This window comes from Streptacidiphilus jeojiense (assembly GCF_000719095.1).
In the GTDB taxonomy this organism is placed as follows: Bacteria; Actinomycetota; Actinomycetes; order Streptomycetales; family Streptomycetaceae; genus Streptacidiphilus; species Streptacidiphilus jeojiensis.
The window spans coordinates 1-55,829 of sequence record NZ_JOEH01000014.1 but is presented as its reverse complement, the minus strand read 5'-3'; the positions used below and the strand labels follow the sequence as shown (position 1 = coordinate 55,829).

Here is a 55,829-nt window from a genome sequence, read left to right as displayed (position 1 = left end):
CGTACCCCGCAGACACCCACATCCCCAGGCATCGACCCCGAGCCACCGGCCGAGCCACCGGCCGAGACGCGCCGGGCCCGGGCCGAACCGGTGACCTTCGCCCTCGCGATGCGCCCGGCATCGCTCGCGCCCCGGCTCTTCGGCCCGGAGCTGCAGGAACTGACCGCCGGCCACCGCACCCGCCAACTCGGTGGCGTCCTGGCCGAGTACGGCTCGCCCGCCGCCCGCAGCGCCCTGGCCGGGGCCGAGGTGCTGATCACCGGCTGGGGTGCGCCGGGCCTGACCGAGCAGGACCTGGCCGCCGCCCCCCGGCTGCGCTACCTGCTGCACACCGGCGGCGCGGCCGCCTCCCTGCTGCCGCCGGGCGCCCGGCGGCGCGGCATCCAGGCAGCCAACGCCGGACTTGCCAACGCCGTCCCGGTCGCCGAGTACACCATCGCCATGATCGTGCTCGCCAACAAGGCCGCCTTCCGCTCCCGCGACCTGTACCGACTGCGCCGCACCCGGATCGACCGCGAGGAGGAGTACCCGCTCGCGGGCAACATCGGCCGTACCGTCGGCGTCGTGGGCGCCTCCCGGATCGGCCGCGCGGTGATCGAACGCCTCGCCGCCTTCGACCTCGACGTCGCCCTGTACGACCCCTACCTGACACCGGACCAGGCCGCCGCGCTGGGCGCCCGGCTGCTCCCGCTGGACGAGCTGATGCGGGTCAGCGACGTGATCACGCTGCACCCGCCGCTCAACGGCGAGACCACCGGCATGATCGGCCGCGCCCAGCTGGCCCGGATCCGGGACGGCGCGATGCTGATCAACACCTCGCGCGGCGCGGTGGTCGACCAGGACGCGCTGGTGGACGAGCTGCGCAGCGGCCGGATCGACGCCGTCATCGACGTCACCCAGCCCGACGTCCTCGCCCCGGACCACGTACTGTACGACCTGCCGAACGTCTTCCTCACCCCGCACATCGCCGGTTCGATGGGCCTTGAGCTGCGCCGGATGGGCCGTCAGGTGGGCGCGGAGCTGGCCCGTATCGTGCGCGGCGAACCGCTGGCGCACCCCGAGGAACTCTGAGCCGGAAGGGGTGGGACCGGTGGCCGGACCGAAGCAGGCCGGATCGACGCGGGCCGGAGCGGGCGTCGCCCTGCACTGTCGCGACTCGGGCACCGGCGAGGACCCCGTCCTGCTGGTCCACGGCTGGGGCGGCAGCGGCGTTGAGTGGCGGCCGCTGGTCACCGCACTCGGCCCCGGCCGCCGTACGATCGTGCCGGACCTGCGCGGCCACGGGGACTCACCGGACCCCGCGCACGGATACGCACCGGCCGACTTCGCCGGCGACCTGGCCCGGCTGCTGCTCGGCCTGGGCACCGGACCGGTCACCGTGGCGGGACACTCGATGGGCGCGCAGATCGCGGTCGAGCTGGCCACCGCGCACCCGGAGTCGGTCAGCCGGCTGCTGCTGCTGGATCCGGCCTTCGGGGCGGACGAGGCCGAGATGCGCCGGATCCCCGGCGAGCAGCGGCAGTTGCGGGCGGAGGGCACGCCGTGGGCGGTGCGCTTCGCCGGCACCGCCCACGGTCCGGACACCGCGCCGGCCATCCGCGAGCTGCACCGTCGGCTGATGTCCGCGATGGACCCGGCGGTGCTGGCCGAGGCCCGGGACGCCATGTACCTCGCCCCCTCCGCCTTCGGCTCCCGGCCTGCCGCCGAGGCACGGCTGCGGGCGCTCAGCTGCCCCGTCCTCACCGTGATGACCACCGAGGAGCGCGCCGCCTGGGCCCGCAGGGCCCTGCCGGGCGGGCGCGTCGAACTGCTGCGGGGCGGCCACTACCTGCACGAGGAACACCCGACCGAACTCGCGTCGCTGTTCGACTGAGGGCCTGGCGCAGCGGCCTCCGCTCAGACCGGGCCCGCGACGTCGGGAGGGTTCGGCGGCGGTGCCGGCGCAGGGTCGGTGAGGCAGAAGAGTGCACGGGTCTCGGTGAGCTCGAGCAGGCGCTGCACTGCGTAGTCGGCTCGGGCCAAGGTCAGCCTCACGCCGCGGTTCTCGGCGCATGCACGGATGTGCAGGAGGACGTTCAGCCCTGAGCAGTCGCAGAAGCGCACGGCCCCGAAGTCCAACTCCAGGCTGTCACTGCAGTCGTCCAGAGCTCGGGTGAGCGCGGCTTTGAGCAGCGCGGTGGAGTCACAGTCGATCTCGCCGGCCAACGTGACCCGCGTGAGTGGGCCGACCGGTTCGATCCGTATGTGGAGCAAGTCCGAACCGACCGTCAAGGCCTCGCGGCTGTGTGAACTCGCGCCACTCGTTCCGCCTGGCGCCGTTACACCGTCAGAGGGGGACATGGCCGTAGCTCCCTGGGCTGCCGAATGTACGCGTCCAGCATGCACAGTCCTACAGTTCACGTCAACCTATACACGAATTTGTTTTCGTTAATTGATAGGCGTGAACCAGAGGTCCTATATTGGAGGAATGGATGCAGCTTCCGATGGCCGACCGGGTTGGACCTTCTTGACCAACCATGCCCGCGTGCTGGCTGCGATCGCCCGCGACCCGGGCACCCGAGTGCGTGACATCGCTGTTCACTGCCTGCTGACCGAGCGTGCGGTCCAGCGGATCATCGCGGACCTCGAAGCCGGCGGCTACCTCGCCCACACGCGCCAGGGCCGCTCCAACCACTACCAGGTGAGCGCCGACACCTCCCTGCGCCACCCCGCTGACACCGGATCAACCGTCGCCGAACTCCTGGCACTGCTCGCCGTCCACCAGAACCCCGGCCCCGAGGAAGCTCAGCACCAGAAAGGGGAGTGAAGCCGGTGACACGCCCGCCGGGAGCTTCAGGAACTGGGCCCTCGTTGCCGTGGCAGCCTGATCCGGCTGTGGGCAGGGTCCGGTGGCACGATGTCGGGACCGAGCCCCATAGAGCTCAGGAGCCGCCGGTGCATCGGCGACAGGCAGACCACGAACACGCACACGCCGTGGTCAAGGCCGCGGCGCCGGGTGTCACGGATCAGGTGGACGGCCTCGGTGCCGAAGTAGGCCGTGCCGGTGAGGTCGAACACGATCTCACGCAGCTGCGGCAATGCCCCCCACACCTGGGTGCGCGCCACGACGCGGATGGCCTCGATATTGTTGATGTCGACTTCTTCGGGCAGCGCGATCACCGCGCGGCCGGCACTGGTGTGAACGCGTAGGGGCATGAGTCAGCCCTCGCTTCCGGCGGCAGTACTGGACCAGCGGTCCGGACGGATCTCGTCCTCTTCCGGTCCGGCTGTCCTGTTCCGCACAAGCAATGCCTGCCCGCCGGCAATATCCTCCCAGAGGATGAAACGGTAGTGACCTGGCGGCTGCGCGCCCTCTGCCCAGTCGACGACCTGCCGTCGGCCTCGGCCTACGCCGCTCCCGGCTCCGGTCGGGCGGGCCTACGGGGGGGCCTCGTCGCCCGGAACCACCCATGACTTCGCGGATCCGGGGTAGGCGAGCGAGCCAGAGAATCCAGCCTCCCAGGAGAGCGGGTGGATGCAGTGCCTTCCGGATCGAGTCCCAAGCGGGAGCGTCAGTACAAGCACATCAAGGACAGCGCGAAGAAGCGCGGGGAGGGCGAGAAGCGGGCCAAGGAGATCGCGGCCCGCACGGTGAACAAGGAACGCGCCCGCAGCGGTGAGTCCAAGACCGCCAGCCGCAGCTCGACCCACGACATGTCCTCTGCCAAGCGCGGCGGACTGCGTTCGCACCGGGGCTCCGGCGGCCCGACCTACGACCAGCTCTACAACCAGGCCAAGCAGCGCAACATCAAGGGCCGCTCGTCCATGAACAAAGCGGAGTTGCAGCGGGCCCTCGGCGGAAGCTGAGCCGTAGAACCTTCACTGCCTCGACGAGCGTGGGCCGAGGGCACGCCGGCCCGATAGGCGGCCTGGACGTCCCAGGGGGTGTCGTCCACGAACACCGCTCGCCCGGCCAACGCTCGCGCCTTGGCGAGGGCGCGGATCGCTGGACGGTGCTGCGACCGGTACTTGCTCGATGAATTGACCACGTGTTAGATGGGCAGCGGTGTGATTCCAGGTGTGGCGGTGACAGTCCGCCAGTTCCGCCGTCTGCGGTGGGACGACTCGGTGCGATTCCGGGCCATACGGTGAGACCCCGTCACCTCTCGGGCCCGACGCGGGCTCCTGGGTTTTTTCTCAGTGCCGGCAGGGTCCTCCTGCCGCCGTCGGGAGGCGACACCAGGTGTTCAACGGGCACATTTGCGAGATCGGCGCCGTCGTGTCGGCCGATCAGGATCACATCGCGGTCAGCGCCCCACGGGCCGCTGCCGCCGGGTGCGGAACGTTCTGCTTGAACGGGGTGGGGCTCAGAGCGACGTCCTCGGGGCGGGCGGAGGGCGTCCTGGAGGCCGCGTTGTCCGCCGACACCCGGCGCAGGTCGACGCTCGGAGAGCTGCGGCCCGGGATGCGCGTCAATGTGGAGACACCGCTGCGGCTCGGCGACTTCAGCAGCGGGCACCTGGTGCAGGGCGATGTCGAGGCCGTGGGCAAGGTCGTCCGGATCGACGACGAGGGGATCGCCCGGCGCTTGTGGATCAAGCCTCCGGACCGGTGCCAGGCACTGATGATGCCCAAGTCCCAGATCGCCGTGGACGGTGTCAGCCTCACCGTCGCCGAAGTGGGCCGGGACCGCTTCGCCGTGGTGCTCGTCCCGCTGACCCTGCAGCAGACCACCCTGGCGGATCTGGCGGCCGGGGACCGGGTCAACCTGGAGATCGACCTGATGACCCGGTTGGCCCGGCGCTGGCCGTGCGACCCGCGTCGGGCCGTGGCCGAGGTGGTCGCCGCGCTGCCCTGGGCGGGGCGGGTCACCGGAGCCCGGGGCGTGCAGCAGGCGGTGGCGCAGCTCGCGGCCGGCGGCGGCGTCATGGTCTGGGATCCGGACCGGGAAGCCGAGGGCGACGTGGTGTTCGCGGGGGCGGGGCTGCGGCCGGAGGCGTTCACCTTCCTGCTGACCCAGGTCTGCGGTCACACCACCGTGCCGTGCGCGCCGGGCGTACTGGAGCGGCTGGAACTCGGGCCGATCCCGGGACCGGGTGACCGGCACGGAACCCGGCCGCACATTCCGGTGGACCTGGCGTCCGGCACCGGCAGCGGAGTCTCGGCTGCCGAACGCGCCGCGACCGTGCGCCGCCTGGCGCATCCCGACGCTCGCCCGGACGACTTCCTGCGACCCGGGCATGTGTTCCCGCTGGCCGCCAGGGCCGGCGGTCTCGCCGAGCGTGCCGGCCACACCGAGGCGACCGTGGCCCTGTGCACCGCTGCGGGGCTGCCACCGGTGGGGGTGTGCTGCGAGGTCATGAACGCCGACGGCACCATGGCCAGGGCGGCCGAACTGGAGGTCGCCGCCTTGCAGTGGGGCCTGCCCCTGCTCGACATCGCGGATCTGGTGGAGTACCTGTGACCCCGGTCGAGGGCCGGGACCTGTACGACGACCCGCGATTCCACGACGGCTACCGACGGCTGCGGGCCACCGGCGCCGGAATCAACGAGGCCCTGGAGATCCCCGCCATGGCCCGACACCTTCCCGCGGTGCAGGGCGCGTCGGTGGTCGACCTGGGGTGTGGGACCGGGGCGCTCGCCCGCCGGCTCGCCGACGCCGAAGCGGCGGAGGTGGTGGCAGTGGACGCGTCACGGCGGATGCTGGCGAACGCCGAACCGCATCCCAGGGTCCGTTTCATCCAGGCGGACCTGGAGTCGCTGAGCCTGCCGTCCAGGTCCGCGGACCTGGTCGTCAGCAGCATGGTGCTGCACTACGTGGCCGACTACCCGGCTCTGGTGCGGCGCATCGCCGACTGGCTGCGTCCCGGGGGACGGCTGGTCTTCTCCCAGGAGCATCCGATCTGCACCGCCCACCGGGGCATGCCCGGCTGGCTGCAGACCGGCGAAGCCGAGGAAGGCTGCCACATCGGCGCAGGCTGGGTCTGGCCGGTCGACGACTACGCCTCCGAAGGGCCGCGCACGCAGCACTGGATCCTCGAGGGCGTCGGGAAACACCACCGACGCACCTCCACGCTGATCGCCACGCTGCTGGGTGCCGGCTTGGACCTCACCGCCATCGAGGAACCCACCCCGACCGCCACAGCCCTGCACACCCGCCCCGAACTGGCCGAACACCTGCGACGTCCCCCGATCCTGCTGCTCGCCGCCCGCAGAAGAGCGGAGTCCTGACGGTGTCTCCATCAGCGCAGCCAGGTCGACCAACGCTGCGCCGAGGTGCAGATCGAGCTGAGCGTGCGCAGGGATTTTCGCATACCGTGGGCGCACCGAAGATGCCACGCGGCGTCACCTCCGCGATGGCCGCAGGCGTTCCACAGCAGGAACGCCGCATACGACAGATCCGCCGCGAGCCTTCCGGTGAAGGCCTCCGGCTCGGCCGGTCCGGCTTCACCGCCGCCGTCGCGGTAGCCCGCAACGGCGGCGTCGATGCTCCGGCGGTCCGGTTCGATCCGGCCCAGGTCCGGACTGGCCAGGGCGAAGAAGTGCCCGACCGCCTCCCACCACGGCACCTGCGGGCCGGCAGAGTCGAAGTCCAGCAGCTGCGGGCCGTTTTCGGTCAGCAGGACGTTGACGGGACTCACATCCCGGTGCAGCACCTTGAGCCCCGGGCGCCTCGCGATGCCGCTCTCAACACGCTCGTTGAGATCGGCGATCAGATGCACAGCGTCGACGACCTGCGCCGAGGAGAGCACGCCGAGGGTGTGGGCCTCGTCCAGCCACTCGGCCCACTCCGGGGCCGAGTACGTCGGGTAGCCGGTCTCCTCCCATGCTCCGGGGACCGGTGGTGCGACAGCTTCGAGGGCAGCCAGCGTCGCTCCGACCCAGCGGGAGACTTCCGGGGCAAGCGGGACAGTCGGGTGGGATCCGTCGATGCGGATCAGCGCGCGGGCAAAGGAGCCGTCCCCGTTCGGAGTCCACATGCCGATCCGCTCTCCGGGAACGGTCGGTGCGACACCGGGCATCGCGACGCCCGCGGCCAGAGCTGCCTGTTCAAGGCTGGCCGCACGCCGTGCCCGGTCGAACCACCAGGGTCCGGCCGGTCGCAGGGTCTTGATGACCCACGGCCCTCGCTCGGTGTCGACGGCGAACACCGGATTCGGATCACCCGGCTTCAGATTGGTCGCCGGCCCGGCGGCCGACCCGAGGCCGAGCAATTCGACGAGATGATCGACTTGCAGCACCATGTCCTCGACGATGAGATCCTTGCGCCCCGACAGTGACGCGGTCCGGCACGTTCGATCAGCATCGCAGAGTCATGGGAAGCCGTCAGTCGGCGGGACGGTGTGCGGGCCTTCCCAGTAGCCGTCGGGCGGCTCTCTTCCTCGGGTGCCGTACGACGACGCGGCCGAAGCTCTTCTTGCCGACCAGTTCCACGCGGAGGGTGATCGGCATGTCCGGGTCCGGGGCGTGACGGATCTTGACCTTGCTGAAGGCCAGGTTCAGGGCATCGGTGTCGACCACGATGCCCGGCTTGGTGATCAGGATCAGGTTCTTGCCCTGCATGTCCATATCGATCTGCAGGGTGTCCTGCGTGATCACTGCCTCTGTGAAGTCGAGCGTCACCTCGCTGAACTCCGTCGCCAGTTCCAGTCGTCGCGGCACCACCCAGCGGCCCACACGTTTGACCGGACTGAACCTCCGCTCGATCCGCAGGACGTCCTTGACCTCAGCCACCATCGCGCCGCCGGAGGCCGACACGGGCGGCAGGTCGGCGGTGAGCGCCGTCAGTTCGCTGACGGTCCGCGCGGACAGTGCGGCTTCCAGCCGCTCGTCCAACTCCTCCGAGGTCAGCCGGCCGTCACCCGCCGCGACCCGCAGCACCTCGACCACCCGGTCCCGATCCGCATGCGAGGCCCGCAGGTCGGGCGAGATCTCGTCTGACATGTGTCCGTCCTGATCCTGGTCGAGGGCTTCACGCGGTGGGGTCGGCGCAGCGGTCGGTGACCAACGCTATGCCGCAGCAATCATGCCCGCCAAGCTCTGGTACCACCTCGGGCCGGACAGATGGGAGCGCCGCAGGCACTACAGCCCCGGCGAGATGCCGGGGCTGTAGTGAGCAGGGCCGTGCCTGCGGCCGCCGTTGGCCCTTTCCGCGCGCGGTCCTACGGAAGGGGGAGGCGCTTCTTGGCCTCTTCGTAGAGGTCGTCGGGCAACGGACCCTTCTCCGCGACGGCGATGTTGCCGGCGAGGTGGGCCGGGTTGGCGGTGCCGACGATCGTCGTCGACAGACCGGGGTGGCTGAGCGTGAAGCGCAGGACGAACTCCATGTTGCTCATGCCGGCCTCGCTGAGGAGTTCGGCGATGCCGGAGGTCTCCCAGTTCCGCTGAGCGGTGCCGGGGGCCTGGCTCAGCGGCCCGCTGCGCCACTTCTTGTCCTCCGCCGCAGCGCCGCGCGCCGCACCGCCCCGGATCAGAGTGCCCGCGCCCGCGTCGGCAGCCCGGGTGATGAGCGCCTCGTGATCGCGCTGGACCGCCGAGTACGGGATCTGGAAGACGTCGAAGACACCCATCGCCAGGTGGTCGGGCAGGTTCGGCAGGATACCCGACATACCGATGAAGCGGATCTTTCCTTCGGCCTGGAGGTCCTTGAGCGTCTCGACCGTACGGTCCTCCCGGAGCGTCGCCTCGCTCGGCGACATGTGCACCTGGACCAGGTCGATGCGGTCGGTGCGTAGCCGCCGCAGTGACCGCTCGACGTTGGCGCGGACGTTCCCGGGACTGAAGTCGTGCCGGTAGGGCGGCGGAGTGTCGGTCGGCAGGTCAAGCGGGCAGCCGCACTTGGAGGAGAGGAAGAACTCGTCCCTGCGTCCGCCGATGTGAGCGCCGATCAGTTCCTCACTGCGGCCGTAGTCGGGCGAGGTGTCGATCAGGTTGATGCCGCCGTCCAGGACGGCGTTCAGCAGACGTCCGGCGTCGTCGTCCGCAATCTCGGGGCCGCGCGGTGCGCCCCTCAGTTCCATGGCGCCGTAGCTGAGGATGGTCACATCCTCGCCGGTGTTCCCGAGGGACCGCTTCATGATCGTCATGGTTCCCCATGGTACGCCTGGAGCACCCTGCTGCTCCGCTGAGTCGATCGCGCTCCCTCCTGGCGCCGCCGGCCGGCCAACTCCGGAACCGGGCTGAACACCTGATGGAGCATCGAGGGCTCGGATACGGGCCTGCCTGATTGCATCCCTTGGCCAGGCGGCGCCAGAATGACTTCGGCGTGGCCTACGCCGAACCTCCCGCGACCGTCCCCGGCACGGTCTGAGATGGGAGGCAAAGGGACCAGGGTCTCAGGTCGCTGTCGCAGCCCGATCGCCTCGGGCGAGGGTTGCCGGGGAACTGTCGCTCAAGGCGTGGAAGGCCGCCAATGACCGCCCGTCACAACCTCAAGCGCCAGGTGCGCGCCCGGGCCACCCGCACCGGGGAGTCCTACACCGCCGCCCTGCGCCACTTCCTGCCGCCCACGCTCCCTGAAACCCCGCCCATTGCAGAGGCGGCGGCCAGGAGTACCGGGGCAGTGCGCCTGGCCGTCGCACAGACTCCGGCGCGCGAGGATTCCCGAGACATCGACGCACTGCGCGAGAGCGGGCGCCAGGTCCGCGACCTCATGCGTCAGGCCCGCGACCAGGGAGCGAGGATCGTCCAGTTCCCGGAGGGGGCGATCTGTTTTCCGAGCAAGCGCATCATGTCCGCCACCGGACCGGACCCGGTCGGCCCCGCGGACTGGGACCGCTACCCGTGGCTGGTCGCCCAGGCAGAGCTGTCCAAGATCGCTGACCTGGCGGCCGAGCTGCGACTGTGGGCGGTCGTCGCCGCACCGCACCGCCTGACCAGTCCGAACCGTCCCCACAACAGCCTGTACGTCCTGTCCGACCGCGGAGCGGTGGTCACCCGCTACGACGAGCGCCGGCTGTCGCGTACCAAGGCGATGTACATGTACTCGCCGGGACGCTCGCCGGTGACCTTCGACCTCGACGGGGTCCGGTTCGGCTGCCTGCTCGGCATGGAGATCCACTACCCGGAGCTGTTCGCCGAGTACGAGGCCCTGGACGTCGACTGCGTCCTGCTCTCCACGACGGGGGTCCAACCCGGCAATGTCGGCGCGCAGACCCAGGGGCACGCCGCGAGCAACAGCTTCTGGGTCAGCCTGGCCGTACCGACCCAGCATGCCGGGACAGAGCCCTCGGCGGTCGCTGCCCCCAACGGCCGATGGCACCAGCAGTGCCCCGCGGACGGCTCGCCCGCCGTTGTCGTCGTCGACCTGGACAACGGGTGCGAACCCGCGGCGGAAGCGGTCAACCACGCTCGCCCGTGGCGTCGTCAGGCGCGTACGGCCGGATCAGGCGATCGCTGCCCGGCGGACCCCCGCAGCGAGAACCGTGCAGCAGGCTTCAACTGACCGACGCCTTCAGCCGGGGGCGCGAGGTGTCCGAAGCCGTGCGCGGGGCAGGCGGAGGGTCGTCCCCATGTTGGCTTGGAAGGCACTGCGGTGACGCTCTCGTAGCAAAGGGGTGGCGCACCCAGCCGGGTGCGCCACCCCTGCGATGGGGTCAGGATGTTGCGGTCACCATCGGTACCAGCGGCCGCGTGCGCCGCCGGTACCGGCGCCGCGGAAGACGAAGCCGAGCGCCCAGAGCACCAGGACGACGATGGCGATCCACCACAGAACGTGCAGTGCGAATCCGGCGCCGCCCAGGATCAGGGCGAGCAGTAGAACGAGAAGTACAGGACCCATAGTTATCACCCTCCTGCACGGCGCATGCCCCCGAACGGGTGAGGCATTCCGCCGCATCACAGTGCGATGAGACCTGCCGCTGTCGGCTTGAACCCGCAGGCATCGAAGTAGAACGACCGGAGGTCCTCCTCGAAGTCGACGTGCAGCCATTCGCATCCGGCTTCGCGGGCTTGCCGAGCTGCCTCATCGACGAGCCCGGCTCCGATCCCGGACCGACGGCAGCTTCCGGCGACCACCGTGTCCAGGATGAACGCGTGAACACCGCCGTCCCATACGACGTTGACGAAGCCGACGAGGTCACCGTCGTCCCGTGCGCAGACCCAGCCCAGGCTGTGGCGTTCGACCCGGGCCAGCCAATCGACCTCCACGGTTGGATGGCCGAAGCCCTCTGCATGCAGCGCATTGACGGCGAGGTTGTCGAAGCCTCCTCGCCACTCATAGGTGATCGTCATGGCGTGAGCGTAGACCGCCGCGTCGGCCCGCTCATCCTCCACTTGGAGAACGCTCCAGGAGCGGGCGGTACCTGAGAGCGGGGCAGGGGGCACTCGCCTCGGAGGCGGCGGCAGCGGTGTCGTAGAGTCCGGTCCATGACACTCTCCATCTCTCCTATCGGTACTGTCGTCGGCGGTCGCGACGAGGCGTTCGACGACCACTGGGGCACGGTCACGGCCGCGATCGAGCTGGATTCTGACCAGTTCTCACCTGAGGCTCTCGCGGGGCTGGCCGACTTCTCACACCTGGAGGTCGTCTACCACTTCCACCTGGTCCCTGAAGAGAAGGTGGAGACGGGTGCCCGGCACCCGCGGAACCGGCAGGACTGGCCACTGGTGGGGATCTTCGCCCAGCGCGGGAAGAACCGGCCCAACCGGATCGGTGTGTCCAGGTGCCGACTGCTGGAGGTGAGCGGCCTGACGGTCCGTGTCGCCGAACTGGATGCGATCGACGGGACCCCGGTACTCGACATCAAGCCGTACATGAGCGAGTTCGGTCCGCGCGGGGAGATCGTCCAGCCGCTCTGGTCCAAGGAACTGATGGGCGAGTACTACTGACCTACGGCGCGGTGACGGTTGTCTGCGGGTGCCTCGTTCGAGGTGGTGACCGTACCTGGACCGGTGAAACGTTGCGGTGCTGCGGGGCCTTCCGTGGGCTTGGACCTCGCCAGCCACAGGGCGGTGAACACGGCGGTGGCCAGTGTGACGGTGCCTGCGGCGAGGAAGGCGCTGTTGAGGCTGGTCGCGTAGGAGGCGCCGCCGGACTGCCGGGTGCGGACGACGGCTCCGAGTACCGCCACGCCGAGTACCGCGCCGATCTGCCGGGTGGTGCTGCTGATGCCCGATGCGAGGCCGCCTTCCTGCGGGCTGACTGCCTGGATGGCGGCCCCCGTCAGCGGGGACAGGGTCAGGGCGAAGCCGATGCCTACGACTGCCAGCCGCCACCACACGTTCCCGTAGCCGGTGTCGGCGTGTACCAGGCCGAGCGCCAGCAGTCCCAGTCCGGCCAGGGCCAGGCCGGTGGTCACCACGATCCGAAAGCCGTACCGGGCGGCGAGCCGGCCCGCGTACGGGCTGACGACCACCATGGCGAGGGATGTCGGCAGGGTCTGCAGGCCGGCGCGCAGGATCGAGCTGCCCTGGACGTAGACGAAGAACTGGGAGAAGAAGAACGACGAACCCATGAGCGCGAATCCCACCACCACCATGGCGGTGTTGGACACGGTGAACAGCCGCTGCCGGAACAGCCCTAGCGGCAGCATCGGAGAGGAACGACGCGCCTCAACGGCAACGAAGGCCGCGAGGAGGACCACCGCGGCGGCGAAGCTGCCCAGGATCACCGGTGACGTCCAGCCGCGGGCGCCACCTTCGATCAGCCCGTAGGTCATCGCCCCCACCCCCAGCACGGACAGCACCGTCCCGGGGACGTCGATCGCGGGGGCGCTCGGATTGCGGGCCTCATCGAGGCTGCGCAGACCGATCAGCAGCAGCGCCACGCCGATGGGCAGATTGACCAGGAAGATGGCGGGCCAGCCGAAGGCGTCCGTCAGCACGCCGCCGGCCACGGGGCCCGCGGCCAGGCCGATTCCGCTGAATCCGGCCCACAGTCCGATCGCCTTGACCCGTTCCTGCGGCACGGGATGGGCGGCGACGAGCAGGGCCAGCGAGGCAGGGCTCAGTGCCGCGGCCCCGATGCCCTGCAGCACCCGGCCGGTGATCAGCCAGCCGAGCGAGGGCGCGAGGCTGCACAGCAGCGACGCGGCGGTGAAGACGGCCACACCGGTCAGGTAGACCCGCTTGCGGCCGAACCGGTCGGCGAAGACGCCGCCGGACAGCAGCAGCATGGCGACCAGCAGGACGTACGCGTCGACGATCCACTGAAGACCGGTCAGTTGGGTGTGCAGCCGGCGCTGCATGTCGGGCAGTGCCGCTCCGACGATCGTGTTGTCGAGCAGGATCATGAACTGGCCCAGGCAGGTCACCGTGAGCAGCACGGCCCGGTTCGTTCGATTGCCTGCAGCTGCGGGTGATGCAGCCATGAGGATGCCCCCTCCATCGTCAGTTGTGCGTCTTTACGGCCGACATGGTCAGCCCCCGGCCCACTAAAGCAGTCCCTGACTGCGTTAACCGACTGTACGGAGGTGCACCTCGTAAACGCAAGTCACGGCTGCGTTAAAGTGATGGCATGAACGATGGACAGCGAGCCCGACGGCCCGGCGGGCGCAGCGCCCGCGTCGGCGCGGAGGTGCACCAGGCCGTCACCGACCTGATCAGCGAGCGCGGCTACGGCAACTTCACCGTCGGCGAGGTCGCAGCCCGCGCGGGTGTGGCCGACAGCAGCATCTACCGCCGGTGGGGCAGCCTGGAAACCCTGCTCACCGACGTGGCGCTGACCCGCCTCAACACGCGCTCGCCGATGCCAGACACCGGCAGCCTGGCCGGCGACCTGCGCACCTACGCTGCCCAGGTGGCCCGCGAGATCACCGGACCCGAGGGCCTGGCGGTGGTGCGCCTGGCCGTCGCCCTGTCCAGCACCGGTCAGCAGGGCCAGCAGGCGCGTGACGACCTCCTGGCCGAACGCACCCGGCAACTGCAGTCCATGCTCGATCGCGCCGGCGAACGTGGCGAGCACGCACCCGACGCGCTGGAGGTGCTGGACCACATCATGGCCCCGATGTACATCCGCGTCCTGCTCGGCGTGGGCCGGCTGACGCCGGAGTACGTCGACGGACTGGTCGACCGGTTGCTGTGACCCCAACCGCTCCCCGGGACCAGCCCCCGGACGTGGTGTCAGGGCTCCGTGAGGTGCTCGGCCACGTGCTGTCCCACCTCAGGCATCCGGCCCTCGACGGGTGACCAGGGGAGTGCCGCGGATTGCACGGCCGATCCGGTCAACGGCGCCGGCGTCCGAAAGGCCAGCGTCGCGATGACGCCGGCGCCTGCCCCTTCGTCGGTGTCGAGTCCGCTATTGCTCCGGGGGCAGCGGACTTGGCCATCTCGACCATCTCCTGCTCCCGTTCGGCCTTGTCTTCGGGGACCTGCGCGTCGTTGCGTTCGATCGCCTTGAGCATGTCGTTCGCCAAGCCGGTGAACTTCCGGTCCAGCCAGGGGCAGAGCAGCACCAGTCGGCTCAGCGACCCGAGGATGGTGACCTCGCGCGTCTGATACGCCTTGGCGCAGCTCAGGAACCGGTCCACCACCATGTGGCCGACCTCGGGGCGGATGTCGGGGTCCATCCATGCAGCCGTGACCAGCGCGAATCCGGCTGCTTCGTTCACCCAGTCCTCTGCACCGAACAGCAGGTCGACGAGCACCCGCCTGCGGTCGGATTCGGTCCAGGGCTGCTCGGTTCGATGGTGCGCGATACCCAGGCACGCGAAGCTCTGGACGGCTCGTATCCACAGGTCGGGTGCCTTGCCTCGCAGCAGGGCGCCTTGCTGGTCGTCGCGGGGTACGGGCGGGTGGGCAAGGATGCCCAGGAGGTCTTCCAGTGGCAGTGCAACGAGTGCGGCCGCATGGTCGTAGGCGGCGGGTAGGGAGGGCCAGGAGATCTCGGCGACGCGTCGTACCAGTTCGGTGGTTTCGGGGCGGGGCGGTGCGAGCGCAGGTCGTGCCCGTAGTCCGTCGTAGGCCCAGATCTCGGTGCCGTCCTGGTACTGGGGAAGTCTGGGGTCGGGGTCACCGGTCTCCTTGACCATCACCGTCGACTTGGGGAAGGCCGTGAGGAAGGCGAGGACTGAGCTTGGGGGCTCCACCATCGAGGAGGCGATCTGAATGGTGTGGGTCGCGTCGTTCGCGGGGTCGGCCAAGAACTGGTGCAGTATGTTCACGACCGCTTCAGTGGCGGAGGGAACGCCGCTCAACCATGCCTGGTTCCGGCTCAGTCGGGCGAGGATGGTCGAGGCGTGCGTGTGATCGGGGTGCACACGTGCGTGGTCGGCCAGGGCGAGCAGATGAGCGGGATCAGCGTCGATACGGAAGCGCAGAGCACGGTGCGTGGGCGCGGCCTTTGGATGATCTGGATTGCTCTCCAGGACGCGTTCGAGCCAAGGCAGTCCCGCCTCGGGCTCGCCCAGGTCTGCGTACGTCTCGGCGACATCCACATGCAGGTAGTCGTCGGAGGAGTCGGCCCGCAACTGCTCCTCCCAAACCGCAAGCGCCTCGCGTGGTCGCCCCGCAGCACGCAGCGCGTACCCCAGCATCAGTCGGCTCATGTGCCCGGGGTCGATCCGCACTGCCTTCTGGGCCCAGGCGACCGCCCGCTCGTGGTCCTGGTACCGGCGGGCGAGACCCGAGGCTATCGCCTGCAGCTTCGCCTCCTGTGGGTTGCGCTCGACCAGCACCTGTACCAGGGCGTAGAAGGGACGGGCAGCCTCCTGCAACTGAGGGGGCATCGGATCGGGGAGGCCGCCGCCGACGTAGCGGGCGACGGCCTGGTATCCCACCTCGGCGTCGATCAGCTCGACCAGGTCGGGCCGCGCCATCCAGGCGACCTGAGCCCATGGCAGCGAGGGCTCGACTCGCATCACCGACGCCAGAAGGCCGAGCGCATCCGCCCATCGACCGCACGCCGCGTACAGGTGGGAGCGGCACGCTACTGCGCCTGTATAGGGGGGATCCATCGGGAACAACTCCACTGCAGCCTCGGCGCCGCCCGCCCGCACCGCGAGTTCCGTCAGCGCCTCGTGCGCCTCGGGCAGTACGGGGTCCACCGCTACGGCGAACCCGAGGTGACTGGCGGCATGCCGCAGATCTCCGCCGTCCATCACCAATCGCGCCACGGCGACCTCGCCCTCGGCCTCCAGTCGCTCGGGACCCGTCGGACCGCACTCTGCATGCCCACTGTGCAGGTCGCCGGCTTCGGGACCGGGCTGCTGCTCCATTGCCACGACATATCCCCCAAGGGACTTTCGGCTCCGCCTCGAGCAGGTGGAACGTGATCAGCAGAAGGTAGCGCCCACAGCACGCGGACCGTCAGTCGGGGTGCGTGGTCCGCGCGTGCCGCCTGACGGCCCGTCGTGTCAGCGTTGTGATCCGCCGGTCCGAGGCATCTGTGTGGTGCGCTCGGCGTCAGGCCGGGCGGACCGCTCGTAGTGCGAACATCAGCGGTACCTTCGGCTCGTGTTCGGGCAGCCGCCACCAGCCGCCGTCGCCGGGCACCATGGACGGGAAGCGGGGCCACGGCAGCAGGTCCGTTTCGCGCAGTACGTCCAGCCGCAGGCCAGCACCTGCCACGGCTTCGACGACATCGCCGATGCCATGGCGCCACTCGTAGCTCACCGTGGCCCCTGCCAGCGGCGGTCCGTCGGTGTAGGTGCGGGCGTTGTCGATGCGCAGTGGTCCTCTGCCGCCCAGGTAGTCCCGGCGCAGCCGCAGGTGGCCCGCTTCCTCGTCCGGCTGGGGAGTGGGGCCGAGCGAGTTGAGCAGCGGGTGGAACTCCACCAGGTAGAGCATCCCGCCCGGCCGCAGCAGCGCGTGCACGATCTGCGCCCACCGGGGCAGGTCGGGCAGGTAGCACAGTGCGCCCTTGCCGGTGTAGACGACGTCGAAGCGTCGCCCGCCGAGCGCGGCGACGGCGTCGTGCACGTCGGCCTGGACGAACTCCAGGCTCGGTCCCGCCCCGGCTGCCAACTGCCGGGCCCGGGTGACGGACTCCCGGGAGAAGTCGAGCCCCACCGTGTGCCCGGCACCGTGCTCGGCGAGAGCGCGCGTCTCGGTGCCCAGGTGGCACTGCAGATGCAGCACCGTGCGCCCGTGCAGGTCGCCGAGGTCCTCCCACTCGAACGGCGCGAACCAGTCGGCACCCGAGCGGGAGCCGTCCAGTCCGTAGAAGTCGCTGGCCGCGTGCACGGGTGTACGGGCGTCCCAGTTCCGCTCGTTGGCCGCCAGCATCTCCGGGACGGTCGGGTCACGATCTGTCTGCGTCATGCGGACATTACTACCCGAGTGCGACCCGCTGCGTGGCCGACGACGCACGCCGTCGGCCACGCAGCGGGTCTTCGGCTGAGTTCACCGATCGGTTCGGACCTGCAGGATCTTCTCGAAGAAGAACTCGTGCTTGAGGAAGGAGACGTCGTACTCGTGGCCCGGGTGCGGCGGGACGAGCTGGGCGGCCTGGATCAGCCGCCAGCCGTCCTTGAGCGCGTCGAGCCCGGTCTCGTAGGGCGGCTCCGCGCTGTCTCCCGTGGTCGGTGAGGTGCGGCCGGTGCCGTCGTACTGCGACCAGCCGACCACGTACGAGTCCAGCGCGGAGTTGAGCAGGTACAGCACGAGCACCTGCTGGCGCAGCACGGGAGTGAGGGGCGTGGTGAGCGAATCAGCCGTCATGCCGTCGCCTCCTGGGGGCGGTTGGAGACCCTGGTCACCCAGTGGTCGAGGTCGAAGTCGGGATCCCCGGTCAGCGCCCGCCACAACAGGGTGCGGTTGTACCGCTCCAGGCGCCCGGTGGCCTGCTCGTACCAGGGGAACACGACGTCCAGTTCGGACCGCACCCGCGGGTCGTGCAGGTCCGAGGTGTCCCACAGGCGCTGCTGGCGGACCGTCGGATTGAAACGGATCTTGAACATGTAGCGGGTGGTGTCGCTGTCGTTGCGGCGACCGCCGTGCCAGATGCCGTGGTGCACGAACACCACGGTGCCGGCCGGGCAGACCAGTCGGTCCTGGCCGCGCAGGTTCTGGTAGCGGCCGGTGTCCGACTCGTTGATCCGGCGCAGATGGCTGCCGGGGACGCTCAGGGTGCCGCCCATCTCCAGCGTCACCGTCTGCGGGTAGTACATCAGTTGCACGTCGAAGGCGTCCGGCCGGACGTCGATGATGGCGTCCGCGTGCAACGCCTGCGCGTCCCCGCCGTGGGGTTCGCGCACGTGGACGGCGTGGTGGTCCACCAGCGGCTCGGGGCCGACCAGACTGTGCAGCGCGCCTGTGACCTGCGGAACTGCGAGCAGCCTGGCGGTGAAGGAGTCCGGGGCGTACGCCTTCGACAGCGGCGTCCCGTAGCGCACCGGCGGCACCCCGTCCGCCAGCACCGACAGTGCCTCGTCGTTCATGTCCGCAGGCACCACCGCGTCCAGCCGCAGCGAACCGTGGGCCACGAAACGGGCCATCCGGACCGAGTCGAGCAGGTTCCGTTCGTTGTCCATGACGACAGACGCTAGAGCCACCGGCCGGCTCTGCGAGTGGGCCGGGTTCCCCGTCCACTGGTCGGTTTTCACCCTGACCGGCGTGGTAGAACTCGGGCATGGACAGCGCCGTGGCCCACCTCGACGAGCCTCCCGGCGTCGCTGCGGTCGGCATCGGTGTGCACGGCGCCGCCAGTCGGGTGGACGTGTTCTCGCTGCCGCACCTGTGGCAGTTCCATCTCTACGGCTACGAGGCCGACCTGTCCGTGGACGACACCGCGCATGCGATCCGCCCCGGCCGGGTGAGCCTGGTTCCGCCCGGTACCACGGTGCGCTACCGCTATCGGGGCCGCTCCGAGCACCTCTATGTGCATCTACGCCTCGGCTCAGCCGGCTCGCCGCTCAGCATCCCGGTGATCCAGGACGCCGGGACCGAACTCGCCCCACTCACCGCGCAGTTGCGCCGGGCCCTGGCGTCCTGGCCGCACGAGCCGGGCAGGGCGACGGCCGAGGTGTGGGCCGCGCTGTGGCGGGTGGCCCACCTGGCTCCGCCGCGCCCGGCGGTCGGCTCCGCAACGGGCCATCCGGCGGTCGTGGCCGCCCTGGCGATGATCGAGTCCCGGCTGTCCGAGCCGCTGGGCGTGGCGGAGATCGCCAAGTCGGTGGGCGTCTCCCACAACCACCTGACCAGGCTCTTCCGCGCCGCCACCGGGGAGACCGTGGTCGGCTACCTCCGTGCCCGACGGATGGAGCGGGCCCGCCACTTCCTGCAGGCCACCACGCTGTCCATCCCCGCCATTGCGGCCTCGGTCGGCATCCCCGATCTCCAGGCGTTCAACAAGGCCTGCCGCCGCGAACTCGGTGCCTCCCCACGCGGCATCCGCAAGGACCTGAACTGACTCTGGCGCCAACCCTAGTGCTGTGTGAACTGCAGCTGGGTCGCTTGTACGGCGTCCGGTCGGATCGAGATGCCGGACGCGGTCAGCTGCTGTCCGTAGATGTCGCTGACTCTGATCTCGCCGCCGCAGCCGGTGCCGTTGGGGGAGAGGAAGTAGTTGTAGCTCATACGTGTCAACGCCGTCCATCCGCCGCTTGCGGTGCGGACGTCCAGTTCGGCGACGGGGTTGCGTTCGCCGATGACCTGGATGCCGCACCACCACTGGCTCGATCCCGTCTTGTACCGGAACGAGATGGTGCCGCTGTCGCTGGGACTGACCAGGTGCCAGGTGATGGAGATGCGTCCGGCCGAGGGGGCGGCGAGCTTGGCGAAGGCCTGCTGGCTGAGGTCGAGTTGGCCCGGGGCACAGGGCAGTGGGCATTCGTTGGTGATCAGTACGGTGATGGTGGCGCCGTTGGACGCGCGGACGAGGATGTGGTCCCCGCAGGCCTTGGAGTTCTCGTAGTCGGTGTAGTTCATCGCCGCGATCATCATGGTGGCGGACGGGCCGAACAGGCACGCGCCGTTGCCGTCGGCGGCGGCGTACTCGGTGGCGACTCCCTGGTAGGTGACGCTGGGCCGGATCCGTCCGGCCTGCGCGGCCGTGGCGGAGGACGAGCCCTGCGAGGAGTTGTCGGCCGACGGGGTCGATCGGGCCGAGGGGGCTGCCGGAGTCGCTGGGGTGGACGCCCTCGGCTTCGCACCGGCGGAGGCGCGTGCCGTGCTCGACGCCGTCGTCGTTGCGGCTGCACGGGTGGACGCGGCGCCAGCGGAGGCGGCAGGCGTACTCGGGCCCGCGCTGGTACTCACCACAGCGGTCCCGGTCGCCACATTCCGTTGCGGCGTCGAACCCAGGGCCACGCTCGCGATCACACCGAGGGCGGCCAACGCCGCCACGGCCACCGAACCCAGCAGCCATCCTCGGTGGCGCCCGCGGTGTTCCGTGCTCCGATGGGTCGCAGTCACGCCTGATCCTCTCGCCGTAGTCCGTTCTTCCATGTAGTGGCCGAGAGGACGACGAAAGGTTGCCGCCCGTTGCCCGATCGTGACCTGCCGGGCTGCGTAGACCGTTCCGGCCCTGCGGCGGATCCGGCAACCCCACAATAGGTCGCGGCAGGACTTCCAGGCCCGACCACTCCCACGACAGGCATCCCGATGGCCCCGAGCCGAATCCCGGACAACCCTCGCCTTACAGAACTCTTCGCATGGCTCGCGGTCGGCTTCGCGATCCTCAGCTGTATCGCGGGCTTCGTGGCCGGCGGCTGGCATGCCGCTTTCGGAGTGTTCGGGCTTTGCTGTGCGGGGGTCGTGACGGGGCCCACTCTCTGGCGCCGGCCAAAAGACTGAGCGCACCGCTCATGGTGGGCTGCGCGGACAACTCCTGATCATCCGTTGATAACGACCCAGTACCGGTCCTAACCGTGTCGGTACTGGGTATCGAACTCGACGCCCTGCAGCCAGGCGTCACTGAGCTGTGCAGCAGTTCGTCGCTCCGCTGCGGAGTCCGCGGGCAGGGGCAGGTGGAGTGCAGTGAGGAGGTCGAAGCGGTGGAGGTCGAACGCGGATTCCACCGCGCGGCCGTAGGCGAGTGCCGCCTGGACGGCTCCGAGATAGGCGACGCGCGAGATCACCAGGGGGACGGCGGCGAGCAGCAGCCACCAGTGCGACCTGGCCAGGAGCGCGGCTGCGGCCAGCGCGGTCGCTGCCATGGTGGCCGACAGCCTGGCTGCGGCGTCCAGGCTGTTGCGCTGGTCGTCGACGATGGCGCGCATCCGGTCGCCGAGCACCGGGTACAGCCGGGGCCAGGCTGTCACCGCGTCATATCCGTAGGCGTCGCCCGCGGTGGCCTCCATCGCTGCGAGCGCGTTGCCCAGCGCGGTGGGGAGTTCGAGACCTTCCTGCGGGAACCGGCGACGCAGGCGTGCGCCGGCCGCTCCGATGGCCTGCGTTCGGGCCGGTGAGATGTCCACGTTGGCGTCCGGCAGTGCGGCCGCTGCGGCAAGGCTCCTGCGGAGCTTCTGCTGCCGCGAACACGACAGCCGTCTGAGCGGGCGCAGCACACCGGGCCAGCGTCCTTCCAGCAGACGCACGACCGCGAGTTGCAGTGGGCGGCCGAGCATCGCGGCGAGGAGCAGCGCGGTGGCGGCGAGTGTCAGTTCACCGATGCCCAGGTCAGCAGCGGTGTGCCAGGCCCTGTCGAAGTCGAGGTGCGGACCCGGGGCGCCCGCCCAGACCAGGACGGTGAGGAGCAGACCGGCCGCGAAGGTCGGCAGGTAGTCGACGAGGAAGAACCGGCTGCCGTCGATCGCCGGCCTGGCCAGCGCGCCGAAGCTCACGGGACCAGACGCATGCGGTCGTGGCCGTTGGGGCACTGCGGCATCGAACGCCGGTCCACATGGATGCGGCGGATGACGGCGTGGCAGGTGTCGCACTCGAAGCGGAGGATCCGGTAGCGCAGCGACTCACCGGGCAGGGTCGCCCCGTCGGCATCGCCCAGGGTCCGCAGCCCCGGGGAGCCGATCGCCAGCAGGTGGTCCCGACTGGAGGTACCCAGGACGGCGTCCGCGACGGTCACCTCGACGGTCGTCGCCTCGGTGTCGTCCACGAAGAACGCCTCCAGCGCGTCGGCCGCGTCGACGGCGTCCGACTCGGGCGGCAGGTCCAGCACCGGGCGGTCGCCGCGCTCCGTGTCGGCGCTGCGCGGATCCCACAGGATGTCGAACTCGTCTGGGTTCACACTCCTGGTTACCACCGCGGCATCAGGCGGTCCAGCAGTATCGTGAATCGCCTAGCGCGGGAGCTGCCATGGGGGTTGACTGGTCGTCAAGGCTGCGGGCCCGGATCGAGTCCTTCGAGGCGAGCGGGTCCGGGGACGTCCTCTCCGCCGAGGCGACAGCCGAGATCGAGCAGGTCGCCCTCACCGGCGCCGGAGCAGCGGGGACCATGGGGCTGCTGGCGGCTGCGCACTGGTACCGCTACCTGGCCGGAGACGACCTCGGGGAACTGCGGCAGGCGCTCGCCCTCAGCCAGCGGCTTCACGAGGCTCAGGCTGACGAACTGCGGCCCGACATGCTGGGCACCGCGCTGGACACGGTCGACGCCGTGGTCGCCGGAGACGAGGACGAACAGCGACCGGCCGGCGAGGCCGCGCTGACGTGGGCCCGGCTCTACTTCTCGATCGCCGGGCTCTGGCTCGAGGACGAGGACGAGGACGAGGACGAGGACGAGGATGCGGATCCCGATGTGCTGGCGCGGGCCCTCGCCGCTGCGGTGATCAGCGCAAGCCTGGTGCCCGAGGACCATCCGCTGCTGGCCGGCTCCCTCGGCGTTCTGGGCCTGGCGATGTCGCGGGACGGCGCCGCCACGGGCAACAGCGCCGAGATCCGGTCCGCGGTGGCGGTGCTGGGCGAGGCGCTGGATCTCGTTCCGACCGGCGATGAACGACGGGTGCAGCTTCTCGGGGTCCGCATCGGGGCGTTGGTGGAACTCGCACGGCAGGCAATCACCCCGCAGGCCCGGACGGACCTGGCCGTGGCCCTGGTCGAGAGCATCTCGGAGCTCGGACCGGACCACCCCGGCGCGCACAGGATGGTCCGGCTGGGCAACTCCCTCTCCGCCGAGTTCGATGCGGTGGACACACAGAGCCATCCGGACCTCGCGGTCGCCCTGGCCAGGTTGATGGTCGTCACCAGGCCGGCCGGCGACCGGGCACGGATCGCCGGTCTCTACTGCCTCGGGTCCGCGCTCCACATCCGAGCCGGATCGCAGCAGTCTCCCGACGACAACGGCAAGGCCCTCTCGGTCGCCCGTGAACTCGTCGCCGCGATCGACGACACGGAGCATGACCTGCGCGGCACCGCGATGCTGCTCCTGGCCACCTGTCTTCAGCAGAGGTACGAACTGGCGGGCGACAGCGCGGCGGTGAAGGAGAGCATTGCCGTCGCCCGCAGCGCTCTTGCCCCGGCTGCGGACAACCCCGTGACCCGCGCCGAGTGCGAGGTGGTTCTGGGGTTCTCGCTGCTCGTCGACCACCAGGCCGGCGGGCACCGGTCAGCGCTCGACGAGGCGATCGCAGTCCTCGAAGCGGTGCCCGGTCCCGAGGAGTCGGTTCCGGTGCAGCCCCGCCATCTGTCGCTGCTGGGCGCCGCCTACACTTACCGCTTCCGTCTGGACGGCGCCGACGCGGACCTCGACCGCGCCGTCGACCTGGGCCGGGCCGCCGTGGCGGCGACACCGGCGGGACGCCCGGACCGTCCGGACTGGCTGGGAAATCTGGGACAGGCGCTGTGGCTGCGGTTCCTGCAGCACGGCGACCGCCAGGATCTGGAGCTGGCGCTCGACGCCTCCCACGCCGCCGTCGCGGCAACGCCGGCTGCGTACGCGGATCGGGCCAGGCACTGCATGAACCTGGGATCGGTGCTACAGCACCGGTTCCGGACGGGTGGCGACCCCGCCGACCTGGACCGTGCGATCGACGCGTTCAGCGAGGCGCATGCCCGGGTCAGCCCCGACACCCACGCAGCCACCCTCGCCCGGTCCTCGCTGTCCACCGCCCTGGGAGACCGGTTCGAACTACGGGGCGACACCCGGGACCTCGATGACAGCCTCGCGCTGATGCGTGCGGCGGTCTCCTCGCTCGACGAGGACAGCATCGACTACCCCGGGGTCCTGAACAACCTGGCCTCGGTCCTGCACCGGAGGTTCACCCAGAACAGCGCCGCCGCCGAACTCGACGAGTCCATCGAAGCCAGTCGGCGCGCGCTGCGCTCGGCCACACCGGCCGGCCGGGACGCCACGCAGGCGCGGCTCCATCTCGGCAACTCCCTGCGAACCCGGTTCGAGGTCCTCGACCACCGGACCGACATCGACGAGGCCGTCGCTGTCCTCAGCACCGCCGGCCGAACGGCGAACAGTGCGGACCGACCCAGCGCGCTGATCAATCTGTCCATCGCCCTGTCTAGCAGGTTCGCCGTGTCGGCCGAGCAGTCCGACCTGGACGACGCTGTCACAGCGGTGAGAACTGCCGTGGCGGCCCTGCCGTCCGGCGACGTCCGGACCGCTCGATACCAGGCCACGCTGGGGATGACGCTGAACCTCCGCGCCGTGAACGGGGGTGCCGCCGACGACCTCGACCAGGCGGTCACCGCCTTGCGCTCGGCGGAGCAGGCAACCCGACCGGGGGAGCCCGAACGAGCGGCCCGCATGCTGAGCCTGAGCCAGGCCCTGCTCAACCGCTCCCGGAACTCCGGCTCGCCGGCCGACCTCGCCGCTTCCCTGGACCTGGCACGCTCCGCAGCCCAGGTCGGCGTCTCCCCGGTCAGCGTGCGGATCGAAGCCGCCCGGCTGTGGGCTGTGCTCGCCGCCGGATCAGGGACCCACGCCGACGGGCTACCGGGCTGGCGACTGGCCATCGAGCTGCTCCCGCTGATCGCCTGGCAGGGCGTCCCACGATCCGACCAGGAACGCGCGCTCTCCGCGCTCAGCGGCCTGCCGAGCATCGCCGCCGCGGCCGCGCTCGGCGCCGACCAGCCGGAGCTCGCCGTCGAACTGCTGGAACAGGGACGAGCCCTGCTCTGGGCCCAACTCCTGGACACCCGTAGCGACCTGACCGAGCTGAGCCTCGCTGCCCCGGCGCTCGCCGTAAGGCTCGCCGAGCTGCGCGCGGCACTCGACCAGCACCGCGGCAACGACCTGCACACCGGCGCCGAACCCCTCAGAACCGACCGCACCCACCTGGCGCGCGAGTGGGACCGTGCGCTGGAGCAGGCTCGGGTCCTGCCCGGATTCGCCGACTTCCTGCGTCCGCCGCCTTTCGCCTCGCTCGCGCGTGCCGCCACCGAGGGGCCCGTCGTGCTGCTCAACGTCAGCGAGGACCGGTGTGACGCCCTGATCATCACCAGTAGTGGAGTCAGGGTGGTTCCGCTGCCCGGGCTGACTGACCAGGGACTCGTCACTCAACTGAACGCGCTCTACGCCCCGTCGGTGCTGGCCCCCCGACGCCCCGCCGAGGTGATCGTCGCGCCTCGGGTGATCGCCAGCGTGCTGGGCTGGACCTGGGAGAACATCGTCGCTCCGGTGCTGCGGGAGATCGGCACGACCGAGCGGATCTGGTGGTGCCCGACCGGCTACCTGGCCACACTGCCGCTGCACGCCGCCACCGACCCGCAGACCGGTCGGTGCACCATGGACAGCGTGGTGTCCTCCTACACGCCGACCTTGCGCGCCCTGCTCAACGCCCGTGCAGCGCCGCAGCTGCCGGGCGGGGACGCAGACGTGCTGATCATCGCGGTCCCGGACGTGGTGGGCGCTCCCAGGCTGATCGTTCAGCCGGAGATCGACGCGATCACCGAACGCCTCGGCGACCGTTGTCGGATCCTGTCCGGGCCGGACGCGACCTACAGCAGGGTGTGCGCGGAGCTGGGCCCGAGCCGCTGGGTCCACTTCGCCTGCCACGGAGTCCAGGACCCGGCGGACCCCTCGGCCGGCTCGCTGCTGCTGTACGACCGGCCCCTGAGCGTCCTCGACGTCACCGGCCTGCACCTGTCCAACGCCGAACTGGCCTTCCTCTCGGCATGCCAGACCGCCAACTCCGGGGCCACGCTGGCGGACGAGTCGATCCACCTCGCGTCTGCGCTCCAGACGGCAGGTTTCCGTCAGGTCGTGGCAACCCTCTGGCCCCTCTACGACGCCCCGGCGCCGATCGTGACCAGGAGCGTCTACGCCGGCCTGGCCAGGTCCGGTGACGCGTCCGGTACGGCCCGACTGCTGCACGACGCGGTACTGCTGCTGCGCGACGATGGCCTACCCCCGGCGATCTGGGCTCCCTACCTCCATATCGGCCCCTGACGCTGCGCTGCCGACCCGTCATCCGGCCATCAGGTCGATGGCGCCTGATCGGTGCCTGCTACGGTCGACGGGCAATCAGAGCGGTATCGGGGCGAGGGCAGGAAGCAGCAGCGGTGGACGGCACGCGCAGGGACACGGGCCATGCCCGGCTGCTCGCCGTGCTCGTGGTCCTGGTCGGCATGTTCCTGATGCACGGCGCCCCCACCACCGCGATGGGCGACTGCCACGACGCGATGTCGCTGACCCTGCCCAGCACCCATCCCATGGCTGCCACCGCACCCATGGCCGCCACCGCGCCGATGGCCGGCAAGCCTGCCGCGCAGGTCCAGCGGCCGACCGGCGTTACCACGGGTTCGCAGGGCACCAGTTGCGTGTCCACCCTGACCCGCGATCACCTCACGCTTCCGGCCGCGCCGCTGATGGCACTCGCGGTCCTGGTCGCGCTGAGCCTGCTGGTCGGGACCGGCCGGCTCGGCGGTATGCGATCCGCGCGGCGCAGAGGGCCGCCACCGACCGGCGGTCGGCAACTCCTCCTCCAGGTGTGCATCGCCCGGACCTGACCGGACCACCGGCCCCCTCGCCCGACGCGAGGGGTGCCGGGGCTGGTCCTGTCCTGTTCCCCGCGCCGCGTTCCGGCGCCCACCTGAGAGACCACCACATCCATGTCTTCTTCCTTCCTGCCCTCCTCCTCCCGTCGGCGAACCGCTGTCGCGGCCCTGGCCGCGTCCGCCCTGGCCGTGACTCTGGCCGCGTGCGGCTCCAGCTCCGGGGACGGCTCGGCCATGCCCGGCATGCCGGGGATGACGACCACCAGTGCCATGCCCTCCATGGGCGGCATGGACGGCATGGGCGCCATGGCGTCGGGCGACGGCCTGGCCGCGACCAGCGGCGGCTACACCCTCGCCTCCGCCTCCGCCACGCTGCCCGCAGGCCAGGCGTCCGACTACCGGTTCACGATCACCGGCCCGGACGGCAAGCCGGTCACCGGCTTCGCCGTCGACCAGACCAAGAAGCTGCACTTCTACGCGATCCGCTCCGATCTGACCGGGTTCCAGCACGTCCACCCGACCATGGCCGCCGACGGGACCTGGACCGCGCCGCTGGCCGCCCTCACCGCCGGCACCTGGCGGCTGTTCGCCACCTTCACCCCCGACTCCGGCTCGGGCCGGGGCACCGACTTCGTCCTCAGCCGCACGGTCACCGTCCCCGGCAGGCCCGTGGACACCGCGCTGCCGGCGGCGTCCACCAGCACCACTGTCGACGGCTACACCGTCACCCTGACCGGTGAGTTGATGGCCGGCATGGCCCACCCGTTGACCGTCACCATCACCAGCGACGGCAAGCCCGTCACCGACCTGGAGCCCTATCTGGACACCTACGCCCACCTGACCGCCTTCCACCAGGGCGACGGTGCGTTCGCGCACCTGCACCCCACCACCGCGGTGACCGGTGCCCACGGCGGCCCGACCCTGTCCTTCCACGCCGAACTGGCCGAGTCGGGCAACTGGCGGCTGTTCCTGCAGTTCCAGACCGCGGGAACGCTGCACACCGCCGCGATCACCGTGCACGTGAGCTGACCCGCACGGCGGGCCGGGTCGCAGCCACGGTGTGGGCACCCTCCGGGTCTGGACTCGGCCCGCATGATCGGCGAGAGTGGGCCCCGGCATCGACACGGGGGTAGCGGTGGAACTGCGCGACATCGAGATTTTCCTGACGCTGGCTGAGGAGCTGCACTTCGGGCGGACGGCGGAGCGGCTGTTCGTCTCGCCGGCCCGGGTCAGTCAGGCCATCAAGGCGCAGGAGCGGTTCATCGGCGCCCCGCTGTTCGAGCGCAGCAGCCGCACCGTGCGGCTGACCGCCATCGGGGAGCAGCTGCGGGCGGAGCTGGGGTCGGCCTACGCCGGGGTGCGCGGGTCGATCGAGCGGGCCCGGATGGCCGCGCGCGGTGTCACCGGGCAGCTGAGGGTGCAGATGATGCCGGTCAACTTCGTGGATCTGCACGTCTACTGGAAGACCTTCCGGGCCCGTAATCCGCAGTGTCGGCTGAGTGTGGGGCTGGCGGGTCTGGAGGACCCGTTCAGCAAGCTGCGCAACGGCGAGGCCGACGTCTTCGTCGCCTGGCTGCCGGTGGAGGAGCCGGATCTGACGGTCGGTCCGACGCTGCTCACCGATCCCCGGCTGCTGGCGGTGGCCGACGACCATCCGTTGGCCGGGCGCACCTCGGTAGGCGTCGAGGAGCTCGCGGACTTCCCGCACATCTCCGCGCCGCTGCAGCTGGACTACTGGGAGGACTCCTACTTTCCGTTCACCACCCCCGGGGGACGGGCCTTGGAGCGGGTGCGGCCGGTGGCCCACACCTACGAGATGGTGGATCTGGTGACGATGGGGGAGATCGTTCAGATCTGGCCGACGCACGTCACCCGGCACTGGGTGCTGCCCAACGTCCGCTGGCTGGTGCTTCCGGACTTCTCGCCGCTGTCCTTCGCGCTGGTGTGGCGCACCGAGGCGGAGAACGACCTGATCCGCGCCCTGGCGGCGACCGTCCGTGACGTCGGGACCCTGGAACTCCCGGGCTGACCGACCGGCGATCATGAACATCGGGGTTAACACGCCTTGCGGATCTCGTCATTGTTCGGGCACTGAGCTGCGACGACGCTGGGAGACATGAGCAAACCTCTGCGTTTCACCACCCCCGCCCCCGTCTCCGTGCACCTCGACATACCGGCCGGACAGCTCCGGCTGACCGCCGCCGACCTGGCCCAGACACTCGTCGCCGTCCTGCCCGCCGACGCCGCCGAGCCCCGTGATGTGAAGGCGGCCGAGCGGACCACCGTGGAGTTCGCCGAAGGCGTCCTGCGGATCCAGGGCCCGAAGGAGAAGAAGAACCAACTGCTGGGCCCCACCGGATCGGTGGTGGTCACGGTCCAGTTGCCGACCGGTTCCGGTGTCGAGGCGAAGGCCGCCAGCGCCGAGCTGCACAGCACCGGACAGCTGGACTTCGTCGCCTTCGACGGAGCGCTCGGCACGATCGAGCTCGACGCGTGCGCCACCCTGCGCGTCACCAGCGCCGCCGGTGACGTCACGGTCGGACGCCTGGGCGGCGACGCCCACATCAGCACCGGCGAGGGCGACATCCGCATCGGCGAGGCCGCTGCCGGGGCGCTGGTGCTGCGCACCCAGTCCGGCTCGATCGCGGTGAACGCCGCCCCCGGCGTCTCGGCGACCATGAACGCCGGCACCACCCTGGGCCGGATCGACAACGCGCTGCGCTTCGACGGCGTCGCCGCCCTCACCATCCACGCGACCACCCTGCACGGCGACATCACCGCCCGCAGCCTGGACCTGGAGGACTCCCTCTCGTGAACCCCCCGACGAACGGCATCGCCATCGCGGCACGCGAGCTGCGCAAGTCCTACGGCGACCAGACCGTTCTGGACGGCGTCGACCTGACCGTGCCGAGCGGGACGGTCTTCGCCCTGCTGGGCCCGAACGGCGCGGGCAAGACCACCGCCGTGAAGATCCTCTCCACCCTGGTGGCCCCGGACCCGGGCAGCGGCCAGGTCGTCGTCGGCGGCCACGACCTGGCGACCGACCCGCAGGCGGCGCGCGCCGCGATCGGCGTCACCGGCCAGTTCTCCGCGGTGGACGGGCTGATCACCGGAACGGAGAACATGCTGCTGATGGCCGACCTGCACCACCTGCCCAAGGCCGAGGGGCGGCGGACGGCGGCGCGGCTGCTGGAACGCTTCGACCTGACCGAGGCCGCCGGAAGGCCGGCCTCGACCTACTCGGGCGGCATGAAGCGCCGCCTGGACATCGCGATGACCCTGGTCGGCAGCCCACGGGTGATCTTCCTGGACGAGCCCACCACCGGTCTGGACCCCCGCTCGCGCCACGACATGTGGCAGATCGTCAGGGAACTGGTCGCCGACGGCGTCACCGTCTTCCTGACCACCCAGTACCTGGAGGAGGCCGACGAGCTCGCCGACCGGATCGCGGTGCTCAACGGCGGACGGATCGTCGCCGAGGGCACCGCCGAGGAGCTCAAGCGCCTGGTCCCCGGCGGCCACGTCCGGCTCCGTTTCACCGACCCCGTCGGCTACCGGGTGGCCGCGGACGCGCTCGACGGCGCAGCCGGGGACGAGGAGGCGCTGACGCTGCAGGTCCCCGCCGACGGCAGTCAGCGCCGGTTGCGCGAGGTGCTGGACCGGCTGGACGCCGCCGGCGTCGAGGCGCACGAGCTGACCGTGCACACCCCCGACCTGGACGACGTGTTCTTCGCCCTGACCGGCGGCGCTCCCCAGGCCGCCCCGACCCGGTCCAATGCGGCCACCCAGCCCGAGGAGGCCCTGACATGAGCGCGATCGACCTGGCCGTGCGCGACTCCACGACGATGCTGCGCCGCAACCTGCTGCACGCCCGCCGCTACCCGTCGCTGACGCTGAACCTGCTGCTGACACCGGTCATGCTGCTGCTGCTCTTCGTCTTCGTCCTCGGCGACACCATGAGCGCCGGCATCCACGGCGGTGTCCCGGACCGGTCCGTCTACCTCGCCTACATCGTGCCGGGCCTGCTGCTGATGACCATCGGCAGCACCGTGATCGGGACCGCGGTCTCGGTGGCCACCGACATGAACGAGGGCATCATCGCCCGGTTCCGCACCATGGCGATCCACCGGCCCTCGGTACTGATCGGGCATGTGGCGGGCAGCGTGCTGCAGTCGGTCGCCAGTGTGGTGCTGGTCGGCGCGGTCGCCGTGGCCGTGGGCTTCCGCAGCGTCGGGGCGGGCGCCCTGGACTGGCTGGCGGCCTTCGGGCTGGTGGCCCTGGTCGCCCTGGCGTTCACCTGGATCGCGGTGGGCATGGGCCTGGTCAGCCCGAACGCCGAGGCGGCCGGCAACACCGCGATGCCGCTGATCCTGCTGCCGCTGCTGTCCAGTGCCTTCACCCCGGTGCACTCCATGCCCGGCTGGTTCCAGCCCTTCGCGCAGTACCAGCCGTTCACACCCGCCATCGAGACGCTGCGCGGGCTGCTGCTCGGCGGCCGGATCGGGGACAACGGCTGGCTGGCAGTGGGCTGGTGCCTGGGCCTGACACTCCTCGGCTACGCCTGGTCCACGTCCGCGTTCAACCGCGACGGACGCTGACGCGGTCAGGCTGAGTCGGGTTCGGTGCGCGGGGCGTAGCCGAGGACGGCGTCGCTCAGCAGCCCGCGCATCTGGACCAGCAGGTCGGCTGCGTCCCTGGCGACATGCGCGGGTGGGTGGCCGGCGACCATGTCGCGGCTGATGGACTCCAGCAGGGTGGAGTGCACCCAGTCGAGCTGGCCGGCGACCAGGCCGGGCAGGCGGGCGGCCCGGGCCGGGTCGTCCGTGGTGGCGGCGTCCGGGGCCGTCTCCTGCTCGGCGCGCAGGGTGGCTTCCAAATCGGCGACGGACTCCCGGCGCAGGTGGGCCAGGGCGGCCTTGAGGGTCGGGGAGGCGTCCACGACCCTGGCGAACCGGCCGTAGCCGCCGACCAGCCCCAGTTCGGGTGCGCCCGCGTTCACCGCCGCACCGAGCCCGCGCAGTACGGCCTCCGCTGCCGGCTCACCCACCCCGCGCTCGCGCACCATGCGCGAGAGCCGGGTGGTGGAGCGGCGGGTGCGTTCGAGGAAGAGGTCCTCCTTGGCCGGGAAGTAGTTGTACACGGTGTTGACCGAGACGTCGGCCGCCGCGGCGATCTCGGCCATGGTCACCGCGTCGAAGCCGCGCTCCAGGAAGAGGCCGGCGGCCGTCTCCGCGATGTGCTGCCTGGCCTGCCGCTTCTTGCGCTCCCTGAGACCCTCTTCCGCCATGCCCCCAGCATAGCTTTCTGGTGGGTCTCAAAGATTGACATGGTTGCAAAATTTAAGTGCCCCTGTTTTCCTGGGCATGTGAAACTCATCGAGACCACCGGCCTGACCCGGACCTTCCAGAGCAGACGCGGGCCCGTGCACGCGGTCCGCGGGATCGACCTGACCGTGCCCGAAGGCGAGATCCTCGGCTTCCTCGGCCCCAACGGCGCGGGCAAGACCACCACCCTGCGGATGCTCACCACACTGCTCCCGCCCACCGGCGGCACCGCCCGCGTCGCCGGCTGCGACCTGGCCGCCGACACCGCGGGCGTCCGCCGCCGCATCGGCTACGTCGCCCAGTCCAGCGGGGTGGACCCGCACATCTCGGTCCTCGAGGAACTGGTCACCCAGGCCCGGCTCTACCGGCTGAGCAAGGCACAGGCGGCGACCCGGGCCGAGGAACTGCTGCACGACCTCGACCTGACCGCACTCGCGCACCGCCCCACCGGAGCCCTCTCCGGCGGCCAGCGCCGCCGCCTGGACATCGCCATGGCACTCACCCACCGCCCGCCCCTGCTGTTCCTGGACGAGCCCACCACCGGACTCGACCCGCGCAGCCGCGCTGACCTGTGGCAGCTGGTCCGCCGTCTGCGCGACGAGCACGGCACCACCGTCTTCCTCACCACCCACTACCTCGACGAGGCCGACGCGCTCGCCGACCGCATCGTGGTGGTCGACCACGGCCTCATCAGCGCCGAGGGCACCCCGGCCGAGCTGAAGACCCGCTACGCCGGCTCCGCCGACGCCACTCTCCAGGACGCCTTCCTGGCCATCACCGGCCACGACCTCACCACCGGAACCACCGGCACTACGGGCGACGACCCCACCGCCGGCTCCGCCCGCCGACGGACCAGGAGCCACGCATGACCGCCGCGACCGCCCCCCTCACCCCGCTCGACCCCCTCGGGCCGTCGAGCCCCCGCCGGTGGTCCGCGCCGGCGGCCGACACCGCCCTGATCTTCGGCCGCTACGCCCGCCAGACGCTGCGCTCCCGCTACCAGATGGCCTTCGGCATCCTCCAGCCACTGCTCTACCTGGTCTTCTTCGGCCCGCTGCTGACCCATGTGCGCCTCGGATCGGCGGGCAGCTCCTGGCAGGTGCTGGTCCCCGGCCTGCTGCTGCAACTCAGCCTGTTCGGGTCGGCGTTCGCCGGATTCTCGATCATCATCGAGAAGAACCACGGCATCGTCGAACGCATGCGGTGCACCCCCGTCAGCCGCCTCGCCCTGCTGCTCGGCCGCGTCCTGCGGGACGCCTGCCTCTTCGTCGCGCAGGGCGTGCTGCTCGTGCTGGCCGCCCTGGCCATGGGCCTTCGCGCACCCCTCCCGGGCATCCTGATCGGCTTCGCCTTCGTCGGACTGCTGACGGTCTCGCTGGCCTCACTCTCCTACGCGGTGGCCCTCAACGTGGACCGCCCGCAGGAGTACGGGCCGCTGGTCAACGCCTTCACCATGCCGTCCATGCTGCTCTCGGGCCTGATGCTGCCGATGACCCTGGCGCCGGGCTGGCTGAACGCGATCTCGCACCTGGTGCCGTTCCGCTACCTCGTCGACGGCATGCGCGACGCCTACCTCGGCCACTACGCCACCGGCGCCGTCCTCGAAGGCGTCGCCGTCGCCCTGGCCCTCGCCGCCTGCTCACTGACGGTCGGCACCCGGGTCTTCCGCAGAGCGGGTGCCTGACCGCCCGTCAGCGAGGGCCAGGGATACCGTCAGTCCGATTCGGGAAGCGTCCGGGGCAGCCCGAAGCGTGTCATGACGTCGGTGCTGAAGCTGGTGATGGCCGCGATGCGGTCGCCGGTGGTGGTGATGACCAGGAAGCAGTAGGCGCGGTGGACATCGGCGTGGGGGTCGGCCAGGTACAGGCCGAAGGCGGGCTGGCCGTTGGCGCGGGTGGGTACCACGCGGTAGCTGCGGCCGGGGCGGAAGGCAGCGGCGGCGAGGACGTGCTGGGCCGATTCGATGCCGCGGTACTCCAGCATGGCCGGGGGCATGGAGAGCCTTACGTCGGTGACGAGCAGCTCGATCATGGCGTCCAGATCGGCGCGCTCCAGGGCGTCGGTGAACCGGGCGACGAGCCGGTGCTCGGCTGCGGAGTCGGGTTGGGGTGCCGGCCTGCGACTGCCGGTACCGGAGCCGCTGCTGCCGGCGCCGTCGGGACTGCCGGAGCCGGCGAGGTGGTTGTCGACGGTGGCGCGGGCGCGCTTGAGGGCGCTGCTCACGGCCTCCTGAGTGGTGTCGAGCATCCGGGCGACTTCGGCGGCGCGGTAGTCCAGGACGTCGCGCAGCACGAGCACCGCGCGTTGGCGCGGGGGCAGCAGTTGCAGGGCGGTGATGAAGGCCAGGGAGATGGCCTCGGAGGTCTCGTAACGGGCCTCCGGCCCCGGGCGCTGGTCGACGAGGTGGTCGAGCAGGACGTCCGGGTAGGGCTCCAGCCAGGGCGGGGCGTCACCGGCGCCGGTGGGTTCGGGCAGGGTGGCCTCGGGCGGCGGGGGAGCGGTACGGGGGCGCCGGCTGTCGGCGCGCAACATGCTCAGGCACCGGTTGGTCGCGATCTGGTACAGCCAGGTCCGCAGCGAGGACCGCTGGCCGAACTCGCCGAGGTTACGCCAGGCGGACACGAGCGTCTCCTGGAGTGCGTCCTCGGCGTCCTGCAGGGATCCCAGGATGCGGTAGCAGTGCACCTGCAGTTCGTGGGAGTGGCCCTGGACCAGGTCGCGGAACGCGTTGTGGTCGCCGGCCCGGGCTTGAGCGATCAGGTCCGTCGTGTCGGTCTCCATCGGCATGCATCCTCGCCTTTCTTCTCTCCGCAGGGCGCGTTCGGCTCGTCTACCGGTACCGACGCCGCCGGGCCCGCGAATTGGTCGGTGTCGCGTCGCCCAGTTTCGGGCCGGCGGTGACGTCTACCCGATTGGAGGCGCTCCCGGTCCGGGACGCGCCCCGGAGACAGGACAGGACCACAGATCATGACCAAGTACGTCTTCTCCTTCCGTGTGCCCGCCGACTACGCGCCCGACGCCGGGACGCCGGCCGAATGGCGGGCCTGGTTCGGCACCCTGGGCCCGGCCCTGGTGGACGTCGGCAACGCGGTGACCGACTACGCCTCGCTCGGCGAGGTCGGCGGCAGCCGGTCCCGGATGGTCGGCTACTCGGTGGTGTCCGCCGAGGACATGGACTCCGCCCTGGCGCTGGCCAAGGACTGCCCGGCGCTGAGGGTCGGCGGCGGGGTCGAGGTCGGCCCGGTGATGGAAGCCGCCGGATCGTGAGCGACGCTATGACCGCATCGACTCCGCCGCCGCAGGGGTCGTTCCTGGCGACCGGACGCGGCCGGGTCACCCTGGCGCTGCTGTGCGCGGTGACGTTCCTGGACGTCATGGACGGCTCGATCGTGAACGTCGCGCTGCCGACCATCCGCACGCAGCTGGGGTTCTCGGTGCCGAACCTGCAGTGGGTGGTCAGCGGGTATCTGATCAGCTACGGCGGGTTCCTGCTGCTGGGAGGGCGGGCCGGGGACCTGTTGGGGCGACGGCGGCTGCTGGTCGCCGGGACCGCACTGTTCGCGGCCTCCTCGCTGGCCTGCGGGTTGGCGGACAGTCAGGGACTGCTGGTCGGCGCGAGGCTCGCGCAGGGCTTCGGGGCGGCGTTGATGTCCCCGGCCGCACTGGCCATCCTGACCACCACCTTCCAGGGCTCCGACCGGCACAAGGCACTGGGCGTGTGGGCCGGGATCAGCGGGCTGGCCTCGGCGGTCGGGTTGTTCTTCGGCGGGCTGCTCACCCAGGACTTCGGCTGGCGGTGGGTGTTCTTCGTGAACCTCCCGATGGCCGCGCTGGTCCTGATCGGGGCGTTCCGGATGCTGACGGCCGATCACGGCCGGTCCGCGCCGGGCGGGTTCGACGCCTTCGGTGCGGTGCTGGTCACCGCCGGCATGCTGCTGCTGATCTTCACCCTGGTGAAGGCGCCGGACCAGGGCTGGGGCGCGGGACGCACCGTCGGCGGGCTGGTCGGCTCGGCGGTGCTGATGGCCGCGTTCCTGGTCAACGAGCAGCGGCGGGCCCGGCCGCTGGTGCCGTTGTCGATCTTCCGGATCAAGGGCCTGGCCGCGGCCGATGCCACCCAGGTGATCGCCTGGGCCGGGTTCTACTCGATGTTCTTCTTCGTCACGCTGTACATGCAGAACGTCCTGGGCTACTCCCAGCTGCAGGCCGGGCTCTCGTACCTGCCGGTGAGCGTCGGCATCGGGTTCGGCTCGACGCTGGCGACGAAGATGTTCGTCCGGACCGGTACCCGTCCGATCATCGTCTCCGGTGCGCTGCTGGCCGCCGGTGGCATCGTGTGGCTGTCCCGCATCCCGGTGGACGGTAGCTATCTCGGTAACCTGCTGGCCCCGCTGGTGGTCATGGGGGTCGGGCTGGGGCTGCTGTACGCCGGTGTGCAGACGGCCGCGAACGCGGGCGTACCGGAGGACCAGGCCGGACTGGCGGCGGCGCTGATCACCGCCTCCTTCCAACTGGGGTCGGCGCTGGGCCTGGCGGTGTTCACCGGGATCGCGACCAGCCGCACCAACCACCTGCTGGCCGCTCACATCCCAGCCCCGGAGGCGCTCACCTCCGGGTTCCAACGGGCCCTGCTCGTCAGCGCCCTGTGCCTGCTGGCGGCCGCAGCCATCGCCCTGCGCGCCGCCAACACCCGCGGCGAACCCGCCGCCGCGGCGGAGACCCGACCGGATCTGGAACCCTCCTACGACCCCGCATGACACGACACGGCACTACTAGGCGAACCCGGGACGGCGTCCAGCGCCGTCCCGGGTTCGCTGCCAACCGCGCCGACTGCGTCCGACGGGCGCCGGCCCGCGTTGGAGCGGCGCGAGAGCAGGTATCCCGTCAGCGCGGTGGCCAGACCGGCCAACCCGGCCGCCGCGAAGCCGCTGGCCGGCGCGGACAGGTCGATCGCTGCCCCGACCACCGGGGAACCGACGGCGAAGCCGGCGCTCAATGCCGAGGACTGCAGGCCGGTCGCCTCGCCCCGGACAGCGGCGGGTGCGAGCCCGCTCACCGCGTCGGCCACCGTGGACAGCGTCGGCGCGGTGAGCAGTCCGGCGCCGATGCCGGCCACGCACAGCCCGGGCCAGCTGTGGGCGAGTGCGGCGGGAACGGTCGCCAGCCCGAGCCCTGCGAGCAGCAGCCAGGTGGGCAGCGGACGGGACAGCGTGCCGTACACGAGCCCGCCGACGACCGAGGACACCCCGTAGACCGCCACGACCAGGCCGGCCCAGGACACCTGGCCGGCTGCTCTGAGGGTGGCGACGACGGCCAGCTCGGTACCGCTGAGCAGCACCGTGGTGCCGAACGCCATCACCAGGACGGCGATCATGTGCGGGCCCAGCCACTCCCGGCGGCGGGGGCGGACGGTCGGGCCGGCTTCTGCCTCGCCCTCGGCCCGCAGCGGTGGGTTGAGCAGGGCGATGCCCGCTCCGCCCAGCGCGATCGCGGCGCCGGCGCCCCACACCATCGCGCCGGGGGACGTCGCCGCTGCGCAGAGGATCACGATCGGCGGGCCGAGCACGTACGACAGCTCGCCCTGTACCGATTCAAGCGCGAACGCGGCCCGGCGCTGGCCCGCGGTCGTCGTCGCGGAGATCGCCTGCCTGGTCACCAGTTGGGCCGGCACCATCAGCAGCCCCGCTGCGAAGGCGGCGCCCAGGAGAACCGGGTACGGCAGGACCGGCACACTCAGCCAGAACACGGCCTGTACCGCAGTGGTGGACAGCAGCACGATGCGCGCGCCCCGCCTGTCGATCATGCGGCCGAGCAGCGGCCCGCCCAGGGCCAGCCCCGTGGTCAGAGCCGCCGCGACAGCCCCGGCTGCCGCGTAGCTCCTGTGCAGGCCCAGCACGACGTACAGCGTCAGCGTCATCACGTCGGCTGCGAGCGCGGCGCGGGCGAGGAGTGAGACGCCGAGCAGCGCCGCCAACCCCGGCACGGCGAGTACTTGTCGATATCGGATCACCTCTGTGACGCTAGAACGCTCGCACAGCCATAGGAAGCCCTTATTCTGTTGGGTACGGCATAATGGCTGCTTATGGGGAGAGATCTTGAGACCGCACTCCTGAGGTCGTTCGTCACCGCCGTGCGCGTCGGCAGCATCAGCCGGGCCGCGACAGCCCTGGGACACACCCAACCCGCGCTCAGCCAGCAGCTGCGCAAGCTCGAGAACACCGTCGGCCGCCCCCTGCTGCACCGATCGCCGTCCGGGGTCCTGCCGACCAGGGCCGGTGAGGAACTCCTGCCGTACGCCGAACGCATCCTGTCACTGTCCGAACAGGCGCTCAGCGAAGCCGGACGCGCGCTCACCGGCCACTGCGGCATCGGGCTGCTGGAGGATCTGGCCGCCTACCAGCTTCCGCAGGCGTTCGCCGACCTGGCCGGACTGCACCCCGATGTGACGCTGGAGGTGCTCAGCCTCTCCACCGCCGAGATGCGGCAGGCCTACGACGCGCGCCGCGTCCAGCTCGTGCTCGACGCGGTGGGGGACCTTCCCGGGCCGCCGCGCTGGACGGTGCGTCGCCCCCTGGTGTGGGCGATCGGCCAAGGCGTGGACGTCACGGCGGATCCGCTGCCGGTGGTGCTGTTCTCGAACCCGTGCTTCTGGCGCACGTCGTTGCTGGAGTCGCTGGAACGTGCCGACCGTCGCTGGCGGGTGGCGTTCGAAAGCAACAGCCTGGCCGGTGTGCTCGCTGCGCTGCGGGCCGGGCTGGGCGTCGCGGCGCTCATGCCGGCGAACCTGGAACCGGCGATGGCCGGCCACGACCCGGCGGCCCTGCCGCCTCTGCCGGACCTCGAACTCGGTCTCACACGGCATCCACGCAGTGAAGGTGACCTGTTGGTCGACGCCGTGGAGACCGCCTTGCGACGGACCATCTGAGGTGGATCGAGGGTGCGCTCAAACAGCGTGGTGACAGCCCGTCAGTCCGGGCAGGGGCCGTGTCGGGTGCTGTGGCCCCTGCCCGGGACCGAGGCGGGGTCAGGGGCTGTCCTCACCGCCTCCTGAGGTGCCGCCGGCCGCCAGCCACTGGGCGTAGGCGATCGCGGCCAGTCGGGCCGAGGCCAGGTTCTGCCGGGTGGTGGCGGGTACGGCCGCCGCGGTGCCGGCCGCGGCGCTGAGTCCGGTGGCCGGGGTGTACATCGCCTCGTGGAAGACCGATCCGGTGGGGGCGGTGGCCACGGCGAAGACCGGGTGGGCGGTTCCGGCGGAGAAGGAGGTCGAGATGTAGTCGCCGACCATGGTCCCCTGGGTGGTGCTGGCCAGCCAGGAGTGGCTCATCGGCCCGGCCAGCTGGGTCGGCGTGCTCCAGGTGCTGCCGCCGTTGGTGGAGGAGAGGTATCCGACGTCCAACTGGCAGGTGGCGGCGGTGCAGTTGGCGACCGGGTGGTAGTAGTAGGCCAGCGCCAGGTGCGCGGTGCTGCCCGAGGTGGTCGGGTCCACGGCCAGGCCGGGGATGAAGTGGTCGACGGTGCTGGTGGTCGCGTCGATGGGGATGCGGACCACGGTGGACCAGGTGGTGCCGTTGGTGCTGGTCGACATCACGATGTCGTTGGAGGTGCAGGCGCCGCCGCTGGTGCGGAAGCGGCAGTCCTGCCAGACCACGTAGACCTTGCCGGCCGCGTCGATCTCGGCCGAGGGCAGCGGTCCGCTGCGCAGGGAGCCGTGCACGGTGTAGGTGCTGACGGTGGTCACCGTGGTGGCGCTGGTCCAGCTGCTGCCGCCGTTGGTGGAGGTGAAGGCCCGGATGGAGGTCTCCGAGGCGCTGGCGATGGGGACCACCACGGTGCCGTTGGGCTGCACCACGGGCTGGCCGCCCAGGCCGGTGGCGTTGTTGGCGGTGGTCTTCGGGGCGCCCCAGGTGAGACCGCCGTCGGAGGAGGTGGTCATCTGGATGCGGTCGCCGTTGCCGTTGTTGTCGTACTCGGTGTAGCAGTTGCCGTAGAAGGCGCTGGTGGCGGTGTTGTCGCAGACGATCCAGTTCTTGTCCAGGCTGGAGCCGGTGGCGGTGGTCACCGGGTTGCCCCAGGTGTGTCCGCCGTCGGTGGAGCGGCTGGTGAAGACGGCGGGCACGGTCACCGACGCGGTGATCGGGATGGCGGAGACCAGCCAGACGTTGTGCTTGGCGTCGTAGGCCACCGAGGCGTCACTGACCCGGGCGTAGCTGCCGCCGGCCTGGGTGGTGATCCCGGGCAGGAACCCGTTGGTCCAGGTGGCGCCGCTGTCGGTTGAGGTGGCGAAGCCGACGTTGGAACCGCCGCCGTCGGTGAACCGGCCGACCTGGAAGGCCGAGACGATGGTGGAGCCGTAGGCGAAGGTGTCCGGCTCGACCTCGGTGGCGTGCTGGCTGGTGGTGTTGGTGTAGGGGTCGGTGCTCAGCTGGGTCAGTGCCGGAGCCGCGGTGGCGGTTCCCGCCGTGAAGAGCAGCCCGGCCGCGGACAGGGCCGCGGTCACCAGGCCGGGTCTGGCCAGACGTAGGAGTAATGATGCCAAGGACATGAACCGTTCCCCTTCCGAAGGCGGGCACGTCCGAAGAACGGTCCGCTTCGGGAGGGAGGGCACGGAGCAGGCCCCTTGCACGTCCGCCGTGTGGGCGGGCGAAGCCCGGCAGAACCGAACATCGTGCAGACGTGCGTGAGGACTGCGCCACTGTCCCGCTGCTGTGCGATTCATGTCAATGGGCCTGGCTGACCTGCCTTCAATTGCCGCGGCTGAAGCCGGGGACATCGACCCAGCGGCCGGACTCCCGGCCCTTGTGCACCGGCGGTGTCCGGACGGAGGTCCACGGCTGATCGGCAAGGACATGGCAGGCTGGTCTCCACTGAAGGCGCGATCGAGGAGGACGAAGGCTCTCATGGCTGAATTCGCGTTCGAGACGGAGTGGACCGGCGGCAAGGGCGCGATCGACCGTTCCCAGCAGGTGAGCGCGGCGGTCGCAGCCGCCGTGAAGGTACTGGCCGCTTCCGTCGCCGACGGGGCCGGCGGCGCCGAGACGCCGGGGGCGGTCCTCGAACACCTCGACTCGCTCCGCGACGCCAACCGGGATCTGGTCCAGGCCTTCGAGAACATGGCCGGCCAGCTCGCCAGCATGCGCCAGCGCAACATCCTCATCAGCGTGAAGGAGGAGGGAGCGCAGACGCAGCGTTCGGCCGATGCCGTCCTCGCGCTGAGCGCCGCCGCCGACGGAGCCCGGCAGTTGGACGGCCTCATCTCCGCAGCCCGTGAACCACTGCTTGACCTGGCCCTGACCACCGAGGCGGGATCGGCGGTGTGGGACCTCTACCAGTGACGCAGCGCAGTCCGCACGACCCCGCGGTCGACGGTACCGCTGCCGTCAGTTGCCGGTCAGAAGCGAGCCGCCGTCGACGGGGAGCACGGTGCCGGTGACGAACTGGTTCTCCATCAGGTAGAGGTGAGCCGCGGCGATCTGCTGCGGCTCACCTATCGCACCGGTGAGAGCGCGGCGCGCGAGGCTGTCGAACACCGCCGCGCGCTGGGGCTCGGGAACGGCCTCCCACAGCGGGGTGCGGACGGCGCCGGAGCGAACGGCATTGACGCGGACCGGGGCGAGATCGACGGCCAGTCCGCGGGTGAGGCCCTCGGTGGCCGCGGATCCGGCGGAGGCGAGGGCGGCGCCGGGGACCGGGCGGACGCCGACAGTCCCCGAGGTGAGGGTGATCGAACCGCCGGGTCGGATGTGCGGGGCCGCGTGCTTGGCGACGGCGACGGCTCCCCAGAACCGCACGTCGAAGGTGCGGCGGGCCTGGTCGAGCGGGAGCGCCGCGAGCGCGCGGCGATCGGGCTGGTCGCCGGCGGTGAACACCACATGGTCGAGTGCGCCGACGCGGGCGAACAGGTCGGCGACGGCCGCCTCGTCGCGCACGTCCAGTGCGGCGCCGTCGCACGAGTCCGGCAGTTCGGCGAGCGCGGCGTCGATGCGCTCCTTGCTGCTCGAGGCGATGGTGACGACAGCGCCGGCTCCGGCGGCCGCGTGGGCCGTGGCCAGTCCCATGCCGGAACTGCCGCCGATGACGACGATGCGCTGACCGGTGAGTGCCATGGTGCTCCTCCTGGTATGCCGAGCTGATGACTCAGTGAGACATCACGATAGCACCCGATGACCCACTGAGTCATCACTGCTAGGATTCCGACCATGCCGCGTTGGGAGCAGGGAACGGAGGAACGGCTGCGCGAGGCCGCGCTGGAGCTGTTCCTGGAGCACGGGTACGAGAACGTCACGGTCGCGCAGATCACCGAGCGCGCCGGGCTGACCCGTCGCACCTTCTCCCGCTACTTCGCGGACAAGCGCGACGTGCTCTTCGCCGGCTCGGATCAGCTTCCGGCCGTGCTCGCCGACGCGGTGCTGACGGCCGACGCGGGGCTCACACCGTTCGAAGCCCTGCTCAGCTCCCTCGAACGGGTCGGCGACACGGTGGCGGCCCGGGTCGCCCCGCACGCCGCGCAGCGACAGGCGATCGTCGACAGCAGCACCGAACTGAAAGAGCGCGGCCGCACCAAGTTCGCCGCCGTCTCCGACGCCCTGGACGCGGCCCTTCAACAGCGCGGGGCCGCCCCGCCGACGGCGGCCCTGCTGGCGAACGTCGGCGTCGCCATCTTCCGCACCGGCTTCGGACGCTGGGTCGAAGAGCCGGACACCGCCACCTGCTCGACCCGAGTCCGCGAAGCCGCCGACGAACTCGCCCACGCCCTCGACCACCGCTGAGGGCCTGAACCGACCCTGGCAGCAAGCCCTGGTACCGAGGTAGCGGTACCAGGGCCCACACCGGCGGAGTTTCAGCCCGCTTTCACCAGGAACTGCTCGACGGACGGTCGCTGCGTGGCACGGCGTCAGTTCACTGTCGCGACTGGGGCGGAGGTGCTGCCGTCGCGACGGTGGGCACGGACAGGGCTCAGCGCACCGACTTCACGAGCACCACCAGCGACGCACCGCCCAACGCGATGCAGGCGCAGAGCGGGAACATCGCCGAGTAGCCCCACGAGGTGACGATCGCCGAGGCGATGAACGGGGCAGCGACCTGCGGGGCCGCGTTGGCGATGTTGATCAGGCCCATGTCCTTGCCGGCGTCCTCGCCGCGCGGTAGCACCTTGGTGATCAGGGCCATGTCGACGGCCATGTACATGCCAAAGGCCAGGCCGTTGACGACATTGAACACGATCATGCCGTTGACCGTCGGGGACAGCATCGGGATGAACAGCGACAGCGCGGCCAGGACTCCGGAGCCGAGGACGAAGAGCTTGATCCGGCCGAAGCGGTCGGCGAGCTTGCCGATGGCCACCGCGGCGACGACCATCGACAGGGCGCTGACCACCATCAGGAAGCCCATGGTGGAGGCGGCGTCCGCGGGGGCGACCTTGATGTAGGCCAACAGGATGTAGAAGCTGTAGGACTGGACGATGAAATAGCCGGTCACGACGCCGAATCGGGAGACGAACGCGATCGCGAAGTCCGGGTTGACCTACTTCAGCACCAGCGCGGACTCGGCCCCGCTGGTGCTGGGGTCGCTCTCGCAGAGCGGCGCGCTGCACCCGCGCACCTGGCTGGTGGTCAGTTGGGGTGTACTGATGGGTGCGGTTGCCGCCGTGCTCCTGGTGGCCGGCGGCCTGCAGGGTCTGCAACGGGCCACGATCCTGGTGGCACTGCCGTTCGTGCTGGTGATGCTGGCACTGTGCTGGGCACTGGTGAAGGACCTCCGTGCGGATCCGGCCGTGGCCCCGTCCCGGTTGCACGGCAACCCGCAGGGCCCTGGCCGCCGCCATCCGCGCTGCGGTCGGCGAGCCCCTGGCCGACCGCCGGGACTGACCGCCGACCGCCCGGCAGGGGACTGTTCGACTGCTCGGCCGCACGAGTGGCTCGGGATGCCGGTCCGTCAGGGAGGGGATAGCGTCCGAACAGGACCACGTCCTCGGCCTGCACGTGGGAGGACACCGAGGGAGGAAAGCGTGCATCAGATGCGTCCGGAGCTCGCGGTGGCGGCGGGCGAAGCAGGACTCAAAGCCCTCGTGTGGCACATAACAGCGGGGCAGGACGCCCCGATGCTGTGTGGACGACACCTGCCCCCTCCGGACACCGTACCGAGGGAACGAGAGCTCACAGAGCGTCAGTGCGCACCGTGCCTGCAGGCGTACCGCAAGGTGCTGGCCGCAGCACCTTGCTGAGCTGCTGCTCCATCCATCCCGCCCCCAACGGGGCGCTCTCCCGGGAGGGCGGATGCCCACATCGTCCAAGCGCAAGCGGCGGCGGCGCTCGCGGGCAACGACCCCAGCAGTCGCAGCCGCGAGCACACGCGTCCCTGCCCGGCCGGTGGCAGCGACCGGGTCCGCGCCGTCGGCGCCTGAACCGGAGCCGGCTACCGTGTCCGAGCTCGGACCGACGCCGGAATCGGATGACTGCCCGGTCGGCGGAGTGCCCTTTGCCCCGGGGAATCCGGTCGTTGCCCCGGCCGCCGGCGAGGAGGTGGCACCCGCACTCCCGCAGGACGACCAGCTGCGCCCTCTGGGTGTCCCCGCGGCCGCACTCCTGACAGCCTTCGCCGCGACCGCGCTGGCAGGTCGGCACCTGTCCCGGGCACATGGGATCACCGTGGGCGTGCATGCCCTGGCGGGCGTGGCCGGGCTGGTTCTCGCGCTGGTCGCGACATGGTGGGTGGTGCGTCCCACGACCCGGATCGCTTGCCGCGGCGCGGTGACGGCAGGGTGCGCACTGGCGAGCATGGGTATCGCGGCGGTGGACTTCGGCATGCTTGCCTGGCTCGCCCTGGCCCAAGGTGTCGCCGCGAAGTCGTAGGACGGAACACCGGCCTGCGGCCGTCCGGCTCCCGGAGCAGCGGGGGAGAAGCATCCGGCTCCGCCGTGTCGGTTCCTGGCGCCAGGGATCTCCGTAGGACTTCGGTAACGTGGTGATGCGGCATTTGTCCGCCTGCTTCTCATAGCGTTTGCGCATGACAGATTTCCTTCCGGGACCGGCTGCGACGTGTGTGGATGTCGTCCTGCCCTGCCTGGACGAGGCAGCAGCCCTGCCGTGGGTGCTGCAGCGGATGCCGGACGGGTACCGCGCGATCGTGGTGGACAACGGCTCGACGGACGGTTCCGCTGCGCTGGCCCGTTCACTCGGCGCGCTGGTGATCACCGAGCCCAGGCGCGGATTCGGAGCCGCCTGCCACGCCGGGCTGATGGCGGCGACGGCCGACATCGTGTGCTTCTGCGACTGCGACGCTTCGCTGGACCCGGCCGAGCTCCCGGGCCTGGTCGCCACTGTCGGCGCGGGCACCGCTGACCTGGTTCTGGGGCGACGGCGGCCGACCCGGCCCGAGGCCTGGCCCGTGCATGCCCGGCTGGCCAACCGCGAACTGGCCCGCAGACTACGTGCTCGCCTCGGTGTGGACTTGCACGATCTCGGTCCCATGCGGGCCGCGCGCCGGGACCGGCTGCTGGACCTGGGGCTCAGCGACCGCCGCTCCGGCTACCCGCTGGAGATGGTGATCCACTCCGCCGCGGCCGGAATGCGCATCGCCGAGCAGGACGTCGGCTACCATCCGCGCTCCGGAAGATCGAAGGTCACCGGTACCCTGCGCGGCACCCGGCAGGCGATCCATGACATGCGCGCGATCCTGGCCGCCCGGTTGCCCACACTGCTGGTCATCGCGAAATCCCCAGAGCCCGGACGGGTCAAGACCCGCCTGTCGCCGGCCTGCACACCCGAGCTGGCAGCGGGACTCGCCCAGGCAGCACTGGCAGACACCTTCGCCGCCCTGGCCCGGGTGCCGGCCGCGCGACGGGTGCTGGTCCTGGAGGGCCCGACGGGGCCCTGGATCCCGTCCGGATGGGAGGTCGTGCCGCAGAGCGGCGGTGGTCTGGACGTCCGGCTGGCCGACGCCTTCGGCGCCGTGTCCGATCCGGACGGTGGACCTGCGCTGCTGGTCGGCATGGACACCCCGCAGTTGCGGGCCCAGGTGCTCGCCGAAGCGCTGTCGCAGGGGTCGAGGGCGGGCGCCGACGCCTGGTTCGGGCCCGCCGCGGACGGGGGATTCTGGGCTTTCGGACTGGCCCGACCGGACGCGGAGCTGGCTCGTCGACTGCTGCTCGGCGTTCCGATGTCCTGTTCCTCTACGGGCGTGGCGCTGCAGGACCGGCTTGCTCAGGCGGGACTGCGGGTCGCCACCCTGCCCGTACTCAACGACGTCGACACGGTCGCAGACGCAGCTGAGGTCGCAGCTCTCGCGCCGGGAAGTCACTTCGCGCGCACCTGGCACACCGTCACCGCCGGTGCCGTCAGTGCCGTCAGTGCTGGGACAGTACCGCCCGCGGCGCAGGGAGCAGCCGGGTGAACTCTCTCGGGATCCTCGCTCATGGCCCCACCCCCTGCCCCCGTCCTTGGGCCGATGATCCCTACACCGAGGCGATGCGCACCGGCAGCGGCCCGCTGTGGCTGCGCCGCGAGGACGGCCACCGGCAGCGTCTGGACCTGGAACGCTGGTTCGCCCCACCCGATCAGGCCGACTGGACCCTGCTCTCCCGCTGCCTGCGACGCGGACTGCCGACGCTGGACATCGGCTGCGGGCCGGGTCGTCTGGTCGCCGAACTGCAGACCTGCGGCCTGCCCGCCCTGGGGGTGGACATCACGCACACGGCGGTGTCCCGGACCCGGGGAATGGGCGGCAACGCACTGTGCCGATCGGTCTTCGACCGGCTTCCGCGGGAGAACCGCTGGGGCACCGCCCTGCTGGCCGACGGCAACCTCGGCATCGGCGGGGACCCGTCGGCTCTGCTGCGGCGTGCCGCCGAACTCCTGTGCCACGACGGTGTGCTGTTGGTCGAAGTCGAACCCGGCGATCTGGACGAACGCGTCACCGTGGCCGTGGAGGACGCCTCGGGCCGCAGCGGGCCCACCTTTCCCTGGGCCCGGCTGGGCGCCCCCGCCACCGTCCGCTGCGCGCTCCTGGCCGGGTTCGCTCCGATCGACGCCTGGGACTGTCGGGACCGGCACTTCCTCGCGCTACGTCGCTAGCCCGACCGGCCGGATGCGCAGGAGTCATTGATCCACACCCGAATCCGTTCGGTCCTTGACCGGGCCCGAGCGTCACCAGCATGGGGAACCCATCGTCATGTTCGACATCACCCTGCCGTGCTCCAGGCCGCGGTCGGCCCGCTCGGGTGCCGGCATGTGGCCGTGTGTGCTCGCCCTGGCCGTCCTGGTGACGGCGCTGGGCGGGACCTTCACCTGCTCGGGCGACCTCGGGGACAGGACCCCGCTGTACGGCTGGTACTCCGTGGACGTCGTGGCGTTCGCGCTCGCGGTCGTTCTGGCACGGCGGGTTCCGGCCCGCCGCATCACGGCCCTGGTGCTGCTGGGCAGCCTGGCGGTCGCCCTCACCGGGCTGCTCGCACCGCCGCGGACCAGCGACGACGCCTACCGCTACCTGTGGGACGGTCAGGTCCAGGCGGCGGGCCACTCGCCCTACGCGGACGCTCCCGTCGCCCCGGCGCTGGCCGCCCTGCGTGCCCGGAACCCGGCCCTGTTCCCGGTCGCCGGCGACTGCACGGGTTGGGACCTGCACCAGGCCGACGGGATCTGCACGCACATCAACCGGCCCACGGTGCACACCATCTACCCGCCCGTCGCGGAAGCGTGGTTCCTCGCCCTGCACGAGGCAGGCCGGTTCACCGGCCGTCCGGGTGTCGGGGCGGCCCAGGCCGGCGGTGCGCTGCTGGCCGTGGCGACGACCGGCGTGCTGCTGCTGGTCCTGCGCCGTACCGGAGCCCCCGCGCACCGGGCCGCGCTGTGGGGCTGGTGCCCCGGTGTGGCGGCCTGGGCCGTGAACGATGCGCACGTGGACACCCTGGGAGCGCTGTTCATGGTCGGTGGCCTGGGGGTGGCCTGCAGCGGTCGGCGAGGCCTCGGCGGGGTGCTGCTCGGCCTGGCCGCCGGGACCAAGCTGATCCCGGCACTGGCGCTGCCGGGCGCCATGTCGGGCTGCCTCTCCAGCGGTTCCCGGCTGAGTGTCCGGAGCCTGGTGCCGGCCGTCACTGCCGGGCTGACGTTCCTGTTCTGCTACACGCCCTATGCCATCGCCTCAGGCCCGGGCGTCATCGGGTTCCTGCCCGGCTACCTCCAGGAGCAGGGGTACGACCAGGGGACCGGCTTCGGCCTGCTCGCCCTGCTCGACATCCCCCAGCGCCTGCTGCCGCCTGCTGCCGCGGCCGTGCTGCTGGCAGCTGTTCTGCATGTGTTGCGGAGGGGGGATCCGGCCAAACCGTGGCGCGGCGCACTGACCGTCACCGGCACCGCCCTGTTCCTGATCACCCCCGGATACCCCTGGTACGCGCTGCTGGTGGTTGCACTGGTCGCACTCGACGGCGGCTGGGAGTGGCTCGCGCTACCGGTGGCCGGTGAGACCGTGTACCTGTCCGACGGAGCCCTGCAGCAACAGGCCTACACCGCCGCACTCTGCCTGCTCCTGGCCGGTGCGGCGGTACGCCGGCTCGGGCTCACCGCCGCGTCACCGCTTGTGCACCGGGGGCTTTCGTCCACGGGCCCGGCGGACGGTGCCGGCCAGCAGGCACAGCCCCGAGCCGGCGAAGAGCGCGGCGGTGATCAGCAGCCAGTGCCCGAGGAAGCTGTCCGCCGATAGCCCGGTGGTGACCCGGTAGCCCGGGACCCGCCGCAGGATGAGCGGATACCAGACGACCAGCAGCAGCAAGGAGACCAGGGCCGGGATCCGCACGTAGTTGACCCGACCGGCGCCCGCCTGGGGGGTGCGGCTGTCCGGGGTCGGGAACAGGTGTTGCAGTGCGCGGTCGGCGAGCGTGTAGAGCGGGAGCAGGACCAGGTCGTGGATCAGGGCGGCACCGACGAACCAGAGCGCGACGGCGATCGGGTTGCCCTTCAGCAGCTTGAGTCCGGCGTACAGGGCCAGGGCGAAGGAGCACAGGACGAGCAGCAGGTGCAGCGGGGACGCGCCGTAGCGGTCGCGCAGGCGGGTCAGCGGCAGGCGCCTCACGAGGATGCTCCGAAGGTCAGCCGGGTCACCCATTTGGTGTTGTGCACCCCGGGGTTGGCCGGCACGATGATCCGGGCCGGGTATCCGTGGTCCGGCGACAGGTCGGCGCCGTTGACGCGCAGTGCCAGCAGTGAGCGCGGGTCCCGGACCTGATTGGCCCTCAGCACGGTGGACCCGAAGGATCCGCCGCGCTCCACCGACTCGACGAACACCTCCGGGGCCGGCCCGCGGAAGCCCGCCATCAGGGCCAGGTCCCGCAGCCTGACTCCGGCCCAGTGCTGGTCGTCGGTGGACCAGCCCTCCACGCAGGCGATGGGCAGCGCGGCCTCGTGCTGCGGCAGTGCCAGCACCTGAGCCCGCGTCAGGGTGTTCTCGTACCCGGGGCCGCGGACCACCAGCCGCCACTGCGGGCCGATGTCGGCCGGGCGGATGCCGACGGCAGCGGCGGTCTTGTTGATCTGGAAGCCGTTGGGTCCCTTGCCCGGCTCCTGGCCGTGCGGCGCCAGTAGGGCCGTGCGGCGCAGCGAACCACCGATGCTCTGCCCGGCCGTCACCGCGAACAGGACCAGCGAGCCCAGACCCACTGTGCCGAGCGCGGCGCGCCGGGACATGGTGGCCGGGGCCGGCCGTGGAGAGACCAGCCCGGTCCCGTCCAGCGGCTCGGGCCCGGTCGCCGAGGCGGGGACGCGCAACTCGGTACGCAGTCGGCGGCTGCGCAGGGCCCGGACCATCACCGGAACGCGGAATGCGATGTGCACCGCGAAGGCCCCGATGAAGACCCACGCACCGTAGAGGTGCAGGGTGTAGAACGAGCCGGGGAAGACGTAGTGCAGCTGTACGTTCAACAGCCCGGTGACGAACTCGAACAGTGCGCCACCGACCAGGAGCAGCAACGACAATCGCTCCAGGGCGTGGGCCACCGACCGGATCGGCGGCCAGGAGAACAGTTTGGGGATGACCGACCACAGCTTGGCCAGCAGCACCGGCACCAGCACCACGCCGAGGGTGACGTGCACGCCCTGGTTGAGCCGATAGAGCCAGGACGGGTCGGTCGGCCAGGAGAAGAGGTAGAAGCCGAGCCAGCCCTTGTCCGGGGTCTGGTCGTTGACCGCCGCCAAGTCCGGGTTGTACGCGGCGTAGGACAGCAGGCCGGTCACGAACATGACCGGGATGCCGAACAGCAGGACCAGCCCGAACACCGAGGTCAGCCAGGGCCCCCGGAGCGGACTGCGCCAGAACTCCGGCCGGGTGGGACCGGGCGGGGCCCCGGAACCGAACAGGGTGGCCCGGAGCCGGTCGCGGCTCGACGCGGGGCGCTGCGCCTTCACGCCCTGCCGGGTCCCGGAAGGACCAGGACGAGCGGGCGGCGGCTCTGCCGGGCCGGGGCCCGCTCCCGCGTCAGCGTGCGGCCCGGTGGCAGGTCGGTTCGGCACAGATGGCGGACCATCGTGATGGCGGTCGTCCGTATCCATGGGGCGATTCCTTGACGGGTGAGGCTCCGGTGAGTCGTAGGACGGGCACGACCGTACGCCTTGAGCGGACATATCCGAAGAAGCGACTCATTACGCCACGCTGACGTTCCGTCGGTACAGGGCCCGCTGCAGATCCGCCCGAGAAGCCGCTATGACCGGTGCGCCTCCAGGGCGTCGAGGTCTCGTTCTGCGTAGAGCCGGTGCTCCCACTCCTCGTGGAACAGGTGCAGCAGTACGGTGCGCAGGCGGCGGCTGCGGGGCTCCGGCCAGCCCGGGGTCCGGGCCGGCTCGGTCTCGGAGTCCAGCGACTGGTCGGTGATGCCGGCGATGACGCTCCGAACGGTCGCCATTCGGTCGCGGCGCACCTGCAGCACGGTGTCGAGCGTCGGCCGTGCCTCGCGGTCGCGGGGGAGACCCTCGGGCAGGCTGCGCGTCTCGTCCGGGTCGTCCCAGGGCAGGCCCAGCGGATGCCATGGTGACGGAAGATCGAGGACGGTGCGGCGGATCCATCCGTCGGTGACCAGGACCAGGTGCCGCAACGTCTGGAGGAACGACCACTCGCCGTCGACCGACTCGTCCAGGAGGGTGGGATCCAGGCGACCGGCGCGTTCGACCGTGCCGCCCCACAGGTGTTCGAGGATGTCCCAGGCCTCGCGGAACCCGGCGGCGTCGGTCGGCCGCATCCTGGGCCGCTCGGGATACCGCCGGTCGAGCTCGGCCTCCACGAGCGGCCCGACCTCCACGCCGTTGATCCTCAGGTTGCCGATGTCGCCGGAGATCTCGACATTGTTCAGCTCCACGCCGCGCATCGTGACGTCGTCCATCTCGACGATGCGGAATCGGGTGCTGCCGAATGCGCAGCCCCGGAACTTGACCCCGCCCAGCCGGGCGAGTTGGAAGCGCGAGCCGGTCAGGTCGACCCGCTGGAACCGGGAACCTGTGAGGTCTTCGTTGCTGAACTCCACCATGGACGGGGACTGTACCTCCCGGCACCGACAAGCACTCGATCCCGCGGGTCTCGACGCCCAGGAGTGCCATGGACGCGCTGCACCCACCGCCACAACGCGCTCAACGCCGTGTACAGGCGGACCTGACCGCACCGTAGGGCTGGACGAACCAAGGACCACCGGACACACTGGCGCAATGCCGTGCGTGTACAGGAACCCACGTGGTCAACGCGCGGTGCGGCAATGGTGTTCAGCAGCCCTGGCGCGAGCGGACTTCCCGCTCGACCACTCGACTCTGGACACCGGTGTGGGCCGAGTGGGACTCACCTCTGCCGGAACTGGACGACCGCGGGTCGTCCTGGTGCCCGGGACCGGCTTCAACGCCGCGGCGGCACTGCCGTGGCTGCAGGCGCTGTCGGTCCACTGGGCAACCACGGTGGTGGATCTGCCGGGTCAGCCCGGGCTCAGCGATCCCCGTCGGCCCCGCCGTGCCCGGCTGGCCTGGTACGGCCGAGTGCTGGATGAGATCTTGGCGGCCATGGACGCCGACGGGGTTGTGCTGCTGGGCAATTCGCTGGGCGCCGCCGTGGCGCTGGCCGCCGACTCGCCCCGAATCACGGCTCGGGCGCTGGTCTCACCCGCTGGCTTCATCCGTCTCGGAGTGGACCCGAAACTGACGCTGGCCGCGGCCGCCTGGCTGCTGCGTCCCACACCCGCACGCACCCGCCGCATGCTCCGGTTGTTCGTGGCGCCCGGCACGGAACCGCCCGAGTCCGAGGTGGAGTGGATGACTCTCATGGCAACGTGTTGCCGGACCACTCTGGCCCCTCCGTCCCTGCCCGCCGAACTGCTGGCCCGTCGCGCCGAGCGGCCGTGCGTGGTCGGGGTCGGAGAACACGACCGTTTCCTGCCGCCCCGTCGACTGGCACCGGCAGTGCGCCGAGCCATGAACCTCGACGTTCGGGTCTTCTCCGGGGTCGGCCACCTGACCACCCCGGCTGACCTCGACAAGGTGGTGTCCTTGGTGGCCGAGGTCGCCGATCCGCCGGACAACTGAGCCCAGAAGCGCTGCTACTGACGCTGTGCGGGCACGGGCATCAAGACGGCGTCAATGTTCCGCCGACCGGCGCAAGGGTGTCGTCAAGGAACACAGCCACCCGCTCGTGGTCACGCTATTCCTGGGCGGAGCCGCGTCGCGGGCGACACATCCGTCCTGGTCACCGCCAGCACCCTCGCCGACCGCATCTCCCTGCCCGCCGACCAGGCACATGAGAACGGAGTGCAACAGCCGTGACCCGCATCCTGGTCGTGGACGACGAGCCACAGCTCCTGCGTGCCCTGCAGATCAACCTCCAGGCCCGCCAGTACGACGTCACCACCGCAGCCGACGGCACCGTCGCCCTGGACGAGACCGCACGCGCCCGCCCCGACGCCATCATCCTGGACCTGGGGCTTCCCGGGCTGGACGGGCTGCAGGTGATCGCGGCCCTGCGGGTGTGGAGCTCGGTGCCGGTGATCGTGCTCTCCGGCCGGTCCGGCGCCGACGAGAAGGTCGCCGCCCTGGACGCGGGAGCCGACGACTACCTCACCAAGCCGTTCGCCATGAACGAACTCCTGGCCCGGCTGCGCGCCGTACTGCGCCGCCCCTCGACCGAGGACCCCCTCACCGGGACTGCGGTCATCGGCGACTTCACCGTGGACCTGGTCGGCTGCACGGTCAGCGCGCACAGGGAAGGCACCGACCCGGTGCGGCTCACCCGCACCGAATGGCGCATCCTCACCCTCCTGGTCCAGCACCCCGGACGGCTGGTGACAGGGCCTCAGATCCTGCACAGCGTCTGGGGCCCGGGCCACGAGGACAAGAACAACTACCTGCGCGTCTACCTCGCAGGTCTGCGCCGCAAACTGGAACGCGACCCGGCACACCCGCGTCACCTGCGCACCGAGCCGGGCATGGGCTACCGCTTCGACCCGTGAACCTCACCCTTCCTGGATGCCCGCGCGCCGGGAGCCGCCGACCGGCCGTAACGGATCCTTAGCGCAGTCCTGCAAATCTTGACGCCTTCCTGACGCGCCCGGGCGCCCGATCCCACGTCAGCGCGGTCACCGGCCTCTACGCTCGCCTCTGTGCTTAACCTGCCCCAGGCGTTCAAACGCCTCGTCATCGGCCCGGCCATGCGCAGCGAGGAGCTGGGGGAGACCCTGCTCCCCAAGCGCCTGGCCCTGCCGATCTTCGCCTCGGACCCGCTCTCCTCGGTGGCCTACGCCACCGAGGAGATCCTGCTGGTGCTCACCGTGGGCGGCACCGCCTTCCTGTACCTGACCCCGTGGATCGCCGCCGGCGTGGTGCTCCTGATGGCGGTCGTGGTGACCTCCTACCGGCAGGTGGTACGGGCCTACCCCAGCGGCGGCGGATCCTACGAGGTGGTCACCACCAATCTGGGGCCGAACGCGGGCCTGGTCGTGGCAGCCTCGCTGCTCGTCGACTACGTGATGACGGTCGCGGTCTCGGTGGCCTCCGGCGTGGACAACATCATCTCCGCGTTCCCCAGCATCTCCGCTGCGCGGGTGCCGATGGCGGTCGGGTTCGTGGTGCTGCTCAGCGCGATGAACCTGCGCGGGGTCCGCGAGGCGGGGCGGGCGTTCGCCGCGCCCACGTACCTGTTCATCTTCGGCATCGTCCTGATGATCGTCACCGGGTTCGTCAAAATGCTGTTCGGCCACACCCCGGTGGCCTCCAGCGCCCAGTACGCGGTCATCCCGGTGGACCACAAGGACACCCTGGCCGGGCTCGGGCTCCTCATGCTCTGCCTGCGCGCCTTCGCCTCCGGCTGCACCGCGCTGACCGGTGTCGAGTCCATCTCCAACGGCGTGCCCGCGTTCCGCAAGCCCAAGTCCAAGAACGCCGCCACAACCATGTCGGCCATGGGCATCACCGCCGTGCTGATGTTCGTCGGGATCACCGCACTGGCGCTGATCGCCAAGGTCCACAAGACCGACGACACCTGCCGACTGGCGAACTACCCCGGCGACTGCCACACCACCTCGCAGCCCACGGTGATCGCCCAGCTGGCGTCCTCCATCTTCGGCGGCGACCACAGCGTCCTGTTCTACTTCATCCAGGCCGTGACCGCGCTGGTGCTGATCCTGGCCGCCAACACCGCCTTCAACGGCTTCCCGCTGCTGTCCTCGATCCTGGCCCAGCACCGCTACCTGCCCCGCCAGCTGCACACCCGTGGTGACCGCCTCGCCTTCTCCAACGGCATCATCGCCCTGGCCGTGGTCAACATCGCCCTGCTGGTGGCCTACAAGGCCGATGTCACCAACCTGATCCACCTCTACATCCTGGGCGTCTTCACCTCCTTCACGCTCAGTCAGATCGGCATGGTCAAGCACTGGAACCGGCTCCTGGCCACCGAGACGGACACCAAGGTCCGCGGCTCGGCCAAACGCTCACGGATCATCAACGGCTTCGGCGCCGGGTTCACCGGACTGGTCCTGGTGATCGTGATGATCACCAAGTTCACCGAGGGTGCCTGGCTGGCCGTGGTCGCCGCCGTGCTGCTGTTCGGGATGATGCGCGGCATCCGCAAGCACTACGACGCCGTCGCCGAGGAACTCGCCGTGGAAGACCTCAAGGCCGAGTCGGTGCGCCCGTCCAAGGTGCATGCCATCGTGCTGGTCTCCACCCTCCACAAGCCCACCCTGCGCGCCCTGGGCTACGCCCAGGCCTTCCGGCCCGACATACTGGAAGCGGTCACCGTCGCGGTGGAGAAGGACTCCACCCAGGACCTGCAGGAGAAGTGGGCCGAGTCCGAGATCCAGGTCCCGCTCAAGGTCCTGGACTCCCCGTTCCGCGAGATCACCAAACCGGTCGTCGGCTACGTCCGCTCGATCCGGCGCACCAGCCCGCGCGAGGCCGTGGCGGTGTTCATCCCCGAGTACGTGGTCGGCCACTGGTGGGAGCACCTGCTGCACAACCAGTCCGCCCTGTGGCTCAAGAGCCGCCTCCTGTTCACGCCGGGCGTGATGGTCATCAGCGTGCCCTGGCAGCTCACCTCCTCCACCCGCGCCGACCGCCCCGCCCGCCGGGCCCCGGGCTCGGTGCGTCGCGGCGAGCCCGCCGGAAACCTGGACCCGACCGAACCGGAGAAGGCGGTGCACTCAGGGTCGGCATGACCGCGAGAGGTCCCCGGCTGTGCACTCACCGCCCGCTGTTGATTCCGAACTCCTCCAGGTCGAGGTCGTACTGCAGTTGGCGCCGGGTGCTGTCGCTGATCTGGTGGCTGTCGTACATGCCCTGCAGCTCGGTGCCCTGCACCGCGA

General features: G+C 70.8%; 54 protein-coding genes and 3 pseudogenes (1 of these 57 running past the window's edge). 33 read left to right on the top strand and 24 right to left on the bottom strand.

Annotation, left to right across the window (positions count from 1 at the left end; translation table 11 throughout):
* Both IF29_RS0119450 and IF29_RS0119445 read left to right on the top strand, forming a co-directional pair.
* On the top strand, positions 1 to 1,071 hold the 3' portion of the coding sequence (locus IF29_RS0119450) for a hydroxyacid dehydrogenase (RefSeq protein WP_084714577.1). 6 nt of this gene lie to the left of the window's left edge; the window shows 1,071 of its 1,077 coding nt (coding positions 7–1,077); the start codon falls outside the window, past its left edge; the stop codon is at positions 1,069 to 1,071.
* Between the two features lie 19 nt (positions 1,072 to 1,090).
* On the top strand, positions 1,091 to 1,873 hold the full coding sequence (locus tag IF29_RS0119445; protein ID WP_198037506.1) for an alpha/beta fold hydrolase: 783 nt from the start codon (positions 1,091 to 1,093) through the stop codon (positions 1,871 to 1,873).
* Between the two features lie 23 nt (positions 1,874 to 1,896).
* Here the strand turns inward: IF29_RS0119445 and IF29_RS0119440 are convergent, their stop codons facing one another.
* Positions 1,897 to 2,205, bottom strand: a complete 309-nt coding sequence (locus IF29_RS0119440) for an STAS domain-containing protein (protein WP_198037505.1) — start codon at positions 2,203 to 2,205, stop codon at positions 1,897 to 1,899.
* 262 nt (positions 2,206 to 2,467) lie between these two features.
* On the opposite strand from IF29_RS0119440, the gene IF29_RS0119435 reads away from it, so the two are divergent.
* On the top strand, positions 2,468 to 2,806 hold the full coding sequence (locus IF29_RS0119435) for a helix-turn-helix transcriptional regulator (RefSeq protein ID WP_030256421.1): 339 nt from the start codon (positions 2,468 to 2,470) through the stop codon (positions 2,804 to 2,806).
* Between the two features lie 26 nt (positions 2,807 to 2,832).
* Here IF29_RS0119435 and IF29_RS0119430 read toward each other — a convergent pair whose 3' ends face one another.
* Positions 2,833 to 3,195: an STAS domain-containing protein gene (locus tag IF29_RS0119430; protein WP_030256419.1), complete on the bottom strand. Its 363-nt coding sequence runs from the start codon at positions 3,193 to 3,195 to the stop codon at positions 2,833 to 2,835.
* Positions 3,196 to 3,519: 324 nt separating this feature from the next.
* Between IF29_RS0119430 and IF29_RS0119425 the strand changes: the two genes are divergently transcribed.
* The 4 genes and pseudogenes from IF29_RS0119425 (at position 3,520) to IF29_RS0119415 (ending at position 6,210) form a co-directional block, all read left to right on the top strand.
* Positions 3,520 to 3,846: a hypothetical protein gene (locus IF29_RS0119425; protein WP_030256416.1), complete on the top strand. Its 327-nt coding sequence runs from the start codon at positions 3,520 to 3,522 to the stop codon at positions 3,844 to 3,846.
* 376 nt (positions 3,847 to 4,222) lie between these two features.
* A pseudogene (locus IF29_RS49035) lies at positions 4,223 to 4,405 on the top strand (hypothetical protein); the annotation flags it as partial.
* A 51-nt stretch (positions 4,406 to 4,456) separates the two neighbouring features.
* Positions 4,457 to 5,443, top strand: a complete 987-nt coding sequence (locus IF29_RS0119420) for a 3,4-dihydroxy-2-butanone-4-phosphate synthase (RefSeq protein ID WP_232242211.1) — start codon at positions 4,457 to 4,459, stop codon at positions 5,441 to 5,443.
* Positions 5,440 to 6,210 carry a class I SAM-dependent methyltransferase gene (locus tag IF29_RS0119415; RefSeq protein ID WP_030256413.1) on the top strand — a complete coding sequence of 257 codons (771 nt, stop codon included), beginning with the start codon at positions 5,440 to 5,442 and terminating at the stop codon, positions 6,208 to 6,210. Before IF29_RS0119420 ends, IF29_RS0119415 begins: the two co-directional genes overlap by 4 nt.
* 11 nt (positions 6,211 to 6,221) lie before the next feature.
* Here IF29_RS0119415 and IF29_RS0119410 read toward each other — a convergent pair whose 3' ends face one another.
* From IF29_RS0119410 to IF29_RS0119400, 3 genes are all read right to left on the bottom strand, one after another.
* Positions 6,222 to 7,223: an aminoglycoside phosphotransferase family protein gene (locus IF29_RS0119410; protein ID WP_030256410.1), complete on the bottom strand. Its 1,002-nt coding sequence runs from the start codon at positions 7,221 to 7,223 to the stop codon at positions 6,222 to 6,224.
* An 82-nt stretch (positions 7,224 to 7,305) separates the two neighbouring features.
* A complete protein-coding gene (locus IF29_RS0119405) occupies positions 7,306 to 7,923 on the bottom strand; it encodes a DUF1707 SHOCT-like domain-containing protein (RefSeq protein WP_030256407.1) in 618 nt (205 codons plus the stop codon).
* Positions 7,924 to 8,141: 218 nt separating this feature from the next.
* A complete protein-coding gene (locus tag IF29_RS0119400; RefSeq protein WP_030256404.1) occupies positions 8,142 to 9,065 on the bottom strand; it encodes an aldo/keto reductase in 924 nt (307 codons plus the stop codon).
* Between the two features lie 326 nt (positions 9,066 to 9,391).
* Here IF29_RS0119400 and IF29_RS0119395 point away from each other — a divergent pair, with 326 nt between their 5' ends.
* Complete coding sequence (locus IF29_RS0119395; RefSeq protein ID WP_030256402.1) at positions 9,392 to 10,423, top strand: carbon-nitrogen hydrolase family protein; 1,032 nt, start codon at positions 9,392 to 9,394, stop codon at positions 10,421 to 10,423.
* Positions 10,424 to 10,588: 165 nt separating this feature from the next.
* On the opposite strand, the gene IF29_RS0119390 is transcribed toward IF29_RS0119395, so the two are convergent.
* Both IF29_RS0119390 and IF29_RS0119385 read right to left on the bottom strand, forming a co-directional pair.
* Positions 10,589 to 10,759, bottom strand: coding sequence for a hypothetical protein (locus IF29_RS0119390; protein ID WP_030256400.1), 171 nt, complete (start codon positions 10,757 to 10,759; stop codon positions 10,589 to 10,591).
* Between the two features lie 56 nt (positions 10,760 to 10,815).
* The gene (locus tag IF29_RS0119385) at positions 10,816 to 11,211 is read right to left on the bottom strand and encodes a GNAT family N-acetyltransferase (RefSeq protein WP_030256397.1); all 396 of its coding nucleotides are present in this window, start codon (positions 11,209 to 11,211) and stop codon (positions 10,816 to 10,818) included.
* Positions 11,212 to 11,346: 135 nt separating this feature from the next.
* On the opposite strand from IF29_RS0119385, the gene IF29_RS0119380 reads away from it, so the two are divergent.
* Entirely contained in the window at positions 11,347 to 11,808 is a 462-nt protein-coding gene (locus tag IF29_RS0119380; RefSeq protein ID WP_030256395.1) for an SAM-dependent methyltransferase, read from the top strand.
* Here the strand turns inward: IF29_RS0119380 and IF29_RS0119375 are convergent.
* The gene (locus IF29_RS0119375) at positions 11,802 to 13,289 is read right to left on the bottom strand and encodes an MFS transporter (protein WP_030256392.1); all 1,488 of its coding nucleotides are present in this window, start codon (positions 13,287 to 13,289) and stop codon (positions 11,802 to 11,804) included. The genes IF29_RS0119380 and IF29_RS0119375 overlap by 7 nt on opposite strands.
* Before the next feature lie 146 nt (positions 13,290 to 13,435).
* Here IF29_RS0119375 and IF29_RS0119370 point away from each other — a divergent pair, with 146 nt between their 5' ends.
* Positions 13,436 to 14,002 (top strand): TetR/AcrR family transcriptional regulator, encoded by a 567-nt coding sequence (locus IF29_RS0119370; RefSeq protein WP_030256383.1) that lies wholly within the window; start codon positions 13,436 to 13,438, stop codon positions 14,000 to 14,002.
* A gap of 139 nt (positions 14,003 to 14,141) precedes the next feature.
* Here IF29_RS0119370 and IF29_RS0119365 read toward each other — a convergent pair whose 3' ends face one another.
* The 4 genes from IF29_RS0119365 to IF29_RS0119350 all read right to left on the bottom strand — a co-directional run bounded on the left by IF29_RS0119365 (position 14,142) and on the right by IF29_RS0119350 (position 18,389).
* Entirely contained in the window at positions 14,142 to 16,133 is a 1,992-nt protein-coding gene (locus IF29_RS0119365) for a tetratricopeptide repeat protein (protein WP_051725518.1), read from the bottom strand.
* A gap of 187 nt (positions 16,134 to 16,320) precedes the next feature.
* Entirely contained in the window at positions 16,321 to 17,178 is an 858-nt protein-coding gene (locus tag IF29_RS0119360; RefSeq protein WP_030256378.1) for a class I SAM-dependent methyltransferase, read from the bottom strand.
* 81 nt (positions 17,179 to 17,259) lie between these two features.
* A complete protein-coding gene (locus tag IF29_RS0119355) occupies positions 17,260 to 17,577 on the bottom strand; it encodes a hypothetical protein (protein WP_232242210.1) in 318 nt (105 codons plus the stop codon).
* On the bottom strand, positions 17,574 to 18,389 hold the full coding sequence (locus IF29_RS0119350) for a phytanoyl-CoA dioxygenase family protein (RefSeq protein WP_030256374.1): 816 nt from the start codon (positions 18,387 to 18,389) through the stop codon (positions 17,574 to 17,576). The genes IF29_RS0119355 and IF29_RS0119350 overlap by 4 nt, the downstream gene beginning before the upstream one ends.
* Before the next feature lie 98 nt (positions 18,390 to 18,487).
* On the opposite strand from IF29_RS0119350, the gene IF29_RS0119345 reads away from it, so the two are divergent.
* Entirely contained in the window at positions 18,488 to 19,267 is a 780-nt protein-coding gene (locus IF29_RS0119345) for an AraC family transcriptional regulator (protein WP_030256371.1), read from the top strand.
* Positions 19,268 to 19,281: 14 nt separating this feature from the next.
* On the opposite strand, the gene IF29_RS0119340 is transcribed toward IF29_RS0119345, so the two are convergent.
* The 3 genes from IF29_RS0119340 to IF29_RS0119330 form a co-directional block, all read right to left on the bottom strand.
* Complete coding sequence (locus IF29_RS0119340) at positions 19,282 to 20,271, bottom strand: RlpA-like double-psi beta-barrel domain-containing protein (protein ID WP_232242209.1); 990 nt, start codon at positions 20,269 to 20,271, stop codon at positions 19,282 to 19,284.
* Positions 20,272 to 20,720: 449 nt separating this feature from the next.
* Positions 20,721 to 21,641, bottom strand: a complete 921-nt coding sequence (locus tag IF29_RS0119335; protein WP_051725516.1) for a hypothetical protein — start codon at positions 21,639 to 21,641, stop codon at positions 20,721 to 20,723.
* Complete coding sequence (locus tag IF29_RS0119330; protein WP_030256363.1) at positions 21,638 to 22,042, bottom strand: hypothetical protein; 405 nt, start codon at positions 22,040 to 22,042, stop codon at positions 21,638 to 21,640. The genes IF29_RS0119335 and IF29_RS0119330 overlap by 4 nt, the downstream gene beginning before the upstream one ends.
* 68 nt (positions 22,043 to 22,110) lie before the next feature.
* Here IF29_RS0119330 and IF29_RS0119325 point away from each other — a divergent pair, with 68 nt between their 5' ends.
* The 7 genes from IF29_RS0119325 (at position 22,111) to IF29_RS0119295 (ending at position 31,297) form a co-directional block, all read left to right on the top strand.
* Positions 22,111 to 26,151, top strand: coding sequence for a CHAT domain-containing protein (locus tag IF29_RS0119325; protein WP_030256361.1), 4,041 nt, complete (start codon positions 22,111 to 22,113; stop codon positions 26,149 to 26,151).
* A 113-nt stretch (positions 26,152 to 26,264) separates the two neighbouring features.
* Positions 26,265 to 26,711: a hypothetical protein gene (locus IF29_RS0119320; protein WP_030256358.1), complete on the top strand. Its 447-nt coding sequence runs from the start codon at positions 26,265 to 26,267 to the stop codon at positions 26,709 to 26,711.
* Positions 26,712 to 26,813: 102 nt separating this feature from the next.
* Positions 26,814 to 27,728 (top strand): hypothetical protein, encoded by a 915-nt coding sequence (locus IF29_RS46915; RefSeq protein ID WP_030256357.1) that lies wholly within the window; start codon positions 26,814 to 26,816, stop codon positions 27,726 to 27,728.
* 106 nt (positions 27,729 to 27,834) lie between these two features.
* The gene (locus tag IF29_RS0119310) at positions 27,835 to 28,728 is read left to right on the top strand and encodes a LysR family transcriptional regulator (protein ID WP_030256354.1); all 894 of its coding nucleotides are present in this window, start codon (positions 27,835 to 27,837) and stop codon (positions 28,726 to 28,728) included.
* 87 nt (positions 28,729 to 28,815) lie between these two features.
* Complete coding sequence (locus IF29_RS0119305; RefSeq protein WP_030256352.1) at positions 28,816 to 29,514, top strand: DUF4097 family beta strand repeat-containing protein; 699 nt, start codon at positions 28,816 to 28,818, stop codon at positions 29,512 to 29,514.
* The gene (locus tag IF29_RS0119300) at positions 29,511 to 30,509 is read left to right on the top strand and encodes an ATP-binding cassette domain-containing protein (RefSeq protein ID WP_232242208.1); all 999 of its coding nucleotides are present in this window, start codon (positions 29,511 to 29,513) and stop codon (positions 30,507 to 30,509) included. Before IF29_RS0119305 ends, IF29_RS0119300 begins: the two co-directional genes overlap by 4 nt.
* Positions 30,506 to 31,297: an ABC transporter permease gene (locus IF29_RS0119295; protein WP_030256347.1), complete on the top strand. Its 792-nt coding sequence runs from the start codon at positions 30,506 to 30,508 to the stop codon at positions 31,295 to 31,297. The genes IF29_RS0119300 and IF29_RS0119295 overlap by 4 nt, the downstream gene beginning before the upstream one ends.
* 5 nt (positions 31,298 to 31,302) lie before the next feature.
* Here IF29_RS0119295 and IF29_RS0119290 read toward each other — a convergent pair whose 3' ends face one another.
* Complete coding sequence (locus IF29_RS0119290; RefSeq protein ID WP_030256346.1) at positions 31,303 to 31,986, bottom strand: TetR/AcrR family transcriptional regulator; 684 nt, start codon at positions 31,984 to 31,986, stop codon at positions 31,303 to 31,305.
* A 78-nt stretch (positions 31,987 to 32,064) separates the two neighbouring features.
* Here IF29_RS0119290 and IF29_RS0119285 point away from each other — a divergent pair, with 78 nt between their 5' ends.
* Positions 32,065 to 32,892 (top strand): ABC transporter ATP-binding protein, encoded by an 828-nt coding sequence (locus IF29_RS0119285; RefSeq protein WP_084714569.1) that lies wholly within the window; start codon positions 32,065 to 32,067, stop codon positions 32,890 to 32,892.
* Positions 32,889 to 33,707: an ABC transporter permease gene (locus tag IF29_RS0119280; protein WP_084714567.1), complete on the top strand. Its 819-nt coding sequence runs from the start codon at positions 32,889 to 32,891 to the stop codon at positions 33,705 to 33,707. The genes IF29_RS0119285 and IF29_RS0119280 overlap by 4 nt, the downstream gene beginning before the upstream one ends.
* Before the next feature lie 29 nt (positions 33,708 to 33,736).
* On the opposite strand, the gene IF29_RS0119275 is transcribed toward IF29_RS0119280, so the two are convergent.
* On the bottom strand, positions 33,737 to 34,804 hold the full coding sequence (locus tag IF29_RS0119275) for an RNA polymerase subunit sigma-70 (RefSeq protein WP_198037503.1): 1,068 nt from the start codon (positions 34,802 to 34,804) through the stop codon (positions 33,737 to 33,739).
* 186 nt (positions 34,805 to 34,990) lie between these two features.
* Between IF29_RS0119275 and IF29_RS0119270 the strand changes: the two genes are divergently transcribed.
* Positions 34,991 to 35,290 (top strand): YciI family protein, encoded by a 300-nt coding sequence (locus IF29_RS0119270; RefSeq protein WP_030256334.1) that lies wholly within the window; start codon positions 34,991 to 34,993, stop codon positions 35,288 to 35,290.
* Between the two features lie 8 nt (positions 35,291 to 35,298).
* Positions 35,299 to 36,780: an MFS transporter gene (locus IF29_RS0119265; protein WP_051725515.1), complete on the top strand. Its 1,482-nt coding sequence runs from the start codon at positions 35,299 to 35,301 to the stop codon at positions 36,778 to 36,780.
* Here IF29_RS0119265 and IF29_RS0119260 read toward each other — a convergent pair.
* Positions 36,765 to 38,033, bottom strand: coding sequence for an MFS transporter (locus IF29_RS0119260; protein ID WP_037595833.1), 1,269 nt, complete (start codon positions 38,031 to 38,033; stop codon positions 36,765 to 36,767). The two genes, IF29_RS0119265 and IF29_RS0119260, sit on opposite strands and share 16 nt — an antisense overlap.
* A gap of 72 nt (positions 38,034 to 38,105) precedes the next feature.
* Between IF29_RS0119260 and IF29_RS0119255 the strand changes: the two genes are divergently transcribed.
* Entirely contained in the window at positions 38,106 to 38,948 is an 843-nt protein-coding gene (locus tag IF29_RS0119255) for a LysR family transcriptional regulator (RefSeq protein ID WP_030256326.1), read from the top strand.
* Between the two features lie 99 nt (positions 38,949 to 39,047).
* On the opposite strand, the gene IF29_RS0119250 is transcribed toward IF29_RS0119255, so the two are convergent.
* The gene (locus IF29_RS0119250) at positions 39,048 to 40,565 is read right to left on the bottom strand and encodes a sialidase family protein (protein ID WP_051725514.1); all 1,518 of its coding nucleotides are present in this window, start codon (positions 40,563 to 40,565) and stop codon (positions 39,048 to 39,050) included.
* 355 nt (positions 40,566 to 40,920) lie between these two features.
* On the opposite strand from IF29_RS0119250, the gene IF29_RS0119245 reads away from it, so the two are divergent.
* Positions 40,921 to 41,355: a hypothetical protein gene (locus IF29_RS0119245; RefSeq protein ID WP_030256322.1), complete on the top strand. Its 435-nt coding sequence runs from the start codon at positions 40,921 to 40,923 to the stop codon at positions 41,353 to 41,355.
* A 45-nt stretch (positions 41,356 to 41,400) separates the two neighbouring features.
* Here the strand turns inward: IF29_RS0119245 and IF29_RS0119240 are convergent, their stop codons facing one another.
* Positions 41,401 to 42,126, bottom strand: a complete 726-nt coding sequence (locus IF29_RS0119240) for an SDR family oxidoreductase (protein WP_030256319.1) — start codon at positions 42,124 to 42,126, stop codon at positions 41,401 to 41,403.
* Between the two features lie 93 nt (positions 42,127 to 42,219).
* Between IF29_RS0119240 and IF29_RS0119235 the strand changes: the two genes are divergently transcribed.
* Complete coding sequence (locus IF29_RS0119235) at positions 42,220 to 42,789, top strand: TetR/AcrR family transcriptional regulator (protein WP_030256317.1); 570 nt, start codon at positions 42,220 to 42,222, stop codon at positions 42,787 to 42,789.
* Between the two features lie 187 nt (positions 42,790 to 42,976).
* Here IF29_RS0119235 and IF29_RS42165 read toward each other — a convergent pair whose 3' ends face one another.
* On the bottom strand, positions 42,977 to 43,498 hold the full coding sequence (locus IF29_RS42165) for an MFS transporter (protein ID WP_051725513.1): 522 nt from the start codon (positions 43,496 to 43,498) through the stop codon (positions 42,977 to 42,979).
* A gap of 40 nt (positions 43,499 to 43,538) precedes the next feature.
* Here IF29_RS42165 and IF29_RS47730 point away from each other — a divergent pair.
* The 5 genes and pseudogenes from IF29_RS47730 to IF29_RS0119215 form a co-directional block, all read left to right on the top strand.
* Positions 43,539 to 43,817: pseudogene (locus IF29_RS47730) on the top strand (BCCT family transporter); the annotation flags it as partial.
* A gap of 622 nt (positions 43,818 to 44,439) precedes the next feature.
* Positions 44,440 to 44,871 carry a hypothetical protein gene (locus IF29_RS0119225; protein WP_030256315.1) on the top strand — a complete coding sequence of 144 codons (432 nt, stop codon included), beginning with the start codon at positions 44,440 to 44,442 and terminating at the stop codon, positions 44,869 to 44,871.
* 154 nt (positions 44,872 to 45,025) lie between these two features.
* A pseudogene (locus IF29_RS47725) lies at positions 45,026 to 45,700 on the top strand (glycosyltransferase family 2 protein); the annotation flags it as partial.
* Complete coding sequence (locus IF29_RS47720) at positions 45,683 to 46,411, top strand: TIGR04282 family arsenosugar biosynthesis glycosyltransferase (protein WP_232242220.1); 729 nt, start codon at positions 45,683 to 45,685, stop codon at positions 46,409 to 46,411. The pseudogene IF29_RS47725 and the gene IF29_RS47720, both read left to right, overlap by 18 nt.
* Before the next feature lie 74 nt (positions 46,412 to 46,485).
* Positions 46,486 to 47,091: a class I SAM-dependent methyltransferase gene (locus IF29_RS0119215; RefSeq protein ID WP_232242206.1), complete on the top strand. Its 606-nt coding sequence runs from the start codon at positions 46,486 to 46,488 to the stop codon at positions 47,089 to 47,091.
* Between the two features lie 1,492 nt (positions 47,092 to 48,583).
* Here IF29_RS0119215 and IF29_RS45065 read toward each other — a convergent pair.
* From IF29_RS45065 to IF29_RS0119195, 3 genes are all read right to left on the bottom strand, one after another.
* Complete coding sequence (locus IF29_RS45065; protein ID WP_232242205.1) at positions 48,584 to 49,117, bottom strand: hypothetical protein; 534 nt, start codon at positions 49,115 to 49,117, stop codon at positions 48,584 to 48,586.
* Positions 49,081 to 50,364, bottom strand: a complete 1,284-nt coding sequence (locus tag IF29_RS0119200) for a molybdopterin-dependent oxidoreductase (RefSeq protein WP_232242219.1) — start codon at positions 50,362 to 50,364, stop codon at positions 49,081 to 49,083. The genes IF29_RS45065 and IF29_RS0119200 overlap by 37 nt, the downstream gene beginning before the upstream one ends.
* Positions 50,365 to 50,705: 341 nt before the next feature.
* The gene (locus IF29_RS0119195) at positions 50,706 to 51,524 is read right to left on the bottom strand and encodes a DinB family protein (protein WP_030256304.1); all 819 of its coding nucleotides are present in this window, start codon (positions 51,522 to 51,524) and stop codon (positions 50,706 to 50,708) included.
* Positions 51,525 to 51,819: 295 nt separating this feature from the next.
* On the opposite strand from IF29_RS0119195, the gene IF29_RS0119190 reads away from it, so the two are divergent.
* The 3 genes from IF29_RS0119190 (at position 51,820) to IF29_RS0119180 (ending at position 55,682) form a co-directional block, all read left to right on the top strand.
* The gene (locus IF29_RS0119190) at positions 51,820 to 52,560 is read left to right on the top strand and encodes an alpha/beta fold hydrolase (RefSeq protein ID WP_198037501.1); all 741 of its coding nucleotides are present in this window, start codon (positions 51,820 to 51,822) and stop codon (positions 52,558 to 52,560) included.
* A 233-nt stretch (positions 52,561 to 52,793) separates the two neighbouring features.
* A complete protein-coding gene (locus tag IF29_RS0119185; RefSeq protein WP_030256300.1) occupies positions 52,794 to 53,480 on the top strand; it encodes a response regulator in 687 nt (228 codons plus the stop codon).
* 198 nt (positions 53,481 to 53,678) lie between these two features.
* On the top strand, positions 53,679 to 55,682 hold the full coding sequence (locus IF29_RS0119180; RefSeq protein WP_051725555.1) for an APC family permease: 2,004 nt from the start codon (positions 53,679 to 53,681) through the stop codon (positions 55,680 to 55,682).
* The last annotated feature ends 147 nt before the right edge of the window (positions 55,683 to 55,829 follow it).

Coding starts and splice junctions, on each gene's coding strand:
- IF29_RS0119435 (WP_030256421.1), top strand. CDS start 2,468: ATGGATGCAGCTTCCGATGGCCGACCGGGTTGGACCTTCTTGACCAAC.
- IF29_RS0119430 (WP_030256419.1), bottom strand. CDS start 3,195: ATGCCCCTACGCGTTCACACCAGTGCCGGCCGCGCGGTGATCGCGCTG.
- IF29_RS0119410 (WP_030256410.1), bottom strand. CDS start 7,223: ATGGTGCTGCAAGTCGATCATCTCGTCGAATTGCTCGGCCTCGGGTCG.
- IF29_RS0119405 (WP_030256407.1), bottom strand. CDS start 7,923: ATGTCAGACGAGATCTCGCCCGACCTGCGGGCCTCGCATGCGGATCGG.
- IF29_RS0119400 (WP_030256404.1), bottom strand. CDS start 9,065: ATGACGATCATGAAGCGGTCCCTCGGGAACACCGGCGAGGATGTGACC.
- IF29_RS0119395 (WP_030256402.1), top strand. CDS start 9,392: ATGACCGCCCGTCACAACCTCAAGCGCCAGGTGCGCGCCCGGGCCACC.
- IF29_RS0119390 (WP_030256400.1), bottom strand. CDS start 10,759: ATGGGTCCTGTACTTCTCGTTCTACTGCTCGCCCTGATCCTGGGCGGC.
- IF29_RS0119385 (WP_030256397.1), bottom strand. CDS start 11,211: ATGACGATCACCTATGAGTGGCGAGGAGGCTTCGACAACCTCGCCGTC.
- IF29_RS0119380 (WP_030256395.1), top strand. CDS start 11,347: ATGACACTCTCCATCTCTCCTATCGGTACTGTCGTCGGCGGTCGCGAC.
- IF29_RS0119375 (WP_030256392.1), bottom strand. CDS start 13,289: ATGGCTGCATCACCCGCAGCTGCAGGCAATCGAACGAACCGGGCCGTG.
- IF29_RS0119370 (WP_030256383.1), top strand. CDS start 13,436: ATGAACGATGGACAGCGAGCCCGACGGCCCGGCGGGCGCAGCGCCCGC.
- IF29_RS0119365 (WP_051725518.1), bottom strand. CDS start 16,133: ATGGAGCAGCAGCCCGGTCCCGAAGCCGGCGACCTGCACAGTGGGCAT.
- IF29_RS0119360 (WP_030256378.1), bottom strand. CDS start 17,178: ATGACGCAGACAGATCGTGACCCGACCGTCCCGGAGATGCTGGCGGCC.
- IF29_RS0119355 (WP_232242210.1), bottom strand. CDS start 17,577: ATGACGGCTGATTCGCTCACCACGCCCCTCACTCCCGTGCTGCGCCAG.
- IF29_RS0119350 (WP_030256374.1), bottom strand. CDS start 18,389: ATGGACAACGAACGGAACCTGCTCGACTCGGTCCGGATGGCCCGTTTC.
- IF29_RS0119345 (WP_030256371.1), top strand. CDS start 18,488: ATGGACAGCGCCGTGGCCCACCTCGACGAGCCTCCCGGCGTCGCTGCG.
- IF29_RS0119325 (WP_030256361.1), top strand. CDS start 22,111: ATGGGGGTTGACTGGTCGTCAAGGCTGCGGGCCCGGATCGAGTCCTTC.
- IF29_RS46915 (WP_030256357.1), top strand. CDS start 26,814: ATGTCTTCTTCCTTCCTGCCCTCCTCCTCCCGTCGGCGAACCGCTGTC.
- IF29_RS0119305 (WP_030256352.1), top strand. CDS start 28,816: ATGAGCAAACCTCTGCGTTTCACCACCCCCGCCCCCGTCTCCGTGCAC.
- IF29_RS0119295 (WP_030256347.1), top strand. CDS start 30,506: ATGAGCGCGATCGACCTGGCCGTGCGCGACTCCACGACGATGCTGCGC.
- IF29_RS0119290 (WP_030256346.1), bottom strand. CDS start 31,986: ATGGCGGAAGAGGGTCTCAGGGAGCGCAAGAAGCGGCAGGCCAGGCAG.
- IF29_RS0119280 (WP_084714567.1), top strand. CDS start 32,889: ATGACCGCCGCGACCGCCCCCCTCACCCCGCTCGACCCCCTCGGGCCG.
- IF29_RS0119275 (WP_198037503.1), bottom strand. CDS start 34,804: ATGGAGACCGACACGACGGACCTGATCGCTCAAGCCCGGGCCGGCGAC.
- IF29_RS0119270 (WP_030256334.1), top strand. CDS start 34,991: ATGACCAAGTACGTCTTCTCCTTCCGTGTGCCCGCCGACTACGCGCCC.
- IF29_RS0119265 (WP_051725515.1), top strand. CDS start 35,299: ATGACCGCATCGACTCCGCCGCCGCAGGGGTCGTTCCTGGCGACCGGA.
- IF29_RS0119255 (WP_030256326.1), top strand. CDS start 38,106: ATGGGGAGAGATCTTGAGACCGCACTCCTGAGGTCGTTCGTCACCGCC.
- IF29_RS0119250 (WP_051725514.1), bottom strand. CDS start 40,565: ATGTCCTTGGCATCATTACTCCTACGTCTGGCCAGACCCGGCCTGGTG.
- IF29_RS0119245 (WP_030256322.1), top strand. CDS start 40,921: ATGGCTGAATTCGCGTTCGAGACGGAGTGGACCGGCGGCAAGGGCGCG.
- IF29_RS0119240 (WP_030256319.1), bottom strand. CDS start 42,126: ATGGCACTCACCGGTCAGCGCATCGTCGTCATCGGCGGCAGTTCCGGC.
- IF29_RS0119235 (WP_030256317.1), top strand. CDS start 42,220: ATGCCGCGTTGGGAGCAGGGAACGGAGGAACGGCTGCGCGAGGCCGCG.
- IF29_RS47720 (WP_232242220.1), top strand. CDS start 45,683: ATGCGCGCGATCCTGGCCGCCCGGTTGCCCACACTGCTGGTCATCGCG.
- IF29_RS0119215 (WP_232242206.1), top strand. CDS start 46,486: ATGCGCACCGGCAGCGGCCCGCTGTGGCTGCGCCGCGAGGACGGCCAC.
- IF29_RS45065 (WP_232242205.1), bottom strand. CDS start 49,117: ATGGGTGACCCGGCTGACCTTCGGAGCATCCTCGTGAGGCGCCTGCCG.
- IF29_RS0119195 (WP_030256304.1), bottom strand. CDS start 51,524: ATGGTGGAGTTCAGCAACGAAGACCTCACAGGTTCCCGGTTCCAGCGG.
- IF29_RS0119180 (WP_051725555.1), top strand. CDS start 53,679: ATGCGCAGCGAGGAGCTGGGGGAGACCCTGCTCCCCAAGCGCCTGGCC.